We start from the raw sequence: 49,387 nt of genomic DNA, 5'->3' as shown, positions 1-49,387 counted from the left end.
TGTCATATTCAACGTGGGAAGTGTTGATGGTGATACCACGAGCTTTTTCTTCCGGTGCGTTATCGATCTGGTCGAATGCGCGCGCAGAACCACCGTAGGTTTTAGCCAGAACGGTAGTGATTGCAGCGGTCAGAGTAGTTTTACCATGGTCAACGTGGCCGATAGTACCGACGTTGACGTGCGGTTTTGTACGTTCAAATTTTTCTTTAGACACGGCTATATTCCTTACTATAGCGCTCTCCCCTTCAGGAGAGAGCACGGGATTTTGGTTTAACCCTACGGCTTATTTGCCACGGGCTTCGATTACGGCCTGAGCAACGTTGTTCGGTGCGTCATCATACTTCAGGAACTCCATGGAGTAAGAAGCACGACCTTTGGTCAGAGAACGCAGCTGAGTTGCATATCCGAACATTTCAGACAGCGGAACTTCAGCGTGAATCATAACGCCAGTAACGTTGGATTCTTGACCACGCAGCATACCACGACGACGGCTAAGGTCACCGATGACGTCACCAGTGTTCTCTTCCGGAGTCTCTACTTCAACCTTCATGATCGGCTCAAGCAGAACTGGTTTCGCTTTCTTAAAGCCATCTTTGAAGGCAATAGAAGCGGCCAGTTTAAACGCCAGCTCGGAGGAGTCAACGTCATGGTAAGAACCGAAGTGCAGACGCACGCCGAGATCAACTACCGGGTAACCTGCCAGCGGACCAGCTTTCAGCTGTTCCTGAATACCTTTATCAACGGCAGGGATGTATTCACCAGGAATTACACCACCTTTGATGTCGTTGATGAACTCGTATCCTTTCGGATTTGAGCCCGGCTCCAGTGGGTACATGTCGATCACAACGTGACCATACTGACCGCGACCACCAGACTGCTTAGCATGTTTACCTTCAATATCGGTAACTTTAGAACGAATCGCTTCGCGGTAAGCAACCTGAGGTTTACCGACGTTCGCTTCAACGTTGAATTCACGCTTCATACGGTCAACGATGATGTCGAGGTGCAGCTCACCCATACCGGCGATAATAGTCTGGTTAGTTTCTTCGTCAGTCCATACGCGGAATGACGGGTCTTCTTTAGCCAGACGGCCCAGAGCCAGACCCATTTTTTCCTGGTCAGCTTTGGTTTTTGGTTCAACGGCGATCGAGATTACCGGCTCCGGGAACTCCATACGCTCCAGGATAATCACATTATCCTGGTCACACAGGGTGTCACCGGTAGTCACTTCTTTCAGACCAATCGCTGCAGCGATGTCGCCCGCACGAACTTCTTTGATCTCTTCACGTTTGTTGGCGTGCATCTGTACGATACGGCCCAGACGCTCACGTGCTGATTTCACCGGGTTGAACACGGTGTCGCCAGAGTTAACAACGCCAGAGTAAACGCGGAAGAAGGTCAGGTTACCAACAAACGGGTCGGTAGCAATTTTGAACGCCAGCGCAGCAAACGGCTCGTTGTCATCAGAGTGACGAACTGCCGGAGTGTCTTTACCGTCGTCCAGGATACCGTTAATCGCAGTAACATCAGTCGGCGCTGGCAGGTATTCAACAACCGCATCCAGCATCGCCTGAACACCTTTGTTCTTAAATGCAGAACCACAGGTAACCAGGATAATTTCGTTGTTAAGTACGCGCTTACGCAGAGAAGTTTTGATCTCTTCTTCAGTCAGCTCTTCGCCACCAAAGAATTTCTCCATCAGTTCGTCAGAACCTTCAGCAGCGGCTTCAATCAGTTTCTGGCGCCATTCTTCAGCCAGTTCCTGCATATCAGCTGGGATCTCTTCGTATTCGAAGGTCACGCCCTGATCGGCTTCATTCCAGTTGATAGCTTTCATTTTCACCAGGTCAACAACACCGGTGAATTTCTCTTCCGCGCCGATAGCCAGCTGCAGAGGGACCGGATTCGCGCCCAGACGCTTTTCAATCTGATCAACAACTTTCAGGAAGTTAGCACCCATACGGTCCATTTTGTTAACGAACGCGATACGTGGAACTTTATATTTGTTTGCCTGACGCCATACGGTTTCAGACTGTGGCTGAACACCACCAACAGCACAGTAAACCATTACCGCACCATCAAGAACACGCATGGAACGTTCTACTTCGATAGTGAAGTCAACGTGCCCTGGGGTGTCGATGATGTTGATGTGGTGTGGTTCGAACTGTTTAGCCATTCCTGACCAGAAACAGGTAGTCGCAGCGGACGTGATGGTAATACCACGTTCCTGCTCCTGCTCCATCCAGTCCATGGTAGCTGCGCCATCATGAACTTCACCGATTTTGTGGTTTACACCAGTGTAGAACAGAACACGTTCGGTAGTTGTTGTCTTACCGGCGTCGATATGAGCGCTGATACCAATGTTACGGTAGCGCTCAATGGGTGTTTTACGAGCCATTTGATTCCTCGTTTGTTTCTTTAGGCGTTCAGTTAAGTTATCCAAAACGGGCGACTTACCTGAAGCGCCCGTCTGGTGACTATGACTCCGAAGGGATTACCAACGGTAGTGAGCGAACGCCTTGTTGGCTTCTGCCATGCGGTGTACGTCTTCACGTTTCTTAACTGCAGTACCTTTGTTGTCTGCAGCATCAGAAAGTTCGTTCGCCAGACGCAGAGCCATGGATTTATCACCACGTTTACGAGCAGCTTCAACGATCCAACGCATTGCCAGAGCATTACGACGAACCGGACGGACTTCAACTGGAACCTGATAAGTAGAACCACCAACGCGGCGGGACTTAACTTCTACAGTCGGGCGAACGTTGTCGAGAGCGACTTCGAAAGCTTCCAGTTCATTTTTACCAGAACGCTGAGCCAGGGTCTCCAGCGCGCTGTATACGATAGCTTCTGCAGTAGATTTTTTACCATCTACCATCAGGATATTTACAAATTTTGCCAGCAGTTCTGATCCGAACTTAGGATCCGGAAGAATTTTACGCTGACCAATGACGCGACGACGTGGCATGGGAATACTCCGTTGTTAATTCAGGATTGTCCAAAACTCTAAGAGTTTAGTTTGACATTAAGGTAAAACAGTTTGGCCTTACTTAACGGAGAACCATTAAGCCTTAGGACGTTTCACGCCATATTTGGAGCGAGATTGCTTACGGTCTTTAACGCCGGAGCAGTCAAGCGCACCACGAACGGTGTGGTAACGAACACCCGGAAGGTCTTTTACACGACCGCCACGGATCAGGATCACGGAGTGTTCCTGCAGGTTGTGACCTTCACCACCGATGTAGGAAGTCACTTCAAAACCGTTGGTCAAACGCACACGGCATACTTTACGCAGTGCGGAGTTTGGTTTTTTAGGAGTGGTAGTATATACGCGAGTACATACGCCACGTTTCTGCGGGCAGGCTTCCAGTGCAGGCACGTTGCTCTTTGCAACTTTGCGTGCGCGTGGTTTGCGTACCAGCTGGTTAATTGTTGCCATTAAATAGCTCCTGGTTTTAGCTTTTGCTTCGTAAACATGTAATAAATCGCCTCAGATAATATGAGGACGCAGAATTCTAGGGCGGTGCCGAAAAGGTGTCAAGAAATATACAACAATCCTGCCATTACCAGGCCAACTGTCCAGGGTGTTTGAGCACAAGTCTGACGAAGTCAGTATAGCCGACCCTGATGACGCTGCCCGCAATTTGCCCCGTCAGGCCGCGGGCTTCAATATCATCCTGCAGCGCATGGATGGTTATGGGGGCGGAAAGCAGGATTTCAAGGTAGCGCCCGCCGGCAGCTGCCGCGATGACGCCATCGGAAAGCAGCAGCAGATCGTCGCCATCCTTTACCAGACGCAGCATCGCTGCCAGATCGGTATGCCATGGGGAAACGCTGAGAGTGTGGAGCATAGTGGCCTCAGAAGCGCAGTATCACGTTGAAATCATCGAGTCGGGCACGCAGCGCCTCTGGCTCCAGCCACTCGCCATCTATGACCCACCGCGTGGAGGGCGACAGGCCGCGCTCGCGGGCAGAAGCGGCGCACATCCAGCACTGTTCGATATCATACAGAGAGAAGAGCTTAAAGGTTGCGATATAGTCGCGAGCCAGAATGGTGCCTGGCCGCTGCTCCGGCAGCAGCTGAAACACGCCGTCCCCGATAAAGAAAACGCCGAGCTCGTCGGTGAGCGCTGAGGTGGCCAGCAGCGCATCCAGGCCTTCCCGGCCAGACGCGGAGCCATGAGGCGCGGAGGAAAAAACAAAGGCAACGCGTTTCATCAGAACTGCACCATCCGATCGCAGGTTAATGCAGCTTCCGCCAGCGCCCCAAGGCCGCTGAGCGTGAATCCGGGTTGCAGATTAGACGCAGACAAACCAAGCTGCTGCGCCTCATGTTCGTCCGTCACGCCGCGTCGCAGCGCCGCCGCAACGCAGATATGCAGCGAGACTGCATGCGCTTCGTGTAATTTTTGCCATGCCCGCACGAGGTCAAACTCATCGCTGGCGGGAGCGGTCAGCTGGTTAGCGTTATAGACGCCTTCGCGATAGAAAAAGACGCAAATCAGCTCATGCCCCTCCTCCAGCACGGCCTGCGCAAACTGCCAGGCGCTGCTGGCCTGCTGCGTACCGTAGGCCGGGCCCGTCACCGTAATGGCAAAACGCATTACTTATCCAGCCCCTGGAAATCACCGCTTTTGAACTGGCGGATATAGAGATACACCGTGTGCTTCGAGATATTCAGGCGATCGGCAACCTGGTTGATAGCATCCTTGATATCAAAGATCCCTTTCTCGTAAAGATTCAGGACGATCTGACGATTTTTGGCGTTATTGGAAACGTTGCGATCGGCGTTCACTTCTTCAATCGTAAACTCGAGGGTTTGCGCGACCAGATCGTCAACCGATGAGGCAAAGTTGACCTGCGAGTTCACTTCCGGCGTTTCCGGCGGAATAAAGGTGCTCATAATCTGGGAGAACGGGACATCGAGGTTCATGTTAATGCACAAAAGGCCGATCACCCGGTGCTCGCGGTTGCGTATCGCAATCGTCACCGACTTCATCAGCACTCCGCTTTTAGCGCGAGTAAAATAGCATTTGGAAACGCTGCTATCAGCTCCAGTCATATCGTGCAGCATACGCAGCGCCAGGTCAGTGATTGGCGAGCCGATTTGACGACCGGTATGTTCACCGTTGGCGATGCGAATGGCGGAACATTTCAGATCCTGTAAAGAATGCAGCACGATTTCACAGTGGGAACCAATGAGCATCGCTAACCCGTCCACCACCGCTTCATAGGATTTTAGGATATCGAAGTCGGTCTGGTCGAAAGGACGTTGATCCAGCAGGTCAAGCTCGCTGGTTTCGTTGGTTAAAAGCGACCTGGACATGAAAAAAAGCACTCCTTTTCAGGAGCCTGTCATTTTTTACACAAAACCGTTCAAGGTACGCCGCGGCGGCAAATCTGAGACAAATTCGTCAGCAGCGAATTTGACCAGCCGAAGGCTGGCTCTTGTAAGAGACAAGGTTGTCTCTTATCGATACCCAGGACCGAATCCAGTAAGAGGCTGGAGTCAGCAAATGCAGCCAGCTCAGAGGCAGCTTGAAGGATGAGGTGTAGCTTGTCAGGGCAGGCTCATCGTCATTAATAAGATTAAGCTATCTAAAGTAATACAGCGCTTGAGGCACTTTCCAGTTTTAATTATATCTGCCCCAAATAAAAAAGCCGCCGCCTTTGAGGGCGGCGGCGTCAATTCCATTACTTCTTAGCGTCTGCGCTCGCTGCATCCGCTTTTGCGTCAGCGGCAGCTTCAGGCTTCGCATCCGCTTTCGGAGCCGGTTTGATATCCAGAAGCTCTACGTCGAAGACCAGAGTAGAGTTAGCCGGGATACCCGGAACGCCGGTTTTGCCGTATGCCAGATCCGGTGGGATAACCAGCTGGATTTTACCGCCTTTCTTAATGTTCTTCAGGCCTTCAGTCCAGCCCGGGATCACGCCGTCCAGACGGAAAGAGAGAGGCTCGCCGCGGGTGTAGGAGTTATCGAACTCTTTACCGTCGATCAGCGTCCCTTTGTAGTTCACAACCACGGTATCGCTGTCTTTCGGTGCGTCACCGGTACCGGCTTTCTCGACTTTATACAGCAGGCCGGATTTAGAGGTTTTCACGCCCTTCTCTTTAGCGAAGGTGTCGCGATAGGTTTTACCTTTAGCATCGTTCTCAGATGCATCTTTTTCCATTTTTTGCTGAGCAGCAGTTTTCACACGAGTTTCAAACGCTTGCAGAGTCTGTTCGATTTCCTGATCGGAGAGTTTACTCTTATCGGCAAATGCGTCCTGCACGCCAGCGATCAGCTGATCTTTATCCAGTTTAATGCCCAGTTTCTCTTGTTCTTTCAGGGAGTTTTCCATGTAACGTCCCAGCGATGCACCCAGCGCATAAGCAGATTTCTGATCGTCATTTTTAAATGCCGATTTGCTTTCCGTTGCAGGTGCCGTCTTTGCAGCGGTATCCGCAGCAAAGGTCAGCGGTGCATTCAGCGCGACGGCCATCGTGGTCGCCAGCAGCGTTACTTTAAACAGTGATTTCATCCATTTCTCCAGGGCCGGGGCATCTCACCCCAGGGTTAGCGTAAAAAGCAAAAAATGTACTATAGAACGTTGCAGGACAAATCTACATACGGACGTACCTGAATATCGCCTCTTTTCAGACTATTTTTGTATGAATTAGTTTCCTGTCCGGCGTTACGATGCTGTACGAATGCTGAAAATTCAGTAGAATCCGCCCGCGAGATAAGACAGAAGAGGTTACTCATGCACGATAGCAAACTGGAGACTCGCCTGGCGGAGCTGGAAAGCCGGCTGGCGTATCAGGAAATCACCATTGAAGACCTCAACAAGACCGTTACCGCCCATGAGATCGAAATGGCAAAGATGCGTGAACACATGCGTCTGATGGTAGAAAAGCTGAAGGCGACGCAGTCATCGTACATCGCATCGCAGTCTGAAGAGACGCCGCCTCCACATTATTGAGGCGTAAAAAAAGCGGGTTTCCCCGCTTTTTTATAGCCGGCAGCGCTAGCCAACGCGCCTGCGGCTTGTAAGACGACAGGTCTTAGTGACAGCCGCAGCCGCCGTTACCGCCACAGCCGCCTTTGCCATGTTCGTGACCGTGGTCGTGGTCATGGCTGTGACCGTGGCCACCGCAGCATCCGTCATGATCGTGGTCATGGTCGTGATCGTGACCATTCGCGCCGTGTACATGACCGTGCTCCAGCTCTTCAGCCGTCGCTTCACGAATCGCCATAACTTCAACGTTGAACTTCAGGTTCTGGCCAGCCAGCATGTGGTTACCGTCAACAACTACGTGCTCGTCGTCAACTTCGGTAATTTCAACCGGTACCGGACCCTGATCGGTTTCCGCCAGGAAACGCATGCCAACCTGCAGCTCATCAACGCCCATGAAAACGTCTTTAGGAACGCGCTGAACCAGGTTTTCGTCATACTGGCCGTACGCATCGTTCGCGCCGACAGCAACGTCAAATTTGTCGCCCACTTCATGACCATCCAGCGCAGTTTCCAGGCCGGAAATCAGGGAGCCGTGACCATGCAGGTAGTCCAGCGGCGCGCTTACCGGAGACTCATCAACCAACACACCGTCTTCTGTACGTACCTGATAGGCCAGGCTGACCACCAGGTCTTTTGCTACTTTCATGATATCTCCTGAGCATGGGAAGAATAGTGGCGCAGATTGTAGCGGAATTCTGCAGCCGTGTACCCTCTAGCTTAAAAAAAGGCGACAGATAACGCTAGTCCGGATGAAAAATGCCGATCACTTGTTCGTCTTTACGTACGTGCTCGCGGGCCTCTTTATCCGCCTCGCGCATCTGGTGTCCGCACTTAACACACTCAACAATATCGACATTATTTTCACGCCACATTGCCAGAGAATCCTGGGCCTGGCACGCCGGGCATTTTGCCCCGGCGATAAAACGTTTACGCACTGCCATAATGATTTACCCTTTATTCAAACTCATCCCAGCCGTCAAGCTGCCTGCTCTCTTTCTGCATTTCACGCTGAAAAATCTCCTCCAGCTCCCGCCGGGCTTCCCGCACGCGCGATATCTGCAGAGTATCAGTATGTACCGGCATTAACTCTCGCAGCATTCGCATATCCAGACGACGGAAGTGCAGCTGCGCGCGCTGCGCCTGATGCGGATGCATTCCAACGCTGACCAGCGCCTTGCGCCCCAGCTCCAGCGCGCTGGAGAAGGTTTCGCGCGAGAACTGCACCACCCCGGCCTGCAGCAGCTCATGGGCCTCTACTCGGCCCCGCGCCCGCGCCAGAATGTGCAGATGTGGAAAGTGCTGCTGACACATCTCAACCAGCTTCATGGTATCTTCCGGCTCGTTGCAGGTAATCACGATTGACTGCGCGTCCTCCGCCCCCGCCGAGCGTAGCAGTTCCAGCTGCGTCGCATCGCCGAAGTAAACCTTATAGCCATATTTACGCATCAGGTTCACCGCGCTGATGTCACGCTCAAGCACGGTAATGCGCATTTTGTTGGCCATCAGCAGACGGCCAATGACCTGACCAAAGCGGCCGAAGCCGACGATAATCACCTGCGGTTTATCATCATCAACCCACGGCGCTTCGTCCTCTTCCTCCGGCTGGTTAAAGCGTCGGGAGAGCACGTAATCAATCAGGGTCATCAGCAGCGGCGTGGTCATCATCGACAGCGTAACCGTGACCAGCAGCAGCGCCATCTGGTCATTTTCGAACAGCCGCAGCGAAGCCGGTAACGAGAACAGCACAAAGGCAAACTCCCCGCCCTGGCTCAAAACTCCGGCAAACTGCATCCGCTCCGAGCTGCGAAGGCCGTACACCCGCGCCAGAACGTACAGCACGAGAGCTTTCACCATCACCAGCGCCGCGACGCTGGCGGCGACCCACAGCAGATGGGTGTAGAGAACGCCCAGATTCAGCGCCATGCCAACGGAGATAAAGAACAGGCCGAGCAGAAGACCTTTAAACGGCTCAATGGCGATTTCCAGCTCGTGGCGATATTCGCTTTCAGCCAGCAGCACCCCGGCGATAAAGGTCCCCAGCGCCATCGACAGGCCGAGCGCATCCATAAACAGCGCCGAACCCAACACCAGCAGCAGCGTCGCGGCGGTAAAAACCTCCCGCACGCCGGAGGCCGCGATAAAGCGGAACACCGGCCGCAGCAAAAAGCGGCCACCGATCAGCATGCCGGCAAAGGCCAGCACCTTCATCCCAATCGTCACCCAATCAAAGCGATCGTCGCCGGAGCCGGCCAGCAGCGGCACCAGCGCCAGCGCGGGGATCACCGCCAAATCCTGAAACAGTAGAACGGAGAACCCCAGCTGTCCGGACTCACTGCGGCTCATCCCCTTCTCGCGCATCAGCTGCAGCGCCATCGCCGTAGAGGACATCGCTAAGCCAATTCCGCCGACAACCGCCGCCTGCCACGTGAATCCGGTGACCATCAGCAGGCCGCCGAGGATTGCCGCGCTGCACAAAACCTGGGCCGCCCCCACGCCAAAAATGGAGCTTCTCAGGCGCCAGAGCTTCGACGGGTTGAGCTCAAGCCCGATGATAAACATCAGGAACACCACGCCCAGCTCGGAGAAATGAAGAATTTCATCGACGTCGCTGATGAACCCCAGCCCCCACGGGCCAATGGCGATCCCGGCGAGCAGATAGCCAAGCACCGCGCCAATGCCCAGCCGGGCGGCCAGCGGTACCGCGACGACGGCGGCGAACAGAAACAGCACGCCAGCCAAAAGCAGATCAGCTCCCGCCATTTATTACTCCTCCTGCCGCGATAGGGTTGGCCAACCAGTCACGATAAGCGCGCGCATGGCTTTTCAGATCGGCGGGCGATTGCCGACGGGCCCAGTAGACAATAATCGGGCTCATCCAGTGCATCCGGCACATGCCGGCGGTCAGTTCGAAAGGTCGGAGAATATCGTTCATTGGATAGCGGTTAGCGTCGCGACGGTAGGCGCTTTCCGGCTCGCCGGTGGTGATCACGCTACGCCAGTACTTTCCCGCCAGCTGATTCCCCCCGGCACCGCTGGCAAAACCGCGGCTCAGCACTCTGTCCAGCCACTCTTTTAGCAGCGCCGGGCAGCTCCACGTATAGAGCGGATGCTGGAAAACAATTACCTCATGCTGACGCAGGAGATCCTGCTCCCAGGCAATATCGATAAAAAAATCGGGATAGTGTGCGTAAAGATCGTGCACGGTGACGTTCGGCAGCTGTAAGGCCGGTTCAAGCAAAACCCGGTTGGCCACGGAATCCTGAGATTCTGGGTGGGCATACAGCAGCAAAACCTTCGCTGTCTGAGACATCATTCCCCTCCCAACGTCTTGTAGTGGCCTGAATAACGGCTGCGCCTCAACGCAACCAGAATGACTTTGTGTATCGTCTTCATTTTGGGCTACCATTGCGGCCCGGTGGAGCTATTTGCTACCACATTACATTATCATAATGACAAATTAACATAGTCTGAACATACGGCGCCTTATGATTGTTTTCTCCTCGTTACAAATTCGTCGCGGCGTACGCGTCCTGCTGGACAACGCCACCGCTACCATCAACCCTGGCCAAAAGGTCGGTCTGGTGGGCAAAAACGGCTGCGGTAAATCCACGCTGCTATCGCTTTTGAAAAACGAGATTAGCGCCGACGGCGGCAGTATGACCTTTCCGGGCAGCTGGCAGCTGGCGTGGGTTAATCAGGAAACCCCTGCTCTGGCGCAGCCAGCCATTGATTATGTTATTGACGGCGATCGGGAATATCGCCAGCTCGAGGCCGATTTAAATCAGGCCAACGAGCGCAATGACGGTCACGCCATTGCGACGGTTCACGGCAAGCTGGACGCCATTGACGCCTGGACCATCCGCTCACGCGCCTCGAGCCTGCTGCACGGCCTGGGCTTCAGCAATGAACAGCTGGAGCGCCCGGTGAGCGACTTCTCCGGCGGCTGGCGTATGCGTCTGAACCTGGCGCAGGCGTTAATTTGCCGCTCCGACCTGCTGCTGCTGGATGAACCGACTAACCACCTCGATCTCGATGCGGTGATCTGGCTGGAAAAGTGGCTCAAAAGCTATACCGGCACGCTGATCCTTATCTCGCACGATCGCGATTTTCTCGATCCTATCGTCGATAAAATTATACATATCGAACAGCAAAACATGTTCGAGTACACCGGCAACTACAGCTCGTTCGAAGTACAGCGCGCCACCCGTCTGTCGCAGCAGCAGTCGATGTATGAAAGCCAGCAGCTGCGCGTCGCCCATCTGCAAAGCTATATCGATCGCTTCCGCGCCAAGGCCACCAAGGCGAAGCAGGCCCAGAGCCGCATTAAAATGCTGGAGCGCATGGAGCTTATCGCCCCGGCCCACGTCGATAACCCGTTTCACTTTAGCTTCCGCGCGCCGGAAAGCCTGCCCAACCCGCTGCTGAAGATGGAAAAAGTCAGCGCCGGCTACGGTGAACGCATTATCCTCGACTCGATCAAGCTGAATTTGGTTCCCGGCTCACGCATCGGCCTGCTGGGGCGCAACGGCGCCGGTAAATCGACGCTCATCAAGCTGCTGGCCGGCGAGCTGCAGCCGCTGCACGGCGAAGTGGGGCTGGCAAAAGGGATTAAGCTGGGCTACTTCGCCCAGCATCAGCTGGAGTTCCTGCGGGCGGATGAATCACCGCTGCAGCACCTGGCTCGCCTGGCGCCGCAGGAGCTGGAGCAGAAGCTGCGCGACTATCTCGGCGGCTTCGGTTTCCAGAGCGATAAGGTCAACGAAGCAACCCAGCGCTTCTCCGGCGGCGAAAAAGCGCGCCTGGTGCTGGCGCTGATCGTCTGGCAGCGCCCTAATCTTCTGCTGCTCGATGAACCGACTAACCACCTTGACCTTGATATGCGCCAGGCTTTAACCGAAGCGCTGATTGATTTCGAAGGCGCGCTGGTGGTGGTCTCGCACGATCGCCACCTGATCCGTTCGACCACCGACGATCTCTATCTGGTCCACGACGGCAAGGTTGAGCAGTTCGACGGCGATCTGGAAGATTACCAGCAGTGGCTGAGCGACTCGCAGAAGCAGGAGAGCCAGCCGTCTGACGCGATCAAAGATAACGGCAACAGCGCCCAGTCCCGCAAAGACCAAAAGCGCCGGGAAGCGGAGCTGCGCACCCTGACTCAGCCATTGCGTAAAGAGATTACCCGCCTTGAGAAAGAGATGGATAAACTCAACGCCCAGCTCGCGCAGGCGGAAGAGAAACTGGGCGACAGCGGCCTGTATGACGCATCCCGCAAAGCGGACCTAACCGCCTGCCTGCAGCAGCAGGCCAGTGCCAAATCAGGTCTGGAAGAGTGCGAAATGGCCTGGCTGGAGGCGCAGGAACAGCTGGAGCAGATGCTGCAGGAAGGCTAAGCCCTGCGGGCCGATCGCGCGGCCTCGACGGTTCACTGGTAATGAGCTTTCGGGGCCACTCTTCATGCCGCAAAAGGCCATATAGCGCCCGCTCTTTTTCGCGTAATCTCCACCAGCTGGCCACAAGACCACATATTGGCTAACCTGCGCACCTCATGCGCGGTATAGTGTTTATAAGATTATTAATTGCTCTGGTGCTATGGTTGAAATCACCCCTACAGAAATGACGCCCCCCGAAGACGACTCGCGCGAGTTTCACCCGATGCGCGGCGTGGGCAATCGTCATCTGCAAACCATGCTGCCGCGACTGATCCGCCGCAAACTGGGCTTTACCCCACAATGGCAGCGCCTTGAACTCCCCGACGGTGATTTTATCGATTTGGCCTGGAGTGAGGATCCCGAATCAGCCCGCCATAAGCCGCGGCTGGTGGTTTTTCACGGTCTGGAAGGAAGCCTGCACAGCCCTTACGCTCACGGTCTGATCCACGCGGCAATGCAGCGCGGCTGGCTCGGCGTGGTGATGCATTTCCGCGGCTGTAGCGGCGAGCCTAACCGCAATAACCGCATCTACCACTCCGGAGAGACGGAAGACGGCACCTGGTTCCTGCGCTGGCTGCAGCGCGAATTTGGTCCCGCTCCCACGGCCGCCGTCGGCTATTCGCTGGGCGGCAATATGCTCGGCTGCCTGCTGGCAAACGAGGGCGACAGCGTCCCGCTCGACGCGGCGGTCATCGTGTCGGCCCCGTTCATGTTGGAAGCCTGCAGCTACCATATGGATAAAGGCTTCTCCCGCGTCTACCAGCGCTATCTGCTGAACCTGTTAAAAGCGAACGCCGCGCGCAAGCTAAAAGCCTACCCGGGCTCTCTGCCGGTTGATTTACGCCAGCTAAAAGGCATGCGGCGCATTCGCGAGTTTGACGATACCATCACCGCCAAAATTCACGGCTTTGCCGATGCGCTGGACTACTATCGCCAGTGCAGCGCGATGCCGCGCCTGAGCGATATCACGAAACCTACGCTGATCATTCACGCGAAAGACGATCCGTTCATGGACCATCATTCCATTCCGCCGCAGGAGCAGCTGCCGGCTAACGTCGAGTACCAACTGACCGAACAAGGCGGCCACGTCGGGTTTGTCGGCGGCACGCTGCGCAGGCCGGAGATGTGGCTGGAAAGACGGATCCCGGACTGGCTAACGCGCTGGCTGGAAGGAAAAAAATGATTATTCCCTGGCAGGATCTGGATCCCGAAACGCTGGATAACCTGATTGAAACCTTTGTGTTGCGCGAAGGCACCGATTATGGTGAACATGAACGCTCGCTGGCCGATAAGGTCGCCGATGTAAAACAGCAGCTGAAAAGCGGAGAAGCCGTACTGGTGTGGTCAGAGCTGCACGAGACGGTCAACATCATGCCCCGCAAGCAGTTCCACGGCTAAGGCGGCGCCACACCATCGTTTAATCTGGGAGTTGATATGTCTGCCAAACATCCGGTGATTGCCGTCACGGGCTCCAGCGGCGCGGGAACCACCACCACCAGCCTCGCCTTTCGCAAAATCTTCGCCCAGTTGAACCTGCGTGCCGCCGAAGTCGAGGGCGATAGCTTCCATCGCTACACCCGCCCGGAAATGGACATGGCGATCCGCAAAGCGCGGGATCAGGGGAAGCACATCAGCTATTTTGGCCCGGAAGCAAACGACTTCGGCCTACTGGAAAACACCTTCCTCGAATACGGGCGCAGCGGAACCGGCCAGTCGAGAAAATACCTGCATACCTATGACGAGGCCGTGCCATGGAATCAGGTACCGGGCACCTTCACGCCCTGGCAGCCGCTGCCGGAGCCGACCGACGTCCTGTTTTACGAAGGGCTGCACGGCGGCGTTGTCACCCCGCTGCACAACGTGGCGCACAATGTCGACCTGCTGGTGGGTGTCGTGCCCATCGTCAACCTGGAGTGGATCCAGAAGCTCATCCGCGATACCAGCGAGCGCGGGCACTCTCGCGAAGCGGTAATGGATTCGGTCGTCCGTTCAATGGAAGATTATATTAACTTCATCACCCCGCAGTTCTCACGTACCCATATCAACTTCCAGCGGGTTCCCACCGTTGATACGTCGAACCCCTTCGCCGCGAAAGGTATTCCCTCGCTGGATGAAAGCTTTGTGGTGATCCACTTCCGCAACCTGCAGGATATCGACTTCCCGTGGCTGCTGGCGATGCTGCAAGGGTCGTTTATCTCGCATATCAATACGCTGGTGGTACCGGGCGGCAAAATGGGGCTGGCGATGGAGCTGATCATGGCGCCGCTGGTTGAACGGCTGATGGCGGGGAAAAAGATCGGTTAAGCCGCTAAAAACCCCGGCTGCGCGACGCAAACCGGGGAGACGGGCTGGCCATTCGGCTTAGCCCTCGATAACCTCGTACGAATGCGTGATATTTACCGCTTTTTGCAGCATCAGCGCCACCGAGCAGTATTTCTCCGCCGACAGGTCTACCGCGCGCGAAACGACCGCATCCTTCAGCTCGCGGCCGGTCACGATAAAGTGCAGGTTGATGTGGGTAAACAGGCGCGGCGCCTCTTCCCGACGCTCTGAGGTCAGCTTCACCTCACAGTTGGTCACATCGTGACGTCCTTTCTGCAAAATTGAGACCACGTCGATGGCGCTACAGCCACCGGCGGCCATCAGCACCATTTCCATCGGGCTCGGCGCTTTATCCCCGGAGTTACCGTCCATCAAAATCTGGTGGCCGGAAGCCGACTCACCGATGAAGGTTAACCCTTCCACCCATTTCACACGAGCTTGCATAAAATTTAACTCCAAGGTTGCAATTTTCCTGACAGATTACGCGCACATAACAAATCTCGCAACGGAAGGCGACCTGCATCATGCTGAAGCGAGACACCAGGAGACACGCGGCAAAAGCTATGCTAAAACAGTCAGGATGCTACAGTATTACATTGATGTACTGCATGTATGCAGAGGAATTCACATTACAGGCTGAAGAAAAATCACCAGCCAGCTTCCCAGGCATAGGGAAACAATACGATTGCATGCCCGGATGCCGTGTAGTGTCGGCACCCGGAGATAGCTTATAACAGAGGATAACCGCGCATGGTGCTTGGCAAACCGCAAACAGACCCTACCCTCGAATGGTTCTTGTCTCATTGCCACATTCATAAGTACCCATCTAAAAGCACGCTGATCCACCAGGGTGAAAAAGCAGAAACGTTGTACTACATCGTCAAAGGCTCTGTGGCTGTGCTCATCAAGGATGAAGAAGGCAAAGAGATGATTCTCTCTTACCTCAACCAGGGCGATTTCATCGGTGAATTAGGCTTGTTCGAAGAAGGCCAGGAGCGTAGCGCCTGGGTACGTGCGAAAACCGCATGTGAAGTGGCCGAAATCTCCTATAAAAAATTCCGTCAGCTGATCCAGGTTAACCCGGATATTCTGATGCGTCTTTCGTCGCAGATGGCCCGCCGTCTGCAGGTTACCTCTGAGAAAGTCGGTAACCTTGCCTTCCTCGACGTCACCGGCCGTATCGCCCAGACGTTGCTGAACCTGGCAAAACAGCCTGACGCCATGACCCACCCGGACGGTATGCAAATCAAAATTACCCGTCAGGAAATCGGTCAGATCGTCGGCTGTTCACGTGAAACCGTTGGCCGTATTCTGAAGATGCTGGAAGATCAAAACCTGATCTCCGCACACGGTAAAACTATCGTCGTCTACGGCACGCGTTAAACTGATAAAACGGCGTGTTGCTCCTGCAATACGCCGTTTTTGTTTTCCCTCTATGTGGCGCAGGCTGATTTACCACCCGGAAGTCAACTACGCACTGCGGCAAACGCTGGTGCTGTGTTTGCCGGTCGCAATAGGCCTCCTTCTCGGCCATCTGCAGCAGGGCCTGCTGTTCTCGCTGGTTCCCGCATGCTGCAACGTCGCCGGCCTTGATACACCGCATAAGCGCTTCTTTAAACGCCTGATTATTGGCGGCTCGCTCTTTGCCGGCTGCAGCCTGATCGTTCAGCTCCTTCTCCAGCACGCTATCCCGCTCCCTTTAATTCTCAGCGGCCTGACCCTGCTCCTTGGCGTCACGGCAGAAATCAGCTCGCTGCACGCAAGGCTGCTGCCCGCCTCGCTGATTGCCGCCATCTTTACCCTGAGCCTCGCCGGCAATATGCCGATCTGGGAACCGCTGCTGATCTACGCGCTTGGCACGCTGTGGTACGGACTATTCAACTGGTTCTGGTTTTGGCTGTGGCGCGAGCAGCCGCTGCGCGAATCGCTAAGCCTGCTCTACCGGGAGCTGGCCAATTATTGTGAAGCCAAATACAGCCTGCTGACCCAGCATATCGACCCGGCAACCTCGCTGCCTCCGCTGCTTACCCGTCAGCAAAAGGTCGTCGACCTGATCACCCAGTGCTACCAGCAGATGCATATGCTGGCGGCCAATCAGCGTAGCGACCATAAGCGCCTGCTGCGGGCGTTTCAGGTTGCCCTCGATCTGCAGGAACATATTTCCGTCAGCCTGCATCAGCCGGAAGAGGTGCAGAAGCTGGTCGAACGCAGCCACGCGGAAGCGGTAATTCGCTGGAATGCGCAAACCGTCGCCACGCGGCTAAGGATGCTGGCGGATGACATCCTGTACCACCGCTATCCGCAGCGTTTTAACATGGATAAGCAGATCGGCGCCCTGGAGAAGATTGCCTCTCAGCACCCCGACAATCCGGTCGGGCAATTCTGCGCATGGCACTTCAGCCGCCTTGCCCGGGTGCTGCGCACCCAGCGTCCGCTGTACCCACGTAACCTGATGGCCGATAAGGAACGGCGCCTGCCGCTGCTGCCTGCGCTGAAAAACTATCTCTCTTACAAATCGCCGGCTTTACGCAACGCCGCCCGTATCTGCGTAATGCTCACCGCCGCGAGCCTGATGGGCAGTGCGCTAAACCTGCCCAAACCTTACTGGATCCTAATGACGGTGCTTTTCGTCACCCAGAACGGCTACGGCGCAACGCGGGTCCGCATCGTCCACCGGGCGGCAGGGACCCTCGCCGGCCTGGTGATTGCCGGGCTGACGCTGCACTTCCACGTCCCGGAGGGCTATACGCTGACCGCGATGCTGATTATCACGCTGTTGAGCTATCTGATTATTCGCAAGAGCTACGGCTGGGCAATGGTGGGCTTTACCGTCACGGCGGTTTATACCCTGCAGCTGCTAACGCTCAACGGCGAGCAGTTTATTGTCGCCAGGCTTATCGATACGCTTATCGGGTGTCTAATTGCCTTCGGCGGGATGGTATGGCTGTGGCCGCAGTGGCAAAGCGGCCTGCTGCGTAAAAACGCCCACGACGCGCTGGAGGCAGACCAGGAAGCTATCCGCCTCATTCTCAGCGACGATCACCAGGCGCCGGCGCTGGCCTATCGGCGGATGCGCGTCAACCAGGCGCACAACTCGCTGTTTAACTCGCTGAATCAGGCGATGCAGGAGCCCGGATTTAACTCGCGATATCTTGACGATATGAAGCTGTGGGTCACCCATAGCCAGTTTATTGTCGAGCATATCAACGCCATGACCACGCTGGCCCGCGAGCACAATATGCTGACGCCGGATCTGGCCCGGCGCTATCTTGAATCCTGTGAGATTGCGCTGCAGCGCTGCCAGCAGCGGCTGGATACCGACGGGCCGGGTAGCGCCGGCGAGGTGAATATCATGGAGTCGCAGGATGCGGACGTGCCCCGCGGCCCGCTGAGCACCATGGAACAGCACCTGCAGCGGATCCTCGATCATCTGAACACCATGCACACCATCTCATCGGTGGCATGGCGTCAGCGTCCGCATCACGGCATCTGGCTACGCGCAACTAAGCGCTAAGTACGCGCTGTACCGCCTGTGTGAAGCGCGCCATTCCTTCGTCAATATCGCTATCGTCAATGACCAGCGAAGGCACAAAGCGCATCACGTCAGGCCCGGCATTGAGCACCATCACGCCCGCCTCCGCCGCGGCATACAGGAAATCACGCGCCCGGCCGTGATGCTGAGGCTTCAGCTCCGCGCCGATCAGCAGCCCCATACCGCGAATATCGCTAAACAGATCGAAGCGGGCGTCAATCTGCTGCAGATGCTGCACAAAGCGCTCGCGCTTCGCGTTGACGCCGTCCAGTACCTCAGGCGTATTAATCAAATCAAACGCCGCACCGGCGACGGCGCAGGCAAGCGGGTTTCCCCCGTAGGTTGAACCGTGGGAGCCGGCGTGGAACGCGCTGGCGATATCATGGGTGGTCAGCATGGCGCTAACCGGGAAACCGCCGCCGAGCGCTTTCGCGCTGGTCAGGATATCCGGCGTCACGCCGTAATGCATATAGGCGAACAGCGAACCGGTGCGCCCCATTCCGCACTGCACTTCATCAAACACCAGCAGCGCCTGATGCTGGTCGCACAGTTCGCGCAGGCCTTTGAGGAACTCCGGCGTCGCGGCCATCACGCCGCCTTCGCCCTGAATCGGCTCAACCACCACCGCGCAGGTGTGATCGTCCATAACCGCCTTCACCGCGTGCAGATCGTTGAACGGCACGTGAATGATATCCGCCGGCTTCGGCCCGAAGCCGTCAGAATATTTCGGCTGCCCGCCAACGGAGACCGTAAACAGCGAACGACCGTGGAAAGCGTTATGGAAGGCGATGATTTTGGTTTTATAGGGGCTATGGCGGGTGATCGTGTAGTTGCGCGCCAGCTTGAATGCCGTTTCGTTGGCTTCAGTGCCGGAGTTCATAAACACCACGCGGTCGGCGAAGGTGGCATCGACCAGCTTTCGGCCCAGGCGCAGCGCCGGTTCGTTGGTGAAAACGTTGCTGGTATGCCACAGCGTTTCCCCCTGCTCATGCAGCGCCGTAACCAGCGCCGGATGGCAATGACCGAGCGCCGTGACGGCAATACCGCCCGCAAAATCAACGTACTCCTTGCCCTGCTGATCCCATACGCGGCTACCTTTACCTTTTACCGGAATAAACTCTGCCGGTGCATAAATCGGCAAAATAACCTCATCGAATGTGGCGCGGGTAATTGCCGGTTGCTCAGTTGCCATGTGATGCTATCCTTCTTCGTTATGCCATGATGATAGTGATATTATAATCACAAAATATGCATAAAAAATCAGTCAATGGCAACTACAAATCAACGATTGAGGAAGTTTGCCAGCAGCTGATGCCCCTGCTCGCTGAGGATGCTTTCCGGGTGAAACTGCACCCCTTCGAGATCCCACTCACGATGGCGAATGGCCATAATCTCTCCGCTCTCGCTGCGGGCCGTCACTGCGAAGCAGTCAGGCAGGGTATCCGGGTCAATGACCAGAGAGTGATAGCGGGTCACGGTAAGGGGGTTGTTTAACCCCTGAAACACGCCGCGTCCGTCGTGGCTGATGGGGGAGGTTTTTCCGTGCATGACTCTGGCGGCGCGGACGATGGTCGCCCCGAAGACCTGGGCGATAGCCTGATGCCCCAGGCAGACACCCAGCAGCGGCACTTTCCCGGCATAATGTCCGATGACGGCCAGGGAGATCCCCGACTCATCCGGCGTGCAGGGGCCAGGAGAGATAACGATTTTCTCCGGCGCCAGCGCCGCGATCTCCTCCAGCGTCAGCTCATCGTTACGCTTAACCAGCACCTCGGCCCCCAGCTCGCAAAAATACTGGTACAAATTCCAGGTGAAAGAATCATAGTTGTCGATAAGCAGGATCATAGCGGCTCCGGAAAAAACAAAACCGGGCTATTCTACTCAGATTCTCACGCTTCGCTTACCACTTTGGCAAAGATCGCTTCTAGCGGCTGCGCATCGCCCATCGCCCCCAGCTGATTAGCCCGGCTCCATGCCTCAGGATCGATATCGCGCCAGTCGAGGATAAAGCCGGCATGAATCGCCAACTGCTCAAAGAAAATACGCTGCGCCAGCCCGCTGCCGAGGCGAAAAGGGTGCAGCACATTGATTTCGCCGTAGTACCAGCTCAGGCGCACAATAAAAGCGCTGCGGTCGAGGCCGCTAAGATAGTTCTCCTCTTCCAGAGCCCGCATTAGCGCGTTGCCCTCCTTTTCAATCCATGCGAAATGACAAAAAGGCGTATCTCCCTGATAGATATCAATCTCCCTGAACCGTCCGGCCCAGGAAAAAATATCCTGATAGAGCTGATGGTGAATCGCGCAGAGATAGGGCAGCCCGCGCCCGCGCGGCCCAAGGGGAATCGTCGCCGCGCGTAGGGAGGTTATCTCCAGCATGACCTGCTCGAGCCGCCGGGCCTGGCGAATATCGGGAAGATTGCGCAATACGTCGAGCACGGGGTAGAGATAGGGATCGCGGCCATTGCCAAATTTACTGCTCATGACGCCCCCTCAGCTCAGCAAGGCGCGCCAGCGCTTCATCGGCGCTTAGCGTCACCAAAGGTACAACGGCACCTTCCAGCCGACGGCTGGCCTGAAAATTCACGTTTCGAGTCTGTTCCCAGAGCCGGGATTTTTGCTTATCGGTGAGTGAACGCATGCTCGCCTCTCTTATCGTCCCCTGTGCCACAAGTATAAGCAGCAATTTCGGGTCGCGCAGAAAGGCCGAAACAACGGCGCGAGCGTAGGCCGCCCGCGCGCGGGAGAGCTTAAGGCAGAACCTTCGCGGAGAGGATCACAACGGGTTTGGACGGTACATTCTGGTACGGCCCAACGTTATGCGTCTGGACCTGGGAAATCTTGTCGGCGACGTCCATTCCTTTGACGACTTTACCAAACACCGCGTAGCCAAAATCGCGCTGTCCGTGATCGAGGAAGGCATTGTCGGCGATGTTGATGAAGAACTGGCTGGTCGCGCTGTCCTGATCGGCGGTACGCGCCATCGCGATGGTGCCGCGGGTGTTACGCAGGCCGTTATCCGCTTCGTTCTTGATTGGCGGGTTCGGCTGCTTTTGCTGCATCTGTTCGCTGAAGCCGCCGCCCTGCACCATAAAGCCAGGAATTACGCGGTGAAAAGTGGTGTTGTTGTAGAAGCCGCTGTTCACGTACTTCAGGAAGTTATCGACGGAAATCGGTGCTTTCTGGCTATTTAACTCCAGCTCAATATTTCCCGCAGAAGTCGTCAGCAAGACATGGGGATCGCCCTTTGCTGCCATAGCCGGGGAGAAAGCGGAAATAGCGAAAACGGCAACCACCGCCGCCAGAGTTGATTTGAGCATCGAGATTCCTTAACGGAGCTGAAAAAAGCAAGTGCATTGATTCTAAAGAGCCTTTGCATCCTGGGCCAGCCTTTTACCTAATTTTACGTAGCTGAAACAGTTGTAACGAGGCGCACTTCGATCGGCTGAATCTATAAAAGCGATCCACATCACACTAATATGTGCAAAAAGATCTACATTTCATAATAAACGTTTGCTTACATCACCCGAACGAATAAAATCTGTCCGCCCTGGCGCAGAGTCAACGCGCTTTACATTTCTATTCACAGGCCAGTCATGACTAACAGCAATCGTATCAAGCTCACATGGATCAGCTTCTTCTCCTACGCCCTGACCGGAGCGCTGGTGATCGTCACCGGGATGGTGATGGGCAATATCGCCGATTACTTCCATGTGCCCGTTTCGAGTATGAGCAACACCTTCACTTTCCTCAATGCCGGGATCCTGATCTCTATCTTCCTCAACGCCTGGCTGATGGAAATCGTACCGCTGAAAACGCAGCTGCGGTTTGGCTTTGTCCTGATGGTACTGGCGGTAATCGGGCTAATCTTTGGCCACAGCCTGACGCTGTTCTCCGCGTCGATGTTCGTGCTGGGTCTGGTCAGCGGGATCACCATGTCGATCGGCACCTTCCTGATAACCCATATGTATGAAGGCCGCCAGCGCGGTGCGCGCCTGCTGTTTACCGACTCCTTCTTCAGCATGGCGGGAATGATTTTCCCGATGGTTGCCGCCTATTTGCTGGCACGCAGCATCGAGTGGTACTGGGTATATGTCTGTATTGGTCTGGTTTACGTCGCCATCTTCGTTCTGACCTTCGGCTGTGAATTCCCGGTGCTGGGTCAAAAAGCGCAGCAGGACAGCCAGCCGGTCGTCAAAGAGAAATGGGGTATCGGCGTACTGTTTCTGTCCATCGCCGCGCTGTGCTATATCCTTGGCCAGCTGGGCTTTATCTCCTGGGTGCCGGAATATGCCAAGGGCCTGGGCATGAGCCTTGGCGATGCGGGTAAGCTGGTGAGCGATTTCTGGATGTCGTACATGATAGGTATGTGGTCATTCAGCTTCATCCTGCGCTTCTTCGACCTGCAGCGCATTCTTACCGTTCTGGCGGGCCTGGCAACGGTGCTGATGTACCTGTTTATTAACGGTTCGCCGGAGCATATGCCGTGGTTTATCCTGACCCTTGGCTTCTTCTCCAGCGCTATCTACACCTCGCTGATTACCCTGGGTTCGCAGCAGACCAAAGTCTCCTCACCGAAGCTGGTTAACTTTGTGCTCACCTGCGGCACCATCGGGACGATGCTGACCTTCGTGGTCACCGGTCCTATCGTTGCCGCCAGCGGCCCGCTGGCCGCGCTGCAAACCGCTAACGGCCTCTATGCCGTGGTATTCGTGATGTGCATTATCCTCGGCTTCGTCTCCCGCCACCGCCAGCACGGCGCGCAGGCAGGGTCACACTAAGCCACGCTAGCCCTTTGGCCCCTTTGCATCCGCAGAGGGGCTATTGCGAGTAAAGAACAGTTCCTCCCCGCCTCTATCGGTCTGTATCCAGGTCTGCGCCAGCTGCGTGGTGGCAATAACCCGCCCCTGACGAATCGACCAGCGTACCGGCACCTGACAGCGCACGGCTTCAAAACCGTTTTCCGCAGGCAGAATAATCAGGTTGGCGGTATTCCCCGTGCTGATGCCGTAGTCGCTCAGACCAAAGGTGCGGGCGCTGTTGTCGGTAATCAGCTTCAGGCCGTCGTTAATCTGCTGATAGCCCATCAGCTGACAAACGTGCAGACCCATATGCAGTACCTGCAGCATATTGCCGGTGCCCAGCGGATACCACGGGTCGAAAACGTCGTCGTGACCAAAGCACACGTTGATCCCTGCGGCCATCAGCTCTTTTACCCGGGTAATACCGCGCCGCTTGGGGTAATCATCGAAGCGCCCCTGCAGGTGGATATTCACCAGCGGGTTAGCGACAAAGTTAATTCCCGAGAGCTTCAGCAGGCGAAACAGCCGCGAGGTATAGGCGCCGTTATAGGAGTGCATGGCGGTGGTATGGCTGGCCGTAACCCGCGGGCCAATCCCCTCTTTTAACGCCAGGGCCGCGACCGTTTCGACAAACCGCGACTGCTCATCATCGATTTCATCGCAGTGGATATCCAGCGGACGCTGATATTTCTGCGCCAGGCGAAAGGCGATATGCAGGGACTCAACGCCGTACTCGCGGGTAAACTCGAAGTGGGGAATAGCCCCCACCACATCGGCGCCGAGGCGCAGCGCCTCTTCCAGCAAGGCCTCCCCATTGGGGTAGGATAAAATCCCCTCCTGTGGGAAGGCGACTATCTGCAAATCTACCCACGGGGCTACCTCCTGCTTCACTTCCAGCATCGCTTTTAAGGCGGTCAGCGTCGGGTCTGAAACATCGACATGCGTGCGCACAAACTGTATACCGTTGGCAATTTGCCACTTCAGGGTTTTCCACGCCCGGGCTTTGACATCCTCATGGCTCAGCAGCGCCTTGCGCTCCGCCCAACGCTCAATACCCTCGAACAGCGTCCCGGATTGATTCCAGCTCGGCTCACCGGCAGTTTGCGTCGTATCCAGATGAATATGCGGTTCAATAAACGGTGGAATTGCCAGCCCACCGCGAGCGTTGAGCACTTCAAGACTCTCGCCTCGCGCGTCGCCCATCGGGGTAATATCGCCAAAGCAGCCTTTATCTATTGCTATCTGCCATAGCCCGTCGCGGCCAGGCAGGCGCACGTTCTGAATCAACCAAAGTGGTGCTGCTGTCATCTTGATGGCTCCCGTTAAAATTGCTTGATTTTCATTCAACCCGCCCCCGCATTCCCCTGCCATTTTTGTACATAAAAGCAACAAAAAGGAAAAGCCTGAGTTTTCCACAACTTAGAAAAACCCAAATAAATCATGATAATACCCATTAAGGGGTAGGTGGGATTGAATTTGATTTGCATCAATAAGTGTACCGGCTGAATCGTTAAGGTAGGCGGTATTAGAAAAGAAATCGAGGCAAAAATGAGCAAAGTCAGAATCGCTATTATCGGTAACGGCATGGTTGGCCATCGCTTTATCGAAGAGCTTCTTGATAAGGCGCCTGCCGGAGAGTTTGACATTACCGTGTTCTGCGAAGAACCCCGTATCGCTTACGACCGCGTCCACCTGTCATCTTACTTCTCCCATCATACCGCGGAAGAACTTTCGCTGGTTCGTGAAGGATTTTACGAGAAGCACGGCGTTAACGTCCTGATTGGCGAGCGCGCAATTACGATTAACCGCCAGGAGAAGGTCATTCACTCCAGCGCGGGACGCACCGTATTTTACGACAAACTGGTGATGGCAACCGGCTCCTATCCGTGGATCCCGCCGATTAAAGGCGCGGAAACTCAGGACTGCTTCGTTTACCGTACGATTGAAGATCTCAACGCTATCGAATCCTGCGCCCGCCGCAGCAAACGCGGCGCCGTCGTCGGCGGCGGCCTGCTGGGCCTTGAAGCCGCAGGCGCGCTGAAAAACCTCGGCGTTGAAACCCACGTTATCGAATTTGCGCCAATGCTGATGGCCGAGCAGCTTGATAATATGGGCGGCGAGCAGCTGAAGCGCAAAATCGAAAGTATGGGCGTGAAGGTTCATACCAGCAAAAATACCAAAGAGATCGTCCAGCAGGGCACCGAAGCGCGGAAAACCATGCAATTCGCCGACGGTAGCGAGCTGCAGGTCGATTTCATCGTGTTCTCCACCGGTATCCGCCCGCGCGACAAGCTTGCGACCCAATGCGGTCTGGCGGTGGCACAGCGCGGCGGTATCGTCGTGAATGATACCTGCCAGACCTCCGATCCGGATATCTACGCCATCGGCGAATGCGCCAGCTGGAACAACCGCGTCTATGGTCTGGTCGCGCCGGGCTACAAAATGGCCCAGGTAACCGTCGACCATATCCTCGGCACGGACAACGCCTTCACCGGCGCCGACCTCAGCGCCAAGCTGAAGCTGCTCGGCGTTGACGTTGGCGGTATCGGCGATGCGCATGGCCGCACGCCAGGCGCACGCAGCTACGTCTATCTCGATGAGAGCAAAGAAGTCTACAAACGCCTGATCGTCAGCGCAGATAACAAAACCCTGCTCGGCGCGGTGCTGGTCGGCGATACCAGCGACTACGGCAACCTGCTGCAGCTGGTGCTGAACGCTATCGAACTGCCGGAAAACCCGGACGCGCTGATTCTGCCGTCTCATGCCGGCAGCGGTAAGCCCTCTATTGGCGTCGATAAGCTGCCGGATAGCGCGCAAATCTGCTCCTGCTTCGATGTGACCAAAGGCATGCTGATCTCCGCCATCAATAAGGGCTGCCATACCGTTGCCGCACTGAAAGCTGAAACCAAAGCCGGTACCGGCTGCGGCGGTTGTATTCCGCTGGTGACCCAGGTACTGAACGCCGAGCTGGCAAAACAGGGTATCGAAGTTAACCATAACCTGTGCGAGCACTTCGCCTACTCGCGTCAGGAGTTGTTCCACCTGATCCGCGTCGAAGGCATCAAAACCTTCGATGAGCTGTTGGAAAAACACGGCAAGGGCTACGGCTGCGAAGTATGTAAACCTACCGTTGGCTCACTGCTGGCCTCCTGCTGGAATGAGTACATCCTCAAACCTGAGCATACGCCGCTGCAGGAGACCAACGATAACTTCCTCGCCAATATCCAGAAAGACGGGACCTACTCGATTATCCCGCGCTCCGCAGGCGGCGAAATCACGCCGGAAGGGCTGGTGGCCGTCGGTCGCATCGCGCGCGAATATAACCTCTACACCAAAATCACCGGCTCGCAGCGTATCGGCATGTTTGGCGCCCAGAAAGACGATCTGCCGGAAATCTGGCGTCAGCTAATTGAAGCAGGCTTTGAAACCGGCCACGCGTACGCCAAGGCCCTGCGTATGGCCAAAACCTGCGTCGGCAGCACCTGGTGCCGCTACGGCGTGGGCGACAGCGTAGGCTTCGGCGTCGAGCTGGAGAACCGCTACAAAGGCATCCGTACGCCGCATAAGATGAAGTTTGGCGTGTCAGGCTGTACGCGTGAATGCGCGGAAGCGCAGGGTAAAGACGTCGGCATCATCGCCACCGAAAAAGGCTGGAACCTCTACGTGTGCGGCAACGGCGGGATGAAGCCTCGTCACGCGGATCTGCTGGCCGCCGACCTTGACCGTGAAACGCTGCTCAAGTATCTCGACCGCTTTATGATGTTCTACATCCGCACCGCCGATAAGCTGACGCGTACCGCGCCATGGCTGGATAACATGGAAGGCGGCATCGATTATCTGAAGCGCGTCATCATCGACGACAAGCTGGGTCTGAACGAACACCTGGAAGAGGAGCTGGCCCGCCTGCGTGCAGCCTTCGCCTGCGAGTGGACTGAAACCGTCAACAGCCCGGCGGCGCAGACCCGCTTCAGGCACTTTATCAACAGCAGCCAGCGTGACCCGAACGTTCAGGTTGTGCCGGAACGTGAACAGCATCGCCCGGCTACGCCGTATGAGCGTATTCCGGTGACTCTGGTGGAGGAAAACGTATGAGCCAGTGGATAAACATCTGCAAGATTGACGAAATCCTGCCGGCAACCGGCGTCTGCGCCCTGCTTGGCCAGCAGCAGGTTGCCGTCTTCCGCCCTTATCATGACGACCGGATTTTTGCGATCAGCAACATCGATCCGTTCTTCAACGCCAGCGTTCTTTCTCGCGGCATCATTGCCGAACACGAAGGCGACCTGTGGGTTGCCAGCCCGTTGAAAAAACAGCGCTTCCGTCTGCGTGACGGCTTTTGTATGGAAGATGAGAGCCACTCCATCGCCCATTTTGACGCGCGGGTAAAAGACGGGAAGGTTCAGCTTAAAGCCTGACGCCCCGAGGTTCCCTCTGGTCCTCAGAGGGAACCATACATTCTACTTATGCCCACTAAGCGGTAAGCACCGGAAAAGTCGTATATTTTGTCACTCCTCCGCTGCTATGCTACGACGACTCACCATCTCTCATTGCCCTGCTGCGAGGATATTCCGTGGATCACTTACCCATTTTTTGCCAGTTGCGCGATCGCGACTGTCTGCTGGTCGGCGGCGGGGATGTTGCCGAACGCAAGGCGCGGCTGCTGCTCGATGCTGGCGCCAAATTAACGGTTAACGCCCTCGAATTCTCGCCACAGTTTCAGGTGTGGGCGGATGAGCAGATGCTGACGCTGGTAAAAGACCGCTTTAATCCCGAACTGCTCGACTGCTGCTGGCTGGCGATCGCCGCGACGGACGACAACGACGTTAACCAGCAGGTCAGCCAGGCGGCGGAAGTGCGACGTATCTTTTGCAACGTCGTGGATTCGCCGCAGCAGGCCAGCTTTATTATGCCCTCGATTATCGACCGCTCGCCGCTGATGGTCGCCGTCTCCTCCGGCGGGACGTCGCCGGTGCTGGCGCGGCTGCTGCGCGAAAAGCTGGAGTCGGTTCTGCCGCTGCATTTAGGTCAGCTGGCGCACTATGCCGGCCAGCTGCGGGCGCGGGTTAAAAAACAGTTTGCCACGGTGGCCGAGCGTCGACGCTTCTGGGAAAAGCTGTTTATGAACGACCGCCTGGCGCAGTCGTTAGCCAACGAAGACCGGCAGGCCGTAGCCGATACCACCGAGCTGCTGCTGACCGAACCGCTGGATCACCGCGGTGAAGTCGTGCTGGTAGGCGCCGGACCGGGTGATGCCGGCCTGCTGACCCTGAAAGGGCTGCAGCAGATCCAGCAGGCGGACGTCGTGGTTTACGATCGACTGGTCTCAGACGATATTATGAATCTGGTTCGCCGCGACGCCGACCGGGTATTCGTCGGCAAGCGGGCGGGCTACCACTGCGTACCGCAGGATGAGATTAACCAGATCCTGCTGCGAGAAGCGCAGAACGGCCGCCGCGTCGTGCGTCTGAAGGGCGGCGATCCGTTTATTTTCGGCCGCGGTGGCGAAGAGCTCGAAACCCTGTGTAATGCCGGTATTCCCTTCTCGGTGGTTCCGGGGATCACCGCCGCCTCCGGCTGCTCTGCCTATTCCGGTATTCCGCTGACCCACCGCGACTTCGCGCAGGGCGTACGCCTGGTCACCGGGCATCTGAAAACCGGGGCCGAGCTGGACTGGCAAAACCTGGCGGTAGAAAAGCAGACGCTGGTGTTTTATATGGGCTTAAACCAGGCGCCAGCGATCAGAGAGAAGCTTATTGCCCACGGCATGGCGGCAGATATGCCGGCGGCTATTGTTGAAAACGGTACGGCGGTCAGCCAGAAGGTGGTAACCGGCACCCTGGATCAGCTGGACGTGCTGGCACAGCAGATGGCGAGCCCGGCACTGATTATCGTTGGCCGCGTGGTGAGCCTGCGCAACAGGCTCAACTGGTTCTCTAACCACTAAGGTTCATCGCGCCTCTGCCCGCCGCGGGAGGAACGACCGTCTGGCGGACAACGGCAAAAAAGCAAAAGGGCGGGATTAACCCGCCCTTTTTACCGGCTTTGCGCGCGCGATATTTATCGCTGCCGCTTACGGTTTCGCAACAAAACCAATCGCTTCGTATACCGCTTTCAGCGTTTGTGAAGCGCGGGCGCTGGCTTTGTCTGCCCCGTCTCTCATCACCTGATTCAGGAAGGCTTCATCGTTACGGAAGCGGTTATAGCGCTCCTGCAGCTCAACCAGCATGCCGGACACAGCATCGGCCACTTCACCCTTCAGATGCCCGTACATTTTTCCGTCGAAGTGCTGCTCCAGCTCCGCAATGCTCTGACCGGTCACGCCGGCGAGAATATCCAGCAGGTTAGATACGCCAGCTTTGTTCTGCTGGTCGTAGCGCACTACCGGCGGCTCGTCGGAATCCGTAACCGCACGCTTGATCTTTTTGACGACCGATTTCGGGTCTTCCAGCAGGCCGATCACGTTGTTGCGGTTGTCGTCCGACTTGGACATCTTTTTCGTCGGCTCAAGCAGCGACATGACGCGCGCGCCGGATTTCGGAATAAACGGCTCAGGAACCTTGAACACTTCGCCGTAGATTGCGTTGAAGCGCTGCGCGATATCGCGGCTCAGCTCCAGATGCTGCTTCTGATCTTCGCCCACCGGCACCTGGTTGGTCTGATAAAGCAGGATGTCTGCCGCCATCAGCACCGGATAATCAAACAGGCCGGCGTTAATGTTTTCCGAGTAGCGCGCGGACTTGTCCTTGAACTGGGTCATGCGGCTCAGCTCGCCGAAATAGGTGTAGCAGTTCAGCGCCCAGCCCAGCTGCGCATGCTCCGGCACGTGCGACTGAACGAAGATGGTGCTTTTCGCAGGATCGATACCGCATGCCAGGTAAAGCGCCAGCGTATCCAGCGTGGCCTTACGCAGTTTCTCAGGATCCTGACGCGCGGTGATGGCGTGCAAATCCACGATGCAGTAGATGCAGTGAAAATCATCCTGCATGCCCACCCACTGACGCAGCGCACCCATGTAGTTGCCAATGGTCAATTCACCTGAGGGCTGTGCGCCACTAAAAACGATGGGCTTAGTCATTTTTTAATTCCTGAGTTTCACTGTACGGTAACCCGAGAGCGGGTAAGAGTTCGTTAAATTGGTCAAAGATGTAATCCGGCTCGCTGAGTGCGATGGGCTCACCGTAGTTGTAGCCGTAGGTCAGGCCAACTGAGCCAAAGCCGGCCGCTTTCGCCGCCATGATATCGTTACGCGAATCGCCGACAAACAGCAGCTCAGCGGGAGCCAGCCCCAGCTTTTCCGCAACCAGCAGCAGCGGTTCGGGATGCGGCTTCTTGTTCTGTACATCGTCGCCGCCGATAACCACGGTAAAATATTTAGCGATATCCAGCGCGGCCAGCATCGGCGCAACGAACGGCGTCGGCTTGTTGGTGACCAGCGCCAGCGGCAGCCCTTTGGCGTGCAGAGCGCCCAGCGTATCGGCAACCGCCGGGAACAGGAAGCTGCCCTCTTCCGCGGCTTCAGCATAGTAGCGGTCAAACAGCTTGCGCAGCAGCGCCAGCTGCTCGGCCTGCGGGATATCATCGCGATCGGCGGAAGGTTTCCCCCCGGCCGCGCGCAGCGTCGCGCGCTCCTGGCGTGCCCAGGTAAGGGCGCGCTCCATCAGAACGTCCGCGCCGTTGCCAATCCAGGTGACAACGCGATCCTCTCCCGCCATCGGGAGTTCTAAAGCGTAAAGCGCGCTATCAACGGCCGCCGTCAGACCCGGCGCGCTGTCCACCAGCGTACCGTCGAGGTCAAACGCGATACCGCGAATAGCCTGTAACTTATCCATGACAAACCTTCGCTAATTCACTGCGCATTTGATCGATGACTGTTTTATAGTCCGGCTGGTCGAAAATGGCCGAGCCGGCAACGAACATATCCGCCCCTGCGGCCGCAATATCCGCGATATTGCTAACTTTTACGCCGCCGTCGACTTCGAGGCGAATATCGTAGCCGGAGGCATCGATGCGCTGGCGAACTTCACGGAGTTTGTCGAGGGTCTGCGGAATGAAAGACTGGCCGCCGAATCCCGGGTTGACGGACATCAGCAGGATCACATCCAGCTTATCCATCACGTAATCAAGGTAGCTCAGCGGGGTTGCCGGGTTGAATACCAGACCGGCCTTACAGCCGTGCTCTTTGATGAGCTGCAGGCTGCGATCGACGTGCTCTGACGCCTCCGGATGGAAGGTGATGATGCTGGCGCCCGCGGCGGCAAAATCAGGAATGATGCGGTCGACCGGCTTAACCATCAGGTGCACGTCGATAGGCGCGGTGATGCCATAGCCGCGCAGCGCTTTCAGCACCATTGGGCCGATAGTCAGATTCGGCACGTAGTGGTTGTCCATCACGTCAAAGTGCACAACGTCTGCACCTGCAGCCAACGCTTTGGCGGTATCTTCACCCAAACGGGCAAAATCAGCCGACAGAATCGAAGGGGCAATCAAATACTGCTTCATCCGCATCTCCTTGAAAATTATTTAGTCTTCGGCGGACGGTAAAGAGCAAGAAGCTCGTCCACCTTCTTTCGGGTACCACCGTTGCTGCTGATACTGCGCCGAACTTTGACGACGTGCAGTTTAGCCAGACGATACCATTCGCGGGTAAGCGCGGTATCGTGGTTAGAAATCAGAACCGGAACCCGCTGCTCGAACAGATTCTCCGCCAGCTGCGCCAGATGGGCCTGCTGTTCGGAATTAAAGCTGCTCGTATGGTATGCCGTAAAGTTCGCGGTAGCAGACAAAGGCGCGTACGGCGGGTCGCAGTAGACCACAGAAGTCCCGTCGGCTCGCGCCATGCTGTCGGCGTACGACTCGCAGTAGAAGTAGGCATTCTGCGCCTTCTGCGCAAAATGATACAGTTCAGCTTCGGGGAAATAGGGCTTCTTATAGCGACCAAAAGGCACGTTGAACTCACCGCGCAGATTGTAACGACACAGACCGTTGTAGCCATGGCGATTCAGATACAGGAACAGCACCGCACGACGAAGCGGGTCCTGGCTTTGATTGAATTCAGCCCGGAACTGGTAGTATCTCTCCGCCACGTTATTCTCAGGCGTAAACATCTCCTGCGCCGCGGCAACATAATCATCCGTCTGCGATTTGACGATGTTGTAAAGGCTAATCAGATCGCTGTTGATGTCCGCGAGGATATAACGAGAAAAGTCGGTATTAAGAAATACCGACCCGGCGCCCACAAAGGGCTCAATCAGACAGTCGCCCTGCGGCAAATGTTTTTTTATATCGTCAAGCAGGGGGTATTTCCCCCCTGCCCATTTCAGAAAAGCGCGATTCTTTTTCATGCTGCCTAAATAATTACACATTCTCCGGCTGTGGAGAAAGCTCCGACAGCACCCTGCGCTTAAGACTACGCCGCGGCTTATTTCAGGTCAGCCTGGACCTGATGCAGCGGTTTTGCCCACGGGTTTTTCGCCTGCACGTCCGCTGGCAGAGTCGCTACAGCGCGTTTAGCTTCATCTTTCGAAGCGTAAATGCCGCTGACCAGCACATACCAAGGCTGACCGTTACGGGTAGTCTCATAGACGACGTACTTATCCAGCTTCTCTTTCTTCGCCCAGCTACTCAGATTGTTGTAGTTGGAGGAAGAGCTGAGCTGCAGGGTGTAGTTGCCGGACGGAGCGGCTTTCATCGAGCCCACGTCACCGGTCGTTTTGCCGGCAGAAGCGGCCGCTGTCGCCGCCGGAGCAGCGGTCGCTGCAGCAGTAGCGGTTGCAGCAGGCGCGGCGGCCGGAGTCGACTTAGCCTGGGCAGTAGCGGCAGGCTTAGCGGGCTCGACGGCTGGCGTTTTCACCGGTGCCGCAGCGGCGGTGCTTTCAACACGCTTCGGCTGTGCTGGCTTCGACTCAACCGGTGCTTTCGCGGTAGCCATCGGCTTCGGCTCAATAACGGTGTGCTTACGCTCGGTCGGACGCGGTGCGGCGGCGGTCTGCGTCTGGCGCTCGGTGGTTGCCTGACGCGGAGCCGTACCGTTGCGCATCGGGGCGACGGTTGCAGGTTCGGTCGGTAACGTCGAGCTTGCCACGGCGCTGTCAATTTGGCCCTGCTGCTGAGTCAGCGCGTTGTTCAGATCGCCCTGAACCTCGACGCGCTGCTGTCCTTGCGGCTCAGCGGTAGTCTGACCCTGGGTTGGGTTAGACGCAATTGGCGGCAGAGAAACGTCCTGCTGCTGGGCGTTACCCGCAGTCTGGTCCTGCGCGGCAGGCTGAGCGCTATTGTCCTGCGCGTCTGACAGATTGATACTCTTCTCACCTGTCGCCGCTTGTTCGTTCGAGGAAGATGGCGACTTCAGTGCAGAACCGATGCCGACAATCAGCAGCAGCAGCACGAGGATCCCCACCCCCATCATAATGTACTGGCGAGAGGCAGGCTTCGCTGGCGCTTTCTTACGCTTACGCGGACGGCGCTCAACCTGCTGCTCTTCGGCCTCGTCTTCTTCAGACTCCAGGTCTTCTTCATACTCTTCTTCATCGCGCTCACGGCGTGCTTTACTGGCGCGCGTCGGACGGCTCTCGTCCGCATCAAGATCGACATCATCAAAATTGATCTGCGGATCGCTATCGCGCTCGGAAGACTGACGGGAACGACCAGCACGACGATCGTTGCGATCGGCTTTCAAATCGTCTTCTGGTTTGAATTCATCCATTTAACACCCCACTAAAAGGCTTATGCTCACGACTATTGCATATCACCTGAAATGATAACGCCGCGCGGACGCGGCTAGACCTTCTTATTGTTGCGCCTGCTCAGTATCAGCAATCGCGCCAAGAACTACATCGTGCGACACTCCGCCGCGAACTTCGCTTTTCCCTATAGCGAGCGGTAGCACCAACCGCATTTCGCCTGCCAGCACCTTTTTATCACGCATCATGTGGGGCAGATACGCCTGCGCGGTCATCTCCTGCGGCCCACTGACCGGCAGACCCGCACGCTGCAGCAGCGTAATAAGACGCTGCGTATCCTGCGCGCTGAACTGCCCTAATCGTTCGGACGTACGCGCAGCCATGACCATACCGGCAGCGACAGCCTCGCCGTGCAGCCAGTTACCGTAGCCCATTTCGGCCTCGATAGCATGACCAAAAGTATGTCCAAGATTCAGTAAAGCACGTAACCCGGTTTCACGCTCGTCGGCGGCAACAACTTCGGCTTTCAGCTCACAGCAGCGGCGAATACAGTACGCCATTGCTTTTTCATCCAGCGCCATCAGCGCATCGATGTTGTTTTCCAGCCAGTCGAAGAATTCACCGTCAAGGATGACGCCGTACTTAATGACTTCAGCCAGGCCGGAAGACAGTTCGCGCGCCGGCAACGTCTTAAGACAGTTGAGATCGACAACGACAGAAACTGGCTGCCAGAAGGCACCAATCATATTTTTACCGAGAGGATGATTGACGGCAGTTTTACCACCGACCGAAGAATCCACCTGCGACAGCAGGGTGGTTGGAACCTGAATAAAACGCACACCGCGCTGATAGCTAGCCGCAGCAAAGCCGGTTAAATCACCGACCACGCCGCCGCCGAGTGCTACCAGTGTGGTGTCACGGCCGTGCGGTTTTTGCAACAAAGCGGTGAAGACCGTATCCATCACCGTCAGGCTTTTGTACTGCTCGCCGTCGGGTAAAATAACACTGTCTACCTTAACACCCGCCTGCTCCAGCACGGAACGAACGTTATCCAGATAAAGCGGCGCCAGCGTTTCATTGGTGACCAGCATAACCTGGTCGCCTGATTGCAGTGGCTGAAAGGAAGCTGGATCGTTAAACAAACCAGCCGCGATGGTAATCGGGTAACTACGTTCCCCGAGAGTTACAGTAAGCCTCTCCATAACGCGACGTCCACCTCAGTTGCTTTTACTCTGACGCACTTTATTAAGCCAGAATCAATTGCTTTCCAGCATATGAATAATCTGGTTTGCCACCACTTTCGCACTCTGATCGTCAGTACGAATAGTGACGTCAGCAATCTCTTCATACAGCGGGTTGCGCTCGTCTGCCAACGCTTCAAGCACTTCGCGAGGCGGCGCTTCAACCTGTAATAGAGGACGCTTTTTATCGCGCTGCGTACGGGCAAGCTGTTTTTCGATCGTTGTTTCCAGGTAGACCACCACGCCGCGGGCGGAGAGACGGTTACGCGTTTCACGGGATTTTACAGAGCCGCCGCCTGTTGCCAGCACAATTCCCTGTTTTTCCGTCAATTCATTGATGATTTTTTCTTCACGATCGCGGAAGCCGTCTTCGCCTTCAACATCGAAGACCCAGCCAACGTCAGCGCCGGTGCGTTTCTCAATCTCTTGATCGGAATCGTAAAATTCCATGTTGAGCTGTTGGGCTAACTGGCGCCCAATAGTGCTTTTGCCGGCACCCATAGGCCCAACCAGAAAGATATTGCGTTTCTCTGCCATTTTTTCGGTACTACTAAGACTATTCGTTAATGATAAACCCGCTTCGCGAATACCCAGCGCAGCAGGACATGAACTGAAACCTCATATGCAATAGAGCGAGAGTCAGACTAAAAATTATCTCAATACTCCGGCAGGTTTGGCAACTGAATATACGCTTCATTATTCAAACTACCTCACCGTTGGCTGCACTTATTCGCCTCCAGGTGCATAGCTAGCTATGTTTCTGGGGGTGAACTTGCTTACCACCTCAATACGTCTTGAACGATTATGAGAATAAATCACCGGACAAAAAGGGAGGATTGATGCCGAACCCGACTCTCAAATCGGTACCCCTTGTATGCTAAATCCGTCCTCACGTCAAACACCTGAAACGTGTTTAGCAAGAAAAACGCCTAATGCACTGCCAGAATCCGTGGGGTAATGAAGACAACCAGTTCACGTCGCTCATTATCTTTCCCGTCCCGGCGAAACAGCTGGCCCAGCAGAGGAATATCTCCGAGTAGCGGAATACTGTCGCGGGCAGATTTGTTTTTTTGTGAAAAAATCCCTCCCAGCGCCAGGGTTTCACCGCTGTTCACCTCAACCTGGGTTTCAATTTCCTGCTTATCGATCGCCAGCACCTCGCCATTTTCCTGCTGCAGCACCTGACCCGGTGTATTTTCACTGATTCGCAGCTTCAGGCGCACGCGGTTCTGCTGCAGCACCGTTGGCGTCACCTCCATTCCCAACACCGCCTCTTTGAACTCGACCGACGTTGCGCCGTTCTCTCCCCGGGAAACCTGATAGGGTATTTCGCTCCCCTGCTTGATGCTGGCGGGCTGCATATGGGAAGCCAGCAGCCGCGGGCTGGCGATGATGTCGACCTGCTGCTTTTGCTCCAGCGCCGACAGCTCCAGCGCCAGCAGGCGCCCGTTGATGCGTCCGATATTAAAGCCCGTGCGCGTACTGGCATCGCCTACCGCCAGCTGGCTGCCCAGCACAGTGAACTTGCCTGAACCCGGCACGCTGCTGGCCTCAGCCAGGCTCCATTTCACCCCCAGCTCGCGCAGGCTGGTTTCACTCATTGAGACAATATGCGCCGCCAGCTCTACCTGACCGACGGGTAGGTCCATCTCCAGAGCCCAGGCCTTCAGCGCAGCCAGATGCTCAGCGTCATCCCGAATCAGCAGCCGGTTGGTGCGCTTATCGACGGTCAGGCTACCGCGCGGGCTGAGCAGCCTGTCGCCGTCCTTCGCCAGCTCGCCCGCATCGGCATAGCGCAGCACGATGCTATGCCGCTGCAGAGGGAGATTCTGTCTTCGCTTTGCGCGATCGGATTCAAGCTGCGCCTGCTGCGCTTTTTTCCACACCAAAGTATGCACGTACAGAATCGTTCCCTGCTGGCTGAACGTCAGCCCGGCGCTATCGACGACTGACCTCAGGGCCTGCTGCCAGGGAACGTTGTGCAAGTGCAGCGAGAGCGTCCCACTCACGTCTGAAGCAACCACCAGATTCTGCTGCCGCAGCGCCGCCAGCGTTTGTAGTACCTGAACCACCGGTGCCTCATCGACCACCAGAGAGATCGGCGGCTCTTTTTTGGCCGCCGCTGCCGCCAGCGGCAGCAGAAATAACAGGCTTATCCATCGCATCTTTTTTCTCCTCACGCAGCCAGCGCCAGTGCAGAGGATCGCATCCCGGCCCCGTCGCTATTTCGATTTTTTCCGCCGTCAGCAGACTTATCTTCCAGCCGGTCGCGAGGGTGTCGTTTACCCTCACCCGACGCCACTTTCCCGCGCTGTCCTGCAGGATACCGATCCACTGCTGCGGGGAGCCTATCGCCCCGCCATAGCGCCACTGCGTCAGCGCCGCCACCTGACAGCGATCTTCCACCGGCTGGAAGGGGTCACGCGCCTCGCCGGCCAGCGGCAGAGGTATAGACAGCAGCAGCGCCAGGCGCCACACTTTACTCCGCATCTTCGGCCTCCAGCTGCAGGCTCAGCCGCAGCACCCGCTTCTGCGGCTGTAGCGAAAACGCAGCAACCCGCATCCCGCAGTCTGCCAGCCAGGAAAACAGCGCCGGTACCGACGGCCAGCGAAGCTCAAGCACCATCTCCCCGCCTTTTCCTGCGGGCTTCCAGGCAATTAGCGCCGCCCCATCGACCGGCAGATGAAGCGGGGAAAAAACCCGCCTCGCAGGCCCGGCGACCTCCTCCCGGTCAAGGGCTACCCGCAGCGGGAGCAGCTTCAGCCACTGCTGACGCAGACGATCCGAGCGAACGCTTTCCTGCACCGGCGGCGGAGATATCAGCCACAAACCGGCGGCGAGGATGAGCGGCAAGGCGATCGCCAGCGTTAGCCAGCCGCCGCGCAGGGGGAAAAGCGCTGCCTTCCCGCGTTCAATAAGTGCCCGCATAAAGGCTTTCTCCTGCAAGGGAAAAACTAAACAGCCAGCGGCCACCGGTATCACGCCGGGTTTCACCGGTTTTGGCCGGCCGAAATCCATCGACCCTCTTCAGGGCAGTTTCCAGCGCCGATAAGGCGTTAAGGCGTAAGGTCAGGCCGCTGAGAGTCAGGGTGTTTTGCTGATACTCCAGCCGGGTTAGCCAGGCCTGTTCCGGCATCAGCGACGCAATCCTGCGCAGCCGCGGCTGCCAGGCTCGGGTCAGCTCCCGCTGCTGGTGGCGCAAGCGCTGCTTTTCATGCTGCTGGAGCTGCTCCTGCATCAAGCGTTCACGCTGCTGGAGTGCCGCATAAAGCTGATTTTCAGCGGCTAATCTCACCGCTTCGAGCCTGTCGTCAGCCTCGCGCGACGTCCGGGAAATCGACGACGCCAGCAGCAGGCCCAGCAGCAGCCCGCCGGCAGAGAGTAGCCAAAGTCGCAGCCGCTGCCGCCGACGCGCGGCTCGCCAGGGAAGAAGGTTGATAGCCTGCGCCACGCTCAGCGCACTCCCAGCGCGAGGCCCAGCGCCACGGCGAAGCTGTCGCCGCAGACGGGGAGCGGAGGCTGCAGGCGATGTATCACCCTCCACGGGTCAAAGCGGCATTCGTCGGCAGGCCGGGTAGAACAAAGCCCAAGCTGCCGGGCGTTTAATCGTGCAGAGAGCTGAGCGAATGCGGCCACTTCAGCCCGCGGACAGCTGCCCCAGCTATCCGGCAAAGCCCATATCCAGTGCATTTCATCGTGCCACGCAAGGCCTGATATTTCCGGCGGTAGCCAGGGGAAAAAGGCGCTCAGCGCGCTGGCATCGGGGACAATTGCGCTCACCCTGAGCTTTAGCCGGGCGGCAAGCTGACGCAGCGCGTCGATATCGAGTTGCTGAGCGGCGGTCACTCGCCACTCGCTGGCGTCCGAGGATGCGCTATAATCGACGCATAACGAGGATACGGGCATTTCCAGCTGCTGCGCCATGGCGCTGGCCGCCCACATCGCCTGCTCGCTTTCACGCAGAGAGAGCTGGGGAGACGGGACTCTCTTTTGCAGCGTTCGGCTGGCCGGAAACGCGATACTCACCTGATGCTGTAGCGGCAGCTCTCGTCGCCAGCCGCGCAGCCGCTCGGCCAGCGCCATGCCGTCAGCCACCTGTCCATTCCGGACGATGCCGGGTGCTAGCGCGATATGCCACCAGCGACACAGCGCCCAGCGGGAGCGCTCAAACCGCAGCGCCACGATAGCTATCTTATCCTGCTGGATGTGCATCCCTATTCGCCAGTTCCTGAAAGCCATGGTGATATCTCCTTATCCGCCGTTACGGTTGAGCTCTATCAATGCACCAGGCTTGCCTTTATACTACCGCGCGTTTGTTTATAAACTGCCCAAATAAAACTAAATGGGAAATCTCCGGTGAAGTTCGTAAAGTATCTATTCATCCTTGCAGTCTGTTGCGTTCTGCTGGGTGCAGGCTCGATTTTTGGCCTTTATAAATATATTGAGCCACAGCTCCCCGACGTCGCGACCCTGAAGGATGTGCGCCTGCAGATCCCGATGCAGGTCTACAGCGCGGATGGCGAGCTTATTGCGCAATATGGCGAGAAGCGCCGTATTCCCGTAACCCTGCAACAAATGCCGCCTGAGCTGCTCAAAGCGTTTATTGCCACCGAAGACAGCCGTTTTTACGAGCATCATGGCGTCGATCCGGTCGGTATTTTCCGTGCGGCCAGCGTCGCCATGTTCTCTGGCCATGCGTCGCAGGGCGCCAGCACCATCACCCAGCAGCTGGCGCGTAACTTCTTCCTTAGCCCGGAGAAGACGCTGATGCGTAAGATCAAAGAGGCATTCCTCGCGATCCGCATCGAGCAGCTGCTGAGCAAAGATGAAATCCTTGAGCTGTACGTCAATAAAATCTACCTCGGCTATCGCGCCTACGGCGTTGGCGCCGCGGCGCAGGTCTATTTTGGTAAATCGGTCGACCAGCTCAGCCTGAGCGAAATGGCCGTCATCGCCGGTCTGCCGAAGGCGCCCTCGACCTTTAACCCGCTGTACTCGCTGGACCGCGCGACCGCCCGCCGCAACGTGGTGCTGGCGCGTATGCTGAGCGAAGGCTATATCACGCAGCCTCAGTACGACCAGGCGCGCGGGGAAGCGATCGATGCCCGATACCATGCGCCGGAAATCGCCTTCTCCTCGCCGTACCTTAGCGAGATGGTGCGCCAGGAGATGGTTAACCGCTACGGCGAAAAGGCCTATGAAGACGGCTATCGCGTCTACACCACGATCGCCCGTAAAAACCAGCAGTCCGCCCAGTTGGCGGTACGTAATAACGTGCTGGACTACGATATGCGCCACGGCTACCGCGGGCCGTCAGCCGTGCTGTGGAAAGTGGGTGAAACCCCGTGGGACAACAAGAAAATCATCGCGACGTTAAAAAATCAGCCCGGCTCCGGGCCGCTCTCTCCGGCGGTCGTGACGTCAGCTAATCCGCAGCAAGCCGTTGCGCTGCTCGGCGACGGTACCTCGGTAATGCTGAATATGGACGGCATGCGCTGGGCGCGTCGCTTTATCTCCGATACCCAGCAGGGCGCTACGCCGCGCAAAGTGACCGACGTAGTGCAGACGGGACAACAGATCTGGGTCCGCCAGGTGGGCAGCAGCTGGTGGCTGTCGCAGGTACCGGACGTGAACTCGGCGCTGGTCTCCATTAACCCGCAAAATGGCGCCATTATCGCGCTGGTCGGCGGCTTCGACTTTAACCAGAGCAAGTTTAACCGCGCCACTCAGGCCTTGCGTCAGGTGGGATCGAACATTAAGCCGTTCCTCTACACCGCGGCGATGGATAAAGGCTTAACCCTGGCGAGCATGCTCAACGATGTGCCCATTTCCCGCTGGGATGCCGGCGCGGGTTCTGACTGGCAGCCGAAAAACTCCCCGCCGCAGTACGCGGGCCCCATTCGTCTGCGTCAGGGGCTGGGACAGTCGAAAAACGTGGTGATGGTTCGCGCGATGCGCGCGATGGGCGTAGATTACGCAGCGGAATATCTGCAGCGCTTCGGCTTCCCGGCGCAGAACATCGTGCACACCGAATCGCTGGCGCTGGGCTCTGCCTCCTTTACGCCGCTGCAGGTTGCCCGCGGCTACTCGGTGATGGCTAACGGCGGTTTCCTGATTACACCGTTCTTTATCAGCAAGATAGAAAACGATCAGGGCGGCGTCATCTTCGAAGAGCGGCCGAAAGTTGCCTGCCCGCAGTGCAACTCCCCGGTGATTTACGGCGATACGCCGAAGTCCAACGTTCTGGAGAATAAAGACGTCGAAGAGGTCGCGACCTCTGAAGATCCGCAAAACCCGGCAGTGCCGCCGCAGCCGCAGCTTGGGCAGGCGAACCAGGCCCTGGTGGCCCAGAGCGGAGCACCGGAATACGCGCCGCACGTGATTAATACGCCGCTGGCCTTCCTGATCAAAAGCGCGCTGAACAGCAACATCTTCGGCGAACCGGGCTGGATGGGAACCGGCTGGCGCGCCGGCCGCGATCTACAGCGCCACGATATCGGCGGCAAAACGGGGACCACCAACAGCTCGAAAGATGCGTGGTTCTCAGGCTATGGCCCAGGCGTCGTGACGTCAGTATGGATTGGCTTTGACGACCACCGACGCGATCTGGGCCGTACAACCGCTTCCGGTGCCATTAAAGAGCAGATCTCCGGTTACGAAGGCGGGGCAAAAAGCGCCCAGCCGGCCTGGGATGACTTTATGAAGAGAGTGCTTGAAGGCGTGCCGGAAGAGCCGCTAACGCCGCCATCTGGCATCGTCACGGTGAATATCGATCGCAGCACTGGCCAGCTGGCCAGCGGCGGCAATAGTCGTGCAGAGTACTTTATTGACGGCACGCAGCCCACCCGGCAGGCGGTTCATGAAGTGGGGACGACCCTCACCGACGGTGGGGGAGAGACTCACGAGCTGTTCTGACAAAAAAAGCGCCTGCGGGCGCTTTTTCTTTTTCATCCATTCGTACGGGCGATGCCCAGAATCGCCTCGAGGCGCGCTTCGGACTACAGCCGACCCTGAGCCTGCAGCCATTCGCGCAGCAGGAACAGCGCGCTGACGTTTCGCGCTTCGTTAAAATCTTCTTCGTCCAGCAGGGTCATTAGCTCGGAAAGCGGCCAGCGCACCTGCGGTAAAGGTTCCGGCTCATCGCCCGGCAGCGACTCAGGATAGAGATCTTCGGCAACCAGGATATTCATTTTGCTGGAAAAGTAGGACGGCGCCATGCTCAGCTTTTTCAGGAACGTCAGCTTCTGAGCGCCGAAGCCAACCTCTTCTTTCAGCTCGCGGTTGGCCGCTTCCAGCACGCTTTCACCCGGATCGATCAGCCCTTTCGAGAAACCTAACTCGTAGGACTCCGTTCCTACCGCATATTCGCGAATCAGAATAATATGGTCATCGACAATCGGCACAATCATCACGGCTTCACGCGTAGAAGGCCGCATGCGTTCATAAACGCGGCGCACGCCGTTGCTGAACTCCAGATCCACGCTTTCAACGTTAAAAAGACGCGAACGCGCTACCGTTTCAACATTGAGAATGGTGGGTTTTTGTAATGATTTGCTCATCGTCATCGGTCTATGCTGTGATTACAGAGGTCATTGTGCGATATGGAGCACGCTTTCGGCAATTCAATTCGCCACTAATTTACATAGTTGCAACGTACCAGCGCTCAATGAGAGAATCATAAAGATAAAAAAGTCAATAGGTTGAAATGTATTTGAGAATTTACCGATTCATGCATTTTAACGTTTTTGATAAGCTTGTATGCTGCTGTAACGCACAATAAATTTTCCCTTACTTACACAATATTTGCCGGTAGCAAAATGCAGGCTCACGCGACGAGCCTCTCCCGTCGGGCGTAAGTAGTGTCGCCGGCAGTCTGAGCGGATAGCGCGCAGAAACCGAAGCGTACCCAGCGTACCCGAGGATTTCGCGCTCTTCCCAGGCCCATAATCGCAGGTAACATAATCCTGAAGGATGGCTTTTGAGTGTTAATGGCAGCCAACGATACCGCTAAGAAAAGAATAACTATGATGGGATGGGCATGGGCACCTTTCTGATTTTCTTCACGGCACTGCTGCTCTGCGCACTGCTGATCGGGTGGTGGTATCGCGCGCATGCCAGACGTCGTCGCCTCCCTTTACTGCACGCCTTCAGCGATGCCGCTACGCGCAAGCTCTCCGCCGAGGAGCGCCGGGCGGTAGAAAAGTACCTCGAAGGGCTCAGCCAGGCGCAGAAAATACCGGCCACCGGCGCCAGCGTTGCGCCGGTCTCTCTGACGCTGAACGCGCAGAGCGAGACCGTTATTACGGTAACCCGGGCCATCACCCGCTATGGCATCACCACTGACGATCCGAACAAATGGCGCTACTTCCTTGATTCGGTGGAGGTTCACCTGCCGCCGTTTTGGGAGCAGCACATCAACGACGAAAATAGCGTTGACCTGATCCCAACCGACAGCCTGCCGCTGGTTATTGCCCTCAACGGCCACGCGCTCAGCGACTACCCGCAGGAGGCCCGCGGCTACGCGCTTGAAAGGGCGTCGGCTACCCAGGCCTCCATCCGCGGTGAAGAGAGTGAGCAGGTCGAGCTGCTGAATATTCGCCAGGAGACCGCCGAAGAGCATGCGCTTAGCCGCCCCGACAGTCTGCGCGAGGCGGTACTGATCGTGGCCGCGTTCCTGCTGTTTTACTTCAGCCTGATCAGCCCCTACGTTTTCACGCCCTGGCTGCTCGGCGGCGGGCTCCTGCTGCTGCTCGCTGGCCTGTGGGGAATGTATGCTCCGCCGCGTAAAAACGCCCTGCGGGAGATCCACTGCCTGCGCGGAATGCCAAAACGCTGGGGTCTGTTTGGTGAAAACGATCAGGAGCACATCAACAATATCTCCCTGGGGATCATCGACCTTATCTATCCCCGCCACTGGCAGCCCTGGATTGCCCAGGATCTCGGCCAGCAAACGGATGTCGATATCTACCTCAGCCGTCACGTCGCGCGCCAGGGACGCTTCCTGTCGCTACACGATGAGGTCAGGCACTTCCCGCTCCAGTACTGGCTACGCAGCGCCATTATCGCTGCCGGCGCCCTGCTGGTGGTGGTGATGCTGTGGGCCAGCGTACCGCTGAATATGCCGTTTAAATTCACCCTTTCGTGGCTCAAAGGCGCGCAGACCATCGAAGCGACGACCGTCGCTCAGTTAGAGAAGTCGCAGGTCCGCATCGGCGATACCCTGCGGCTGAAGGGCACCGGCATGTGCAATATCCACACTCCGGATACCTGGACGGCAAAAAAAGAGAACTCGCCGTTTATGCCGTTTGACTGCTCGCAAATCGTCTGGAACGATGCGCCTCCCCTGCCGCTGCCGGAGTCCGACATCGTCGGCAAAGCCACCGCGCTGATGCAGTCCGTCCAGCGCCAGCTGCATCCTGACCCGGACGACGACTCACGCGTTAGCCCGGCGCTGCGCTCGGCCATTCAGAAATCGGGAATGGTGCTGCTGGATGATTTTGGCGATATCGTTATCAAAACCAATAGCCTGTGCTCGGCGCAAGATGACTGCACGCGCCTGAAGAATGCGCTGGTCAACCTTGGCAATACGCGCAGCTGGGATGCCCTGACTAAGCGCGCCAGCTCGGGCAAACTGGACGGCGTCAACGTGCTGTTACGCCCGGTCAGCGCCGAGTCGCTGGAAAACCTGGTGACTACCTCCACGGCGCCGTTCGTGATCCGCGAAACGTCGCGCGCGGCGCAGGCGCTGAACAGCCCGGCTCCCGGCGGTTTTTTGATCGCCAGCGATGAGGGCAGCGATCTGGTCAATCAGCCGTGGCCAACCGTCAGCCTGTATGATTACCCTGCCCACGAGCAGTGGGGCGAGCTGCAGCGTCTGGCCGCAATGCTGATGCACACGCCTTTCCACGCCGAGGGCATCGTCACCAATCTCTATACCGATGCTAACGGCACGCAGCATATCAATCTGCACCGCATTCCCGATCGCTCAGGGCTATGGCGCTATCTCGGCACGACGCTGCTGCTGCTGGCGATGCTCGGCTGCATGTCCTGGCACGGCGTGCTGGCGATCCGCCGCTACCAGCGCCATCGCCAGCGGATGGAAGAAATTGAGAAGTATTATGAAAGCTGCCTGAACCCGGTACTCATCTCCTCGCCGGAACATCACGAGTAATCCTTTGCGCGACAGGGTGTGTTAACCTGTCGCGCATTTCCCCTCGCTGGAGACTCACCATGCACTTTGATATCGCCTGGCAGGAGGTTGATACCGTTCTGCTGGATATGGATGGCACCCTGCTCGACCTCGCCTTCGACAACTATTTCTGGCAAAAGCTGGTTCCGGAAACCTGGGGAGCCGCCCGCGGCCTTAACCTGCAGGAGGCCAGAGAAGCGATGCACCAGGAGTATCACGCGGTGCAGCATACGCTAAACTGGTACTGTCTTGACTACTGGAGCGAGCGCCTGAATTTGGATATTCGTGCGATGACCAGCGAGCAGGGGCCGAAGGCCGCCCTACGTGAAGATACCGTGCCGTTCCTTGACGCTCTCAAAGCCAGCGGCAAGCGGCGTATCCTGCTGACCAACGCCCATCCGCACAACCTGGCGGTCAAGCTCAAGCATACCGGTCTTGATGCACACCTTGATTTATTGCTTTCCACCCACACATTTGGTTATCCGAAAGAGGATCAGCGCCTGTGGCGTGCGGTGGCTGAGGAAACCGGCTTTGATGCGCGCAAAACGCTGTTTGTTGATGACAACGAGGCGATCCTCGATGCGGCAGCGCAGTACGGCATTCGCTACTGTCTTGGGGTGACCAATCCTGATTCCGGGCTGGCGGAAAAGCACTACGCCCGCCATCCAGGCATGAATGATTACCGGCGCCTGATCCCCTCGCTGACGCAATAAGGAGAGGCCATGAAAGAGAAGCCCGTCGTCGCCATCAGGCTGGACAAATGGCTTTGGGCGGCCCGCATCTATAAAACCCGTGCGCTGGCGCGCGAGATGATTGAAGGCGGCAAGGTGCACTATAACGGACAGCGCAGCAAGCCTGGAAAAATCGTCGAGCTGGACGCTACCCTGACGCTACGCCAGGGTAACGACGAACGCACCGTCGTCGTAAAAGGCATTACTGAACAACGCCGGCCCGCCAGCGAAACCGTCGCGCTGTACGAAGAGACGGTAGAGAGCATCGAGAAACGCGAAAAAATGGCGCTGGCGCGCAAAATGAACGCGCTAACCATGCCGCATCCCGACAGACGTCCGGACAAGAAAGAGCGCCGCGACCTGATGAGATTTAAACACGGCGAGAGTGAATAACGGCCTGAACTCCAGACACCGCTGTTGCCAGCAAGAGAGACTATTATGACTCAACACGATCAATTACATCGTTACCTGTTTGAAAACTATGCCGTGCGCGGCGAGCTGGTAACCGTTTCAGAAACGCTGGAACAAATTCTGGCTAACCATAGCTACCCGCAGCCGGTCAAAACCGTGCTGGCAGAGCTGCTGGTTGCCACCAGTCTGCTGACCGCAACGCTGAAGTTTGCCGGCGATATTACCGTGCAGCTGCAGGGTGACGGCCCCCTCTCTCTGGCGGTGATTAACGGCACTAACCAGCAGCAGCTGCGCGGCGTCGCGCGCGTCCAGGGCGAGATCCCGGAAGATGCCGATCTGAAAACGCTGGTGGGTAACGGTTATCTGGTCATTACCATCTCTCCGGATGAGGGCGAGCGCTATCAGGGCGTCGTCGGTCTGGAAGGTGAAACCCTGGCCGCCTGCCTGGAAGATTACTTCCAACGCTCGGAGCAGCTGCCGACCCGCCTGATCATCCGCACCGGTGAACATGACGGAAAACCAATGGCTGGCGGCATGCTGCTGCAGGTGATGCCGGCGCAGGACGCTCAGGCCGCTGATTTCGAGCACCTGGCGACCCTGACGGAGACCATTAAGGCCGAGGAGCTTTTCACCCTGCCGGCTAACGATGTCCTGTGGCGCCTGTATCATGAAGAAGAGGTCACGGTTTACGATCCGCAGAACGTGGAGTTCAAATGTACCTGCTCCCGCGAACGCTGCGCGGGCGCGCTGAAGACCCTGCCGGATGAAGAAATTGATAGCATCCTGGCCGACGAGGGTGAAATTGACATGCACTGCGATTACTGCGGCAATCACTATCTCTTCAACGCCATGGATATTGCTGAAATCCGCAATAACGCTTCCCCGGCCGATCCTCAGGTTCACTAATCGTCCTCTCCGCCAGGCGCTTCGCCGGGGGTTTTCTCCCCCGCTGCTCCTGGCGTCAATTTTTTTACGCGCGAGATGAATCGATTCCCACTGAAAGGGTTACGTAATTTTCTTTCAGGAAAGCGATTACATTCACAATTCGGCAGTTTTTTTAATTACTTTTTAACCATTAAGAAACATCTATCCCCACCAATAGCCAATTCCCTGAGATAATCCACCCGTTTCGTGACAGGAGTCACCGTGTTTTCCGTCAGCAAGGCGTTTGTCGAGATACGTAAATCTATGAGCCTGGTCGCGGTCTATACCCCTCAATAACCCCTACAATTTAAAGCAGTATATATTGGCTAAGGAGCAGTGACATGCGCGTTAATAATGGTTTAACCCCGCAGGATCTCAAGGCTTATGGTATCAACGACGTCCAGGATATCGTCCACAATCCCGACTACGACACATTGTTTAAGGAGGAGCTCGACCCCAATCTGGAAGGGTATGAGCGTGGCGTATTAACCAATCTTGGTGCTATCGCTGTCGATACCGGTATTTTCACCGGCCGTTCGCCGAAAGATAAATATATCGTTCGTGACGATACGACCCGTGACACCGTCTGGTGGTCTGATAAGGGTAAGGGCAAGAATGACAACAAGCCGCTCTCACAGGAGACCTGGCAGCACCTGAAGGGACTGGTTACCCATCAACTCTCCGGCAAGCGTCTGTTTATCGTTGACGCCTTCTGCGGCGCCAATGCCGACACCCGCCTGAGCGTACGCTTTATTACCGAGGTGGCCTGGCAGGCGCACTTCGTCAAAAATATGTTTATCCGCCCGACGGATGAAGAGCTGGCGGTATTTGAGCCGGATTTCATCGTGATGAACGGCGCGAAATGCACCAACCCGCTGTGGCAGGAGCAGGGGCTGAACTCGGAGAACTTCGTCGCCTTCAACCTGACCGAGCGTATCCAGCTGATTGGCGGGACATGGTACGGCGGCGAAATGAAAAAAGGGATGTTCTCGATCATGAACTACCTGCTGCCGCTGCAGGGCATCGCGTCAATGCACTGCTCGGCTAACGTCGGTGAGAAAGGCGATGTCGCCGTCTTCTTCGGCCTCTCCGGCACCGGTAAAACCACCCTTTCCACCGATCCAAAGCGTCGCCTGATTGGCGATGACGAACACGGCTGGGATGACGACGGGGTGTTTAACTTCGAAGGCGGCTGCTACGCGAAGACCATTAAGCTTTCCGAAGCCGCCGAGCCTGATATCTATCACGCCATTCGCCGCGACGCGCTGCTGGAAAACGTCGTCGTGCGCCCGGACGGCACCATTGATTTTGATGACGGCTCAAAGACCGAGAACACCCGCGTCTCCTACCCGATCAATCACATCGAGAATATTGTTAAGCCGGTCTCTAAAGCGGGCCATGCCACCAAGGTTATCTTCCTGACGGCTGATGCCTTTGGCGTACTTCCGCCGGTATCGCGCCTGACCGCCGATCAGACGCAGTACCACTTCCTCTCCGGCTTTACCGCCAAGCTCGCGGGCACCGAGCGCGGCGTGACGGAACCGACGCCGACCTTCTCCGCCTGCTTCGGTGCCGCCTTCCTGTCGCTGCACCCGACGCAGTACGCGGAGGTGCTGGTCAAGCGCATGCAGGCATCCGGCGCGCAGGCTTACCTGGTGAACACCGGCTGGAACGGCACCGGCAAGCGTATTTCGATTAAAGATACCCGCGCGATCATCGATGCGATCCTTAACGGCTCGCTGGATGACGCGGAAACCTTTACGCTGCCGATGTTCGACCTGCAGATCCCAACCGAGCTGCCGGGAGTGGATACTCATATTCTCGATCCGCGCAACACCTACGGTTCGCCGGAGCAGTGGCAGGAAAAGGCCGAACAGTTGGCGAAGCTGTTTGTGGAAAACTTCGAGAAGTATACCGATACGCCGGCGGGCGCGGCGCTGGTTGCCGCAGGACCGAAGCGCTAAGCGTGAACGCGCGTTAAGAAAAAGCCGGGCTTTGCCCGGCTCAGACTGCTGACTAACCCCACTTTTTTAGGTGGGGTTCTTCTTTTCTAGCGACCGCAGGTCGCGATCGCTATATTTTTCCATGACCTCGCCATTTGAACATTCAGCTCGCTCAAGGCGGTTTTCGG

Annotated in this window: 50 protein-coding genes; 17 read left to right on the top strand and 33 right to left on the bottom strand. The window is 56.7% G+C overall.

Annotated elements, in window-relative coordinates:
• The 9 genes from GVK32_RS25440 to fkpA all read right to left on the bottom strand — a co-directional run.
• Positions 1–214, bottom strand: a 214-nt coding sequence (locus GVK32_RS25440; protein ID WP_227256966.1) for a GTP-binding protein, incomplete at its 3' end; no start/stop codon positions are given.
• Positions 215–283: 69 nt separating this feature from the next.
• Complete coding sequence (gene fusA / locus GVK32_RS25435; protein ID WP_159873359.1) at positions 284–2,398, bottom strand: elongation factor G; 2,115 nt, start codon at positions 2,396–2,398, stop codon at positions 284–286.
• 96 nt (positions 2,399–2,494) lie between these two features.
• A complete protein-coding gene (gene rpsG, locus GVK32_RS25430; protein WP_004106370.1) occupies positions 2,495–2,965 on the bottom strand; it encodes a 30S ribosomal protein S7 in 471 nt (156 codons plus the stop codon).
• Between the two features lie 96 nt (positions 2,966–3,061).
• Entirely contained in the window at positions 3,062–3,436 is a 375-nt protein-coding gene (rpsL, locus tag GVK32_RS25425) for a 30S ribosomal protein S12 (RefSeq protein WP_045854063.1), read from the bottom strand.
• Between the two features lie 124 nt (positions 3,437–3,560).
• Positions 3,561–3,848 (bottom strand): sulfurtransferase complex subunit TusB, encoded by a 288-nt coding sequence (tusB, locus tag GVK32_RS25420; protein WP_123709758.1) that lies wholly within the window; start codon positions 3,846–3,848, stop codon positions 3,561–3,563.
• 7 nt (positions 3,849–3,855) lie between these two features.
• Complete coding sequence (gene tusC / locus GVK32_RS25415; RefSeq protein ID WP_159873357.1) at positions 3,856–4,215, bottom strand: sulfurtransferase complex subunit TusC; 360 nt, start codon at positions 4,213–4,215, stop codon at positions 3,856–3,858.
• On the bottom strand, positions 4,215–4,601 hold the full coding sequence (gene tusD / locus GVK32_RS25410) for a sulfurtransferase complex subunit TusD (protein WP_045854061.1): 387 nt from the start codon (positions 4,599–4,601) through the stop codon (positions 4,215–4,217). The genes tusC and tusD overlap by 1 nt, the downstream gene beginning before the upstream one ends.
• Positions 4,601–5,323 (bottom strand): transcriptional regulator, encoded by a 723-nt coding sequence (locus GVK32_RS25405; protein ID WP_004868391.1) that lies wholly within the window; start codon positions 5,321–5,323, stop codon positions 4,601–4,603. Before GVK32_RS25405 ends, tusD begins: the two co-directional genes overlap by 1 nt.
• Positions 5,324–5,691: 368 nt before the next feature.
• Positions 5,692–6,522 (bottom strand): FKBP-type peptidyl-prolyl cis-trans isomerase, encoded by an 831-nt coding sequence (gene fkpA / locus GVK32_RS25400; RefSeq protein ID WP_159873355.1) that lies wholly within the window; start codon positions 6,520–6,522, stop codon positions 5,692–5,694.
• Between the two features lie 222 nt (positions 6,523–6,744).
• Here fkpA and GVK32_RS25395 point away from each other — a divergent pair, with 222 nt between their 5' ends.
• Positions 6,745–6,963 (top strand): protein SlyX, encoded by a 219-nt coding sequence (locus tag GVK32_RS25395; RefSeq protein ID WP_041142978.1) that lies wholly within the window; start codon positions 6,745–6,747, stop codon positions 6,961–6,963.
• Positions 6,964–7,045: 82 nt separating this feature from the next.
• On the opposite strand, the gene slyD is transcribed toward GVK32_RS25395, so the two are convergent.
• The 4 genes from slyD to kefG form a co-directional block, all read right to left on the bottom strand.
• Positions 7,046–7,645, bottom strand: a complete 600-nt coding sequence (slyD, locus tag GVK32_RS25390) for a peptidylprolyl isomerase (RefSeq protein ID WP_159873353.1) — start codon at positions 7,643–7,645, stop codon at positions 7,046–7,048.
• A gap of 94 nt (positions 7,646–7,739) precedes the next feature.
• A complete protein-coding gene (locus GVK32_RS25385) occupies positions 7,740–7,940 on the bottom strand; it encodes a YheV family putative zinc ribbon protein (RefSeq protein WP_013364433.1) in 201 nt (66 codons plus the stop codon).
• A gap of 13 nt (positions 7,941–7,953) precedes the next feature.
• A complete protein-coding gene (kefB, locus tag GVK32_RS25380) occupies positions 7,954–9,759 on the bottom strand; it encodes a glutathione-regulated potassium-efflux system protein KefB (protein ID WP_159873351.1) in 1,806 nt (601 codons plus the stop codon).
• Positions 9,746–10,312 (bottom strand): glutathione-regulated potassium-efflux system ancillary protein KefG, encoded by a 567-nt coding sequence (kefG, locus tag GVK32_RS25375; protein WP_045854058.1) that lies wholly within the window; start codon positions 10,310–10,312, stop codon positions 9,746–9,748. The genes kefB and kefG overlap by 14 nt, the downstream gene beginning before the upstream one ends.
• 172 nt (positions 10,313–10,484) lie before the next feature.
• On the opposite strand from kefG, the gene GVK32_RS25370 reads away from it, so the two are divergent.
• From GVK32_RS25370 to GVK32_RS25355, 4 genes are all read left to right on the top strand, one after another.
• The gene (locus GVK32_RS25370) at positions 10,485–12,389 is read left to right on the top strand and encodes an ABC transporter ATP-binding protein (RefSeq protein ID WP_159873349.1); all 1,905 of its coding nucleotides are present in this window, start codon (positions 10,485–10,487) and stop codon (positions 12,387–12,389) included.
• 199 nt (positions 12,390–12,588) lie between these two features.
• Positions 12,589–13,611, top strand: a complete 1,023-nt coding sequence (locus GVK32_RS25365; RefSeq protein ID WP_159873347.1) for a hydrolase — start codon at positions 12,589–12,591, stop codon at positions 13,609–13,611.
• Positions 13,608–13,826, top strand: a complete 219-nt coding sequence (locus GVK32_RS25360) for a YheU family protein (protein ID WP_041142984.1) — start codon at positions 13,608–13,610, stop codon at positions 13,824–13,826. Before GVK32_RS25365 ends, GVK32_RS25360 begins: the two co-directional genes overlap by 4 nt.
• Positions 13,827–13,862: 36 nt before the next feature.
• The gene (locus tag GVK32_RS25355) at positions 13,863–14,732 is read left to right on the top strand and encodes a phosphoribulokinase (RefSeq protein ID WP_159873346.1); all 870 of its coding nucleotides are present in this window, start codon (positions 13,863–13,865) and stop codon (positions 14,730–14,732) included.
• Between the two features lie 57 nt (positions 14,733–14,789).
• Here GVK32_RS25355 and GVK32_RS25350 read toward each other — a convergent pair whose 3' ends face one another.
• Positions 14,790–15,194, bottom strand: a complete 405-nt coding sequence (locus tag GVK32_RS25350; RefSeq protein WP_041142986.1) for an OsmC family protein — start codon at positions 15,192–15,194, stop codon at positions 14,790–14,792.
• Positions 15,195–15,500: 306 nt separating this feature from the next.
• Between GVK32_RS25350 and crp the strand changes: the two genes are divergently transcribed.
• Positions 15,501–16,133 carry a cAMP-activated global transcriptional regulator CRP gene (gene crp / locus GVK32_RS25345; RefSeq protein WP_000242758.1) on the top strand — a complete coding sequence of 211 codons (633 nt, stop codon included), beginning with the start codon at positions 15,501–15,503 and terminating at the stop codon, positions 16,131–16,133.
• Between the two features lie 52 nt (positions 16,134–16,185).
• Entirely contained in the window at positions 16,186–18,264 is a 2,079-nt protein-coding gene (locus tag GVK32_RS25340) for a YccS/YhfK family putative transporter (RefSeq protein ID WP_159873344.1), read from the top strand.
• Here the strand turns inward: GVK32_RS25340 and GVK32_RS25335 are convergent.
• From GVK32_RS25335 to ppiA, 5 genes are all read right to left on the bottom strand, one after another.
• Positions 18,254–19,474 (bottom strand): aspartate aminotransferase family protein, encoded by a 1,221-nt coding sequence (locus GVK32_RS25335; protein ID WP_159873342.1) that lies wholly within the window; start codon positions 19,472–19,474, stop codon positions 18,254–18,256. The genes GVK32_RS25340 and GVK32_RS25335 overlap by 11 nt on opposite strands.
• Before the next feature lie 89 nt (positions 19,475–19,563).
• Positions 19,564–20,127, bottom strand: coding sequence for an aminodeoxychorismate synthase component 2 (pabA, locus tag GVK32_RS25330; RefSeq protein WP_159873340.1), 564 nt, complete (start codon positions 20,125–20,127; stop codon positions 19,564–19,566).
• A gap of 44 nt (positions 20,128–20,171) precedes the next feature.
• Positions 20,172–20,762: a putative adenosine monophosphate-protein transferase Fic gene (locus GVK32_RS25325; RefSeq protein ID WP_159873338.1), complete on the bottom strand. Its 591-nt coding sequence runs from the start codon at positions 20,760–20,762 to the stop codon at positions 20,172–20,174.
• Positions 20,752–20,919: a YhfG family protein gene (locus tag GVK32_RS25320; RefSeq protein WP_159873336.1), complete on the bottom strand. Its 168-nt coding sequence runs from the start codon at positions 20,917–20,919 to the stop codon at positions 20,752–20,754. Before GVK32_RS25320 ends, GVK32_RS25325 begins: the two co-directional genes overlap by 11 nt.
• Positions 20,920–21,028: 109 nt before the next feature.
• Positions 21,029–21,598: a peptidylprolyl isomerase A gene (ppiA, locus tag GVK32_RS25315; RefSeq protein ID WP_045854052.1), complete on the bottom strand. Its 570-nt coding sequence runs from the start codon at positions 21,596–21,598 to the stop codon at positions 21,029–21,031.
• Between the two features lie 276 nt (positions 21,599–21,874).
• On the opposite strand from ppiA, the gene tsgA reads away from it, so the two are divergent.
• The gene (gene tsgA / locus GVK32_RS25310) at positions 21,875–23,059 is read left to right on the top strand and encodes an MFS transporter TsgA (RefSeq protein ID WP_159873334.1); all 1,185 of its coding nucleotides are present in this window, start codon (positions 21,875–21,877) and stop codon (positions 23,057–23,059) included.
• Positions 23,060–23,065: 6 nt separating this feature from the next.
• Here tsgA and GVK32_RS25305 read toward each other — a convergent pair whose 3' ends face one another.
• The gene (locus tag GVK32_RS25305; RefSeq protein WP_041142993.1) at positions 23,066–24,388 is read right to left on the bottom strand and encodes a cytosine deaminase; all 1,323 of its coding nucleotides are present in this window, start codon (positions 24,386–24,388) and stop codon (positions 23,066–23,068) included.
• Between the two features lie 240 nt (positions 24,389–24,628).
• Here GVK32_RS25305 and nirB point away from each other — a divergent pair, with 240 nt between their 5' ends.
• From nirB to cysG, 3 genes are all read left to right on the top strand, one after another.
• Complete coding sequence (nirB, locus tag GVK32_RS25300) at positions 24,629–27,172, top strand: nitrite reductase large subunit NirB (RefSeq protein ID WP_045854049.1); 2,544 nt, start codon at positions 24,629–24,631, stop codon at positions 27,170–27,172.
• Positions 27,169–27,495 carry a nitrite reductase small subunit NirD gene (nirD, locus tag GVK32_RS25295; RefSeq protein ID WP_159873332.1) on the top strand — a complete coding sequence of 109 codons (327 nt, stop codon included), beginning with the start codon at positions 27,169–27,171 and terminating at the stop codon, positions 27,493–27,495. The genes nirB and nirD overlap by 4 nt, the downstream gene beginning before the upstream one ends.
• Before the next feature lie 155 nt (positions 27,496–27,650).
• Positions 27,651–29,024, top strand: coding sequence for a siroheme synthase CysG (cysG, locus tag GVK32_RS25290; RefSeq protein ID WP_159873330.1), 1,374 nt, complete (start codon positions 27,651–27,653; stop codon positions 29,022–29,024).
• A gap of 126 nt (positions 29,025–29,150) precedes the next feature.
• On the opposite strand, the gene trpS is transcribed toward cysG, so the two are convergent.
• From trpS to GVK32_RS25230, 12 genes are all read right to left on the bottom strand, one after another.
• Positions 29,151–30,155 carry a tryptophan--tRNA ligase gene (gene trpS, locus GVK32_RS25285; RefSeq protein ID WP_159873328.1) on the bottom strand — a complete coding sequence of 335 codons (1,005 nt, stop codon included), beginning with the start codon at positions 30,153–30,155 and terminating at the stop codon, positions 29,151–29,153.
• Positions 30,148–30,909 (bottom strand): phosphoglycolate phosphatase, encoded by a 762-nt coding sequence (gph, locus tag GVK32_RS25280; RefSeq protein WP_045854045.1) that lies wholly within the window; start codon positions 30,907–30,909, stop codon positions 30,148–30,150. The genes trpS and gph overlap by 8 nt, the downstream gene beginning before the upstream one ends.
• The gene (rpe, locus tag GVK32_RS25275; protein ID WP_159873326.1) at positions 30,902–31,579 is read right to left on the bottom strand and encodes a ribulose-phosphate 3-epimerase; all 678 of its coding nucleotides are present in this window, start codon (positions 31,577–31,579) and stop codon (positions 30,902–30,904) included. The genes gph and rpe overlap by 8 nt, the downstream gene beginning before the upstream one ends.
• Before the next feature lie 17 nt (positions 31,580–31,596).
• A complete protein-coding gene (dam, locus tag GVK32_RS25270) occupies positions 31,597–32,421 on the bottom strand; it encodes an adenine-specific DNA-methyltransferase (RefSeq protein ID WP_041143000.1) in 825 nt (274 codons plus the stop codon).
• A gap of 77 nt (positions 32,422–32,498) precedes the next feature.
• A complete protein-coding gene (gene damX, locus GVK32_RS25265; protein ID WP_159873324.1) occupies positions 32,499–33,782 on the bottom strand; it encodes a cell division protein DamX in 1,284 nt (427 codons plus the stop codon).
• Between the two features lie 84 nt (positions 33,783–33,866).
• Entirely contained in the window at positions 33,867–34,961 is a 1,095-nt protein-coding gene (gene aroB, locus GVK32_RS25260) for a 3-dehydroquinate synthase (protein WP_041143002.1), read from the bottom strand.
• Positions 34,962–35,015: 54 nt separating this feature from the next.
• Complete coding sequence (gene aroK / locus GVK32_RS25255; RefSeq protein ID WP_004868452.1) at positions 35,016–35,537, bottom strand: shikimate kinase AroK; 522 nt, start codon at positions 35,535–35,537, stop codon at positions 35,016–35,018.
• Between the two features lie 392 nt (positions 35,538–35,929).
• On the bottom strand, positions 35,930–37,165 hold the full coding sequence (hofQ, locus tag GVK32_RS25250) for a DNA uptake porin HofQ (protein ID WP_159873322.1): 1,236 nt from the start codon (positions 37,163–37,165) through the stop codon (positions 35,930–35,932).
• A complete protein-coding gene (locus GVK32_RS25245) occupies positions 37,080–37,490 on the bottom strand; it encodes a HofP DNA utilization family protein (protein ID WP_159873320.1) in 411 nt (136 codons plus the stop codon). Before GVK32_RS25245 ends, hofQ begins: the two co-directional genes overlap by 86 nt.
• Positions 37,480–37,929, bottom strand: a complete 450-nt coding sequence (locus GVK32_RS25240; protein WP_159873318.1) for a hypothetical protein — start codon at positions 37,927–37,929, stop codon at positions 37,480–37,482. The genes GVK32_RS25245 and GVK32_RS25240 overlap by 11 nt, the downstream gene beginning before the upstream one ends.
• Positions 37,913–38,452, bottom strand: coding sequence for a PilN domain-containing protein (locus GVK32_RS25235; protein ID WP_159873316.1), 540 nt, complete (start codon positions 38,450–38,452; stop codon positions 37,913–37,915). The genes GVK32_RS25240 and GVK32_RS25235 overlap by 17 nt, the downstream gene beginning before the upstream one ends.
• Positions 38,453–38,454: 2 nt before the next feature.
• Complete coding sequence (locus tag GVK32_RS25230) at positions 38,455–39,240, bottom strand: pilus assembly protein (protein ID WP_159873314.1); 786 nt, start codon at positions 39,238–39,240, stop codon at positions 38,455–38,457.
• A gap of 117 nt (positions 39,241–39,357) precedes the next feature.
• Here GVK32_RS25230 and mrcA point away from each other — a divergent pair, with 117 nt between their 5' ends.
• Entirely contained in the window at positions 39,358–41,916 is a 2,559-nt protein-coding gene (mrcA, locus tag GVK32_RS25225) for a peptidoglycan glycosyltransferase/peptidoglycan DD-transpeptidase MrcA (RefSeq protein WP_159873312.1), read from the top strand.
• 83 nt (positions 41,917–41,999) lie between these two features.
• On the opposite strand, the gene nudE is transcribed toward mrcA, so the two are convergent.
• Positions 42,000–42,560: an ADP compounds hydrolase NudE gene (nudE, locus tag GVK32_RS25220; RefSeq protein ID WP_041147478.1), complete on the bottom strand. Its 561-nt coding sequence runs from the start codon at positions 42,558–42,560 to the stop codon at positions 42,000–42,002.
• A gap of 479 nt (positions 42,561–43,039) precedes the next feature.
• Between nudE and GVK32_RS25215 the strand changes: the two genes are divergently transcribed.
• From GVK32_RS25215 to pckA, 5 genes are all read left to right on the top strand, one after another.
• Positions 43,040–45,172 (top strand): intracellular growth attenuator family protein, encoded by a 2,133-nt coding sequence (locus tag GVK32_RS25215; RefSeq protein WP_159873310.1) that lies wholly within the window; start codon positions 43,040–43,042, stop codon positions 45,170–45,172.
• A gap of 59 nt (positions 45,173–45,231) precedes the next feature.
• Entirely contained in the window at positions 45,232–45,903 is a 672-nt protein-coding gene (gene yrfG, locus GVK32_RS25210) for a GMP/IMP nucleotidase (RefSeq protein WP_123709734.1), read from the top strand.
• A 9-nt stretch (positions 45,904–45,912) separates the two neighbouring features.
• The gene (gene hslR / locus GVK32_RS25205; protein WP_159873308.1) at positions 45,913–46,314 is read left to right on the top strand and encodes a ribosome-associated heat shock protein Hsp15; all 402 of its coding nucleotides are present in this window, start codon (positions 45,913–45,915) and stop codon (positions 46,312–46,314) included.
• Positions 46,315–46,359: 45 nt separating this feature from the next.
• Positions 46,360–47,238 (top strand): Hsp33 family molecular chaperone HslO, encoded by an 879-nt coding sequence (hslO, locus tag GVK32_RS25200; protein ID WP_123709732.1) that lies wholly within the window; start codon positions 46,360–46,362, stop codon positions 47,236–47,238.
• Between the two features lie 359 nt (positions 47,239–47,597).
• Positions 47,598–49,220: a phosphoenolpyruvate carboxykinase (ATP) gene (gene pckA / locus GVK32_RS25195; protein ID WP_159873306.1), complete on the top strand. Its 1,623-nt coding sequence runs from the start codon at positions 47,598–47,600 to the stop codon at positions 49,218–49,220.
• The last annotated feature ends 167 nt before the right edge of the window (positions 49,221–49,387 follow it).

It is taken from the genome of Klebsiella sp. 18074, from assembly GCF_902705905.1.
GTDB classification, from domain to species: Bacteria; Pseudomonadota; Gammaproteobacteria; order Enterobacterales; family Enterobacteriaceae; genus Klebsiella; species Klebsiella terrigena.
This window is presented reverse-complemented; position numbering and strand designations above follow the sequence as displayed.

Excerpts from the sequence above, each read along its gene's own strand:
- GVK32_RS25405 (WP_004868391.1), bottom strand. The coding sequence starts at position 5,323 with ATGTCCAGGTCGCTTTTAACCAACGAAACCAGCGAGCTTGACCTGCTG.
- hofQ (WP_159873322.1), bottom strand. The coding sequence starts at position 37,165 with ATGCGATGGATAAGCCTGTTATTTCTGCTGCCGCTGGCGGCAGCGGCG.
- ppiA (WP_045854052.1), bottom strand. The coding sequence starts at position 21,598 with ATGCTCAAATCAACTCTGGCGGCGGTGGTTGCCGTTTTCGCTATTTCC.
- fusA (WP_159873359.1), bottom strand. The coding sequence starts at position 2,398 with ATGGCTCGTAAAACACCCATTGAGCGCTACCGTAACATTGGTATCAGC.
- GVK32_RS25240 (WP_159873318.1), bottom strand. The coding sequence starts at position 37,929 with ATGCGGGCACTTATTGAACGCGGGAAGGCAGCGCTTTTCCCCCTGCGC.
- nirD (WP_159873332.1), top strand. The coding sequence starts at position 27,169 with ATGAGCCAGTGGATAAACATCTGCAAGATTGACGAAATCCTGCCGGCA.
- tsgA (WP_159873334.1), top strand. The coding sequence starts at position 21,875 with ATGACTAACAGCAATCGTATCAAGCTCACATGGATCAGCTTCTTCTCC.
- hslR (WP_159873308.1), top strand. The coding sequence starts at position 45,913 with ATGAAAGAGAAGCCCGTCGTCGCCATCAGGCTGGACAAATGGCTTTGG.
- damX (WP_159873324.1), bottom strand. The coding sequence starts at position 33,782 with ATGGATGAATTCAAACCAGAAGACGATTTGAAAGCCGATCGCAACGAT.
- GVK32_RS25245 (WP_159873320.1), bottom strand. The coding sequence starts at position 37,490 with ATGCGGAGTAAAGTGTGGCGCCTGGCGCTGCTGCTGTCTATACCTCTG.
- aroB (WP_041143002.1), bottom strand. The coding sequence starts at position 34,961 with ATGGAGAGGCTTACTGTAACTCTCGGGGAACGTAGTTACCCGATTACC.
- fkpA (WP_159873355.1), bottom strand. The coding sequence starts at position 6,522 with ATGAAATCACTGTTTAAAGTAACGCTGCTGGCGACCACGATGGCCGTC.
- dam (WP_041143000.1), bottom strand. The coding sequence starts at position 32,421 with ATGAAAAAGAATCGCGCTTTTCTGAAATGGGCAGGGGGGAAATACCCC.
- yrfG (WP_123709734.1), top strand. The coding sequence starts at position 45,232 with ATGCACTTTGATATCGCCTGGCAGGAGGTTGATACCGTTCTGCTGGAT.
- GVK32_RS25325 (WP_159873338.1), bottom strand. The coding sequence starts at position 20,762 with ATGAGCAGTAAATTTGGCAATGGCCGCGATCCCTATCTCTACCCCGTG.
- pabA (WP_159873340.1), bottom strand. The coding sequence starts at position 20,127 with ATGATCCTGCTTATCGACAACTATGATTCTTTCACCTGGAATTTGTAC.
- rpe (WP_159873326.1), bottom strand. The coding sequence starts at position 31,579 with ATGAAGCAGTATTTGATTGCCCCTTCGATTCTGTCGGCTGATTTTGCC.
- rpsG (WP_004106370.1), bottom strand. The coding sequence starts at position 2,965 with ATGCCACGTCGTCGCGTCATTGGTCAGCGTAAAATTCTTCCGGATCCT.
- GVK32_RS25335 (WP_159873342.1), bottom strand. The coding sequence starts at position 19,474 with ATGGCAACTGAGCAACCGGCAATTACCCGCGCCACATTCGATGAGGTT.
- aroK (WP_004868452.1), bottom strand. The coding sequence starts at position 35,537 with ATGGCAGAGAAACGCAATATCTTTCTGGTTGGGCCTATGGGTGCCGGC.
- GVK32_RS25370 (WP_159873349.1), top strand. The coding sequence starts at position 10,485 with ATGATTGTTTTCTCCTCGTTACAAATTCGTCGCGGCGTACGCGTCCTG.
- hslO (WP_123709732.1), top strand. The coding sequence starts at position 46,360 with ATGACTCAACACGATCAATTACATCGTTACCTGTTTGAAAACTATGCC.
- GVK32_RS25320 (WP_159873336.1), bottom strand. The coding sequence starts at position 20,919 with ATGCGTTCACTCACCGATAAGCAAAAATCCCGGCTCTGGGAACAGACT.
- tusC (WP_159873357.1), bottom strand. The coding sequence starts at position 4,215 with ATGAAACGCGTTGCCTTTGTTTTTTCCTCCGCGCCTCATGGCTCCGCG.
- nirB (WP_045854049.1), top strand. The coding sequence starts at position 24,629 with ATGAGCAAAGTCAGAATCGCTATTATCGGTAACGGCATGGTTGGCCAT.
- GVK32_RS25395 (WP_041142978.1), top strand. The coding sequence starts at position 6,745 with ATGCACGATAGCAAACTGGAGACTCGCCTGGCGGAGCTGGAAAGCCGG.
- GVK32_RS25355 (WP_159873346.1), top strand. The coding sequence starts at position 13,863 with ATGTCTGCCAAACATCCGGTGATTGCCGTCACGGGCTCCAGCGGCGCG.
- GVK32_RS25385 (WP_013364433.1), bottom strand. The coding sequence starts at position 7,940 with ATGGCAGTGCGTAAACGTTTTATCGCCGGGGCAAAATGCCCGGCGTGC.
- tusD (WP_045854061.1), bottom strand. The coding sequence starts at position 4,601 with ATGCGTTTTGCCATTACGGTGACGGGCCCGGCCTACGGTACGCAGCAG.
- nudE (WP_041147478.1), bottom strand. The coding sequence starts at position 42,560 with ATGAGCAAATCATTACAAAAACCCACCATTCTCAATGTTGAAACGGTA.
- GVK32_RS25305 (WP_041142993.1), bottom strand. The coding sequence starts at position 24,388 with ATGACAGCAGCACCACTTTGGTTGATTCAGAACGTGCGCCTGCCTGGC.
- tusB (WP_123709758.1), bottom strand. The coding sequence starts at position 3,848 with ATGCTCCACACTCTCAGCGTTTCCCCATGGCATACCGATCTGGCAGCG.
- GVK32_RS25350 (WP_041142986.1), bottom strand. The coding sequence starts at position 15,194 with ATGCAAGCTCGTGTGAAATGGGTGGAAGGGTTAACCTTCATCGGTGAG.
- GVK32_RS25230 (WP_159873314.1), bottom strand. The coding sequence starts at position 39,240 with ATGGCTTTCAGGAACTGGCGAATAGGGATGCACATCCAGCAGGATAAG.
- GVK32_RS25215 (WP_159873310.1), top strand. The coding sequence starts at position 43,040 with ATGGGCACCTTTCTGATTTTCTTCACGGCACTGCTGCTCTGCGCACTG.
- GVK32_RS25365 (WP_159873347.1), top strand. The coding sequence starts at position 12,589 with ATGGTTGAAATCACCCCTACAGAAATGACGCCCCCCGAAGACGACTCG.
- gph (WP_045854045.1), bottom strand. The coding sequence starts at position 30,909 with ATGGATAAGTTACAGGCTATTCGCGGTATCGCGTTTGACCTCGACGGT.
- trpS (WP_159873328.1), bottom strand. The coding sequence starts at position 30,155 with ATGACTAAGCCCATCGTTTTTAGTGGCGCACAGCCCTCAGGTGAATTG.
- crp (WP_000242758.1), top strand. The coding sequence starts at position 15,501 with ATGGTGCTTGGCAAACCGCAAACAGACCCTACCCTCGAATGGTTCTTG.
- kefB (WP_159873351.1), bottom strand. The coding sequence starts at position 9,759 with ATGGCGGGAGCTGATCTGCTTTTGGCTGGCGTGCTGTTTCTGTTCGCC.
- slyD (WP_159873353.1), bottom strand. The coding sequence starts at position 7,645 with ATGAAAGTAGCAAAAGACCTGGTGGTCAGCCTGGCCTATCAGGTACGT.
- GVK32_RS25340 (WP_159873344.1), top strand. The coding sequence starts at position 16,186 with ATGTGGCGCAGGCTGATTTACCACCCGGAAGTCAACTACGCACTGCGG.
- GVK32_RS25360 (WP_041142984.1), top strand. The coding sequence starts at position 13,608 with ATGATTATTCCCTGGCAGGATCTGGATCCCGAAACGCTGGATAACCTG.
- kefG (WP_045854058.1), bottom strand. The coding sequence starts at position 10,312 with ATGATGTCTCAGACAGCGAAGGTTTTGCTGCTGTATGCCCACCCAGAA.
- pckA (WP_159873306.1), top strand. The coding sequence starts at position 47,598 with ATGCGCGTTAATAATGGTTTAACCCCGCAGGATCTCAAGGCTTATGGT.
- rpsL (WP_045854063.1), bottom strand. The coding sequence starts at position 3,436 with ATGGCAACAATTAACCAGCTGGTACGCAAACCACGCGCACGCAAAGTT.